Origin of the sequence: Rodentibacter ratti, assembly GCF_002000485.1 — a bacterium.
GTDB classification, from domain to species: domain Bacteria; phylum Pseudomonadota; class Gammaproteobacteria; order Enterobacterales; family Pasteurellaceae; genus Rodentibacter; species Rodentibacter ratti.
This window is the reverse complement of the sequence record NZ_MLAJ01000005.1, coordinates 173015-230685: the sequence shown is the minus strand read 5'-3', so window position 1 is coordinate 230685 and position 57671 is coordinate 173015. Positions and strand designations below refer to the sequence as shown.

Annotated in this window: 56 protein-coding genes (2 of these 56 running past the window's edge); 34 read left to right on the top strand and 22 right to left on the bottom strand. The window is 40.4% G+C overall.

Annotation, left to right across the window (positions count from 1 at the left end; all coding sequences use genetic code 11):
• From rsxG to BKG94_RS06080, 4 genes are all read left to right on the top strand, one after another.
• On the top strand, positions 1 to 604 hold the 3' portion of the coding sequence (rsxG, locus tag BKG94_RS06095; protein WP_077435243.1) for an electron transport complex subunit RsxG. 14 nt of this gene lie to the left of the window's left edge; only the last 604 of its 618 coding nucleotides appear in the window; its start codon lies off the left edge, out of view; it ends in the stop codon at positions 602 to 604.
• Positions 605 to 614: 10 nt separating this feature from the next.
• Positions 615 to 1337, top strand: a complete 723-nt coding sequence (locus BKG94_RS06090) for an electron transport complex subunit E (protein WP_077435241.1) — start codon at positions 615 to 617, stop codon at positions 1335 to 1337.
• A gap of 186 nt (positions 1338 to 1523) precedes the next feature.
• A complete protein-coding gene (gene nth, locus BKG94_RS06085; RefSeq protein WP_077435239.1) occupies positions 1524 to 2159 on the top strand; it encodes an endonuclease III in 636 nt (211 codons plus the stop codon).
• A gap of 44 nt (positions 2160 to 2203) precedes the next feature.
• Entirely contained in the window at positions 2204 to 3577 is a 1374-nt protein-coding gene (locus BKG94_RS06080) for a sodium-dependent transporter (RefSeq protein ID WP_077435237.1), read from the top strand.
• 38 nt (positions 3578 to 3615) lie between these two features.
• Here BKG94_RS06080 and BKG94_RS06075 read toward each other — a convergent pair whose 3' ends face one another.
• From BKG94_RS06075 to ppk1, 6 genes are all read right to left on the bottom strand, one after another.
• Positions 3616 to 5550, bottom strand: coding sequence for an ABC transporter ATP-binding protein (locus tag BKG94_RS06075; RefSeq protein ID WP_077435235.1), 1935 nt, complete (start codon positions 5548 to 5550; stop codon positions 3616 to 3618).
• 204 nt (positions 5551 to 5754) lie between these two features.
• Positions 5755 to 6108, bottom strand: a complete 354-nt coding sequence (gene rplT, locus BKG94_RS06070) for a 50S ribosomal protein L20 (protein ID WP_005596075.1) — start codon at positions 6106 to 6108, stop codon at positions 5755 to 5757.
• A 65-nt stretch (positions 6109 to 6173) separates the two neighbouring features.
• On the bottom strand, positions 6174 to 6371 hold the full coding sequence (rpmI, locus tag BKG94_RS06065; protein WP_005596065.1) for a 50S ribosomal protein L35: 198 nt from the start codon (positions 6369 to 6371) through the stop codon (positions 6174 to 6176).
• A 207-nt stretch (positions 6372 to 6578) separates the two neighbouring features.
• Positions 6579 to 7076, bottom strand: coding sequence for a translation initiation factor IF-3 (infC, locus tag BKG94_RS06060; protein WP_026215354.1), 498 nt, complete (start codon positions 7074 to 7076; stop codon positions 6579 to 6581).
• A 174-nt stretch (positions 7077 to 7250) separates the two neighbouring features.
• Positions 7251 to 8063 carry a D-hexose-6-phosphate mutarotase gene (locus BKG94_RS06055; RefSeq protein WP_077435231.1) on the bottom strand — a complete coding sequence of 271 codons (813 nt, stop codon included), beginning with the start codon at positions 8061 to 8063 and terminating at the stop codon, positions 7251 to 7253.
• 270 nt (positions 8064 to 8333) lie between these two features.
• Positions 8334 to 10454: a polyphosphate kinase 1 gene (gene ppk1 / locus BKG94_RS06050; protein WP_279626255.1), complete on the bottom strand. Its 2121-nt coding sequence runs from the start codon at positions 10452 to 10454 to the stop codon at positions 8334 to 8336.
• On the opposite strand from ppk1, the gene yedE reads away from it, so the two are divergent.
• The 8 genes from yedE (at position 10437) to BKG94_RS06010 (ending at position 18374) form a co-directional block, all read left to right on the top strand.
• Complete coding sequence (yedE, locus tag BKG94_RS06045; RefSeq protein ID WP_244156999.1) at positions 10437 to 11885, top strand: selenium metabolism membrane protein YedE/FdhT; 1449 nt, start codon at positions 10437 to 10439, stop codon at positions 11883 to 11885. The two genes, ppk1 and yedE, sit on opposite strands and share 18 nt — an antisense overlap.
• A 29-nt stretch (positions 11886 to 11914) precedes the next feature.
• Positions 11915 to 12184, top strand: a complete 270-nt coding sequence (gene yedF / locus BKG94_RS06040; protein ID WP_005696304.1) for a sulfurtransferase-like selenium metabolism protein YedF — start codon at positions 11915 to 11917, stop codon at positions 12182 to 12184.
• A gap of 122 nt (positions 12185 to 12306) precedes the next feature.
• Positions 12307 to 13023, top strand: coding sequence for a DNA/RNA nuclease SfsA (gene sfsA, locus BKG94_RS06035; RefSeq protein WP_077435225.1), 717 nt, complete (start codon positions 12307 to 12309; stop codon positions 13021 to 13023).
• A 221-nt stretch (positions 13024 to 13244) separates the two neighbouring features.
• Positions 13245 to 14432: a tyrosine--tRNA ligase gene (gene tyrS, locus BKG94_RS06030; RefSeq protein ID WP_077435223.1), complete on the top strand. Its 1188-nt coding sequence runs from the start codon at positions 13245 to 13247 to the stop codon at positions 14430 to 14432.
• Between the two features lie 119 nt (positions 14433 to 14551).
• Positions 14552 to 15478: an aminoimidazole riboside kinase gene (locus BKG94_RS06025; protein ID WP_208604262.1), complete on the top strand. Its 927-nt coding sequence runs from the start codon at positions 14552 to 14554 to the stop codon at positions 15476 to 15478.
• Positions 15479 to 15545: 67 nt separating this feature from the next.
• A complete protein-coding gene (locus BKG94_RS06020; protein WP_077435221.1) occupies positions 15546 to 16157 on the top strand; it encodes a glutathione S-transferase N-terminal domain-containing protein in 612 nt (203 codons plus the stop codon).
• 7 nt (positions 16158 to 16164) lie between these two features.
• A complete protein-coding gene (locus tag BKG94_RS06015) occupies positions 16165 to 17619 on the top strand; it encodes a glycoside hydrolase family 32 protein (RefSeq protein ID WP_077435219.1) in 1455 nt (484 codons plus the stop codon).
• A 92-nt stretch (positions 17620 to 17711) separates the two neighbouring features.
• Positions 17712 to 18374: an NAD(P)H-dependent oxidoreductase gene (locus BKG94_RS06010; protein WP_077435217.1), complete on the top strand. Its 663-nt coding sequence runs from the start codon at positions 17712 to 17714 to the stop codon at positions 18372 to 18374.
• A gap of 59 nt (positions 18375 to 18433) precedes the next feature.
• Here BKG94_RS06010 and BKG94_RS06005 read toward each other — a convergent pair whose 3' ends face one another.
• From BKG94_RS06005 to BKG94_RS05995, 3 genes are read right to left on the bottom strand one after another with little or no spacing between them, the layout of a single operon-like run.
• Positions 18434 to 19207 (bottom strand): TIGR01619 family protein, encoded by a 774-nt coding sequence (locus tag BKG94_RS06005; protein WP_077435215.1) that lies wholly within the window; start codon positions 19205 to 19207, stop codon positions 18434 to 18436.
• A 9-nt stretch (positions 19208 to 19216) separates the two neighbouring features.
• Positions 19217 to 20020, bottom strand: a complete 804-nt coding sequence (xthA, locus tag BKG94_RS06000; protein WP_077435213.1) for an exodeoxyribonuclease III — start codon at positions 20018 to 20020, stop codon at positions 19217 to 19219.
• Positions 20021 to 20050: 30 nt separating this feature from the next.
• Positions 20051 to 20731: a TIGR01621 family pseudouridine synthase gene (locus BKG94_RS05995; RefSeq protein WP_077435415.1), complete on the bottom strand. Its 681-nt coding sequence runs from the start codon at positions 20729 to 20731 to the stop codon at positions 20051 to 20053.
• A gap of 18 nt (positions 20732 to 20749) precedes the next feature.
• On the opposite strand from BKG94_RS05995, the gene cls reads away from it, so the two are divergent.
• The 5 genes from cls to BKG94_RS05970 all read left to right on the top strand — a co-directional run bounded on the left by cls (position 20750) and on the right by BKG94_RS05970 (position 28081).
• Positions 20750 to 22210, top strand: coding sequence for a cardiolipin synthase (cls, locus tag BKG94_RS05990; RefSeq protein ID WP_077435211.1), 1461 nt, complete (start codon positions 20750 to 20752; stop codon positions 22208 to 22210).
• Positions 22211 to 22291: 81 nt separating this feature from the next.
• Entirely contained in the window at positions 22292 to 23056 is a 765-nt protein-coding gene (locus BKG94_RS05985) for an ATP-binding cassette domain-containing protein (protein ID WP_077435209.1), read from the top strand.
• Between the two features lies 1 nt (position 23057).
• The gene (locus BKG94_RS05980; RefSeq protein ID WP_077435207.1) at positions 23058 to 23948 is read left to right on the top strand and encodes an iron-siderophore ABC transporter substrate-binding protein; all 891 of its coding nucleotides are present in this window, start codon (positions 23058 to 23060) and stop codon (positions 23946 to 23948) included.
• Positions 23942 to 25912, top strand: a complete 1971-nt coding sequence (fhuB, locus tag BKG94_RS05975) for a Fe(3+)-hydroxamate ABC transporter permease FhuB (RefSeq protein ID WP_077435205.1) — start codon at positions 23942 to 23944, stop codon at positions 25910 to 25912. The genes BKG94_RS05980 and fhuB overlap by 7 nt, the downstream gene beginning before the upstream one ends.
• A 75-nt stretch (positions 25913 to 25987) precedes the next feature.
• Complete coding sequence (locus BKG94_RS05970) at positions 25988 to 28081, top strand: TonB-dependent siderophore receptor (RefSeq protein ID WP_077435203.1); 2094 nt, start codon at positions 25988 to 25990, stop codon at positions 28079 to 28081.
• 43 nt (positions 28082 to 28124) lie between these two features.
• On the opposite strand, the gene BKG94_RS05965 is transcribed toward BKG94_RS05970, so the two are convergent.
• Complete coding sequence (locus tag BKG94_RS05965) at positions 28125 to 29183, bottom strand: YcjF family protein (protein ID WP_077435201.1); 1059 nt, start codon at positions 29181 to 29183, stop codon at positions 28125 to 28127.
• Positions 29184 to 29259: 76 nt separating this feature from the next.
• Here BKG94_RS05965 and BKG94_RS05960 point away from each other — a divergent pair, with 76 nt between their 5' ends.
• The gene (locus BKG94_RS05960; RefSeq protein WP_077435199.1) at positions 29260 to 30141 is read left to right on the top strand and encodes a VirK/YbjX family protein; all 882 of its coding nucleotides are present in this window, start codon (positions 29260 to 29262) and stop codon (positions 30139 to 30141) included.
• A 1-nt stretch (position 30142) separates the two neighbouring features.
• Here BKG94_RS05960 and BKG94_RS05955 read toward each other — a convergent pair whose 3' ends face one another.
• Positions 30143 to 31585 carry a YcjX family GTP-binding protein gene (locus BKG94_RS05955; RefSeq protein ID WP_077435197.1) on the bottom strand — a complete coding sequence of 481 codons (1443 nt, stop codon included), beginning with the start codon at positions 31583 to 31585 and terminating at the stop codon, positions 30143 to 30145.
• A 69-nt stretch (positions 31586 to 31654) separates the two neighbouring features.
• On the opposite strand from BKG94_RS05955, the gene BKG94_RS05950 reads away from it, so the two are divergent.
• The 6 genes from BKG94_RS05950 (at position 31655) to BKG94_RS05925 (ending at position 38058) form a co-directional block, all read left to right on the top strand.
• Positions 31655 to 33352, top strand: a complete 1698-nt coding sequence (locus BKG94_RS05950) for an ABC transporter substrate-binding protein (protein ID WP_077435195.1) — start codon at positions 31655 to 31657, stop codon at positions 33350 to 33352.
• Positions 33352 to 34317 carry an ABC transporter permease gene (locus BKG94_RS05945; RefSeq protein ID WP_077435193.1) on the top strand — a complete coding sequence of 322 codons (966 nt, stop codon included), beginning with the start codon at positions 33352 to 33354 and terminating at the stop codon, positions 34315 to 34317. The genes BKG94_RS05950 and BKG94_RS05945 overlap by 1 nt, the downstream gene beginning before the upstream one ends.
• Positions 34307 to 35194 (top strand): ABC transporter permease subunit, encoded by an 888-nt coding sequence (locus BKG94_RS05940; RefSeq protein WP_077435191.1) that lies wholly within the window; start codon positions 34307 to 34309, stop codon positions 35192 to 35194. Before BKG94_RS05945 ends, BKG94_RS05940 begins: the two co-directional genes overlap by 11 nt.
• A gap of 2 nt (positions 35195 to 35196) precedes the next feature.
• Positions 35197 to 36249 carry a peptide ABC transporter ATP-binding protein gene (locus BKG94_RS05935; protein ID WP_077435189.1) on the top strand — a complete coding sequence of 351 codons (1053 nt, stop codon included), beginning with the start codon at positions 35197 to 35199 and terminating at the stop codon, positions 36247 to 36249.
• Between the two features lie 3 nt (positions 36250 to 36252).
• A complete protein-coding gene (locus BKG94_RS05930) occupies positions 36253 to 37062 on the top strand; it encodes a peptide ABC transporter ATP-binding protein (RefSeq protein ID WP_077435187.1) in 810 nt (269 codons plus the stop codon).
• Between the two features lie 63 nt (positions 37063 to 37125).
• Entirely contained in the window at positions 37126 to 38058 is a 933-nt protein-coding gene (locus BKG94_RS05925) for a bile acid:sodium symporter family protein (RefSeq protein WP_077435185.1), read from the top strand.
• A gap of 62 nt (positions 38059 to 38120) precedes the next feature.
• On the opposite strand, the gene sppA is transcribed toward BKG94_RS05925, so the two are convergent.
• The gene (sppA, locus tag BKG94_RS05920; protein ID WP_077435413.1) at positions 38121 to 39974 is read right to left on the bottom strand and encodes a signal peptide peptidase SppA; all 1854 of its coding nucleotides are present in this window, start codon (positions 39972 to 39974) and stop codon (positions 38121 to 38123) included.
• A 111-nt stretch (positions 39975 to 40085) separates the two neighbouring features.
• Between sppA and BKG94_RS05915 the strand changes: the two genes are divergently transcribed.
• The gene (locus BKG94_RS05915; protein ID WP_077435183.1) at positions 40086 to 40640 is read left to right on the top strand and encodes an NAD(P)H nitroreductase; all 555 of its coding nucleotides are present in this window, start codon (positions 40086 to 40088) and stop codon (positions 40638 to 40640) included.
• A gap of 27 nt (positions 40641 to 40667) precedes the next feature.
• Here BKG94_RS05915 and metX read toward each other — a convergent pair whose 3' ends face one another.
• Positions 40668 to 41753: a homoserine O-acetyltransferase MetX gene (gene metX / locus BKG94_RS05910; protein ID WP_077435181.1), complete on the bottom strand. Its 1086-nt coding sequence runs from the start codon at positions 41751 to 41753 to the stop codon at positions 40668 to 40670.
• Positions 41754 to 41902: 149 nt separating this feature from the next.
• Here metX and BKG94_RS05905 point away from each other — a divergent pair, with 149 nt between their 5' ends.
• The 5 genes from BKG94_RS05905 to fbp all read left to right on the top strand — a co-directional run bounded on the left by BKG94_RS05905 (position 41903) and on the right by fbp (position 47403).
• Positions 41903 to 42616, top strand: coding sequence for a SanA/YdcF family protein (locus BKG94_RS05905; RefSeq protein ID WP_425272261.1), 714 nt, complete (start codon positions 41903 to 41905; stop codon positions 42614 to 42616).
• A gap of 118 nt (positions 42617 to 42734) precedes the next feature.
• Complete coding sequence (lysC, locus tag BKG94_RS05900; protein WP_077435177.1) at positions 42735 to 44087, top strand: lysine-sensitive aspartokinase 3; 1353 nt, start codon at positions 42735 to 42737, stop codon at positions 44085 to 44087.
• Positions 44088 to 44213: 126 nt separating this feature from the next.
• Positions 44214 to 45512, top strand: coding sequence for an adenylosuccinate synthase (gene purA, locus BKG94_RS05895; protein WP_077435175.1), 1299 nt, complete (start codon positions 44214 to 44216; stop codon positions 45510 to 45512).
• A 68-nt stretch (positions 45513 to 45580) separates the two neighbouring features.
• The gene (locus BKG94_RS05890) at positions 45581 to 46252 is read left to right on the top strand and encodes a DUF484 family protein (RefSeq protein ID WP_077435173.1); all 672 of its coding nucleotides are present in this window, start codon (positions 45581 to 45583) and stop codon (positions 46250 to 46252) included.
• A 146-nt stretch (positions 46253 to 46398) separates the two neighbouring features.
• Positions 46399 to 47403, top strand: a complete 1005-nt coding sequence (fbp, locus tag BKG94_RS05885; protein WP_077435171.1) for a class 1 fructose-bisphosphatase — start codon at positions 46399 to 46401, stop codon at positions 47401 to 47403.
• 74 nt (positions 47404 to 47477) lie between these two features.
• Here fbp and lptG read toward each other — a convergent pair whose 3' ends face one another.
• A complete protein-coding gene (gene lptG / locus BKG94_RS05880; RefSeq protein ID WP_077435169.1) occupies positions 47478 to 48554 on the bottom strand; it encodes an LPS export ABC transporter permease LptG in 1077 nt (358 codons plus the stop codon).
• 8 nt (positions 48555 to 48562) lie between these two features.
• The gene (lptF, locus tag BKG94_RS05875) at positions 48563 to 49654 is read right to left on the bottom strand and encodes an LPS export ABC transporter permease LptF (protein WP_077435167.1); all 1092 of its coding nucleotides are present in this window, start codon (positions 49652 to 49654) and stop codon (positions 48563 to 48565) included.
• A 111-nt stretch (positions 49655 to 49765) separates the two neighbouring features.
• Here lptF and BKG94_RS05870 point away from each other — a divergent pair, with 111 nt between their 5' ends.
• Positions 49766 to 51241 (top strand): leucyl aminopeptidase, encoded by a 1476-nt coding sequence (locus BKG94_RS05870; protein WP_077435165.1) that lies wholly within the window; start codon positions 49766 to 49768, stop codon positions 51239 to 51241.
• A gap of 227 nt (positions 51242 to 51468) precedes the next feature.
• Here BKG94_RS05870 and BKG94_RS05865 read toward each other — a convergent pair whose 3' ends face one another.
• Genes BKG94_RS05865 through BKG94_RS05845 form a run of 5 tightly spaced genes read right to left on the bottom strand, consistent with a single transcriptional unit; the run spans position 51469 to position 54533 of the window.
• Positions 51469 to 52086 carry an energy-coupling factor ABC transporter ATP-binding protein gene (locus tag BKG94_RS05865; RefSeq protein ID WP_077435163.1) on the bottom strand — a complete coding sequence of 206 codons (618 nt, stop codon included), beginning with the start codon at positions 52084 to 52086 and terminating at the stop codon, positions 51469 to 51471.
• Positions 52073 to 52714, bottom strand: coding sequence for an energy-coupling factor transporter transmembrane component T family protein (locus BKG94_RS05860; RefSeq protein ID WP_077435161.1), 642 nt, complete (start codon positions 52712 to 52714; stop codon positions 52073 to 52075). Before BKG94_RS05860 ends, BKG94_RS05865 begins: the two co-directional genes overlap by 14 nt.
• Complete coding sequence (gene cbiM / locus BKG94_RS05855; RefSeq protein ID WP_077435159.1) at positions 52711 to 53334, bottom strand: cobalt transporter CbiM; 624 nt, start codon at positions 53332 to 53334, stop codon at positions 52711 to 52713. Before cbiM ends, BKG94_RS05860 begins: the two co-directional genes overlap by 4 nt.
• Positions 53334 to 53837 (bottom strand): carboxypeptidase regulatory-like domain-containing protein, encoded by a 504-nt coding sequence (locus BKG94_RS05850; RefSeq protein ID WP_167377236.1) that lies wholly within the window; start codon positions 53835 to 53837, stop codon positions 53334 to 53336. The genes cbiM and BKG94_RS05850 overlap by 1 nt, the downstream gene beginning before the upstream one ends.
• A gap of 12 nt (positions 53838 to 53849) precedes the next feature.
• The gene (locus BKG94_RS05845; RefSeq protein WP_077435155.1) at positions 53850 to 54533 is read right to left on the bottom strand and encodes a DUF4198 domain-containing protein; all 684 of its coding nucleotides are present in this window, start codon (positions 54531 to 54533) and stop codon (positions 53850 to 53852) included.
• A gap of 95 nt (positions 54534 to 54628) precedes the next feature.
• Here BKG94_RS05845 and BKG94_RS05840 point away from each other — a divergent pair, with 95 nt between their 5' ends.
• From BKG94_RS05840 to BKG94_RS05830, 3 genes are all read left to right on the top strand, one after another.
• Positions 54629 to 55033, top strand: a complete 405-nt coding sequence (locus BKG94_RS05840; protein ID WP_077435153.1) for a Cd(II)/Pb(II)-responsive transcriptional regulator — start codon at positions 54629 to 54631, stop codon at positions 55031 to 55033.
• 98 nt (positions 55034 to 55131) lie between these two features.
• Positions 55132 to 55413 carry a type II toxin-antitoxin system RelB/DinJ family antitoxin gene (locus BKG94_RS05835; protein ID WP_077435151.1) on the top strand — a complete coding sequence of 94 codons (282 nt, stop codon included), beginning with the start codon at positions 55132 to 55134 and terminating at the stop codon, positions 55411 to 55413.
• Between the two features lie 13 nt (positions 55414 to 55426).
• The gene (locus tag BKG94_RS05830; protein ID WP_077435149.1) at positions 55427 to 55714 is read left to right on the top strand and encodes a type II toxin-antitoxin system RelE/ParE family toxin; all 288 of its coding nucleotides are present in this window, start codon (positions 55427 to 55429) and stop codon (positions 55712 to 55714) included.
• 93 nt (positions 55715 to 55807) lie between these two features.
• On the opposite strand, the gene pntB is transcribed toward BKG94_RS05830, so the two are convergent.
• A complete protein-coding gene (gene pntB, locus BKG94_RS05825; RefSeq protein WP_077435147.1) occupies positions 55808 to 57232 on the bottom strand; it encodes a Re/Si-specific NAD(P)(+) transhydrogenase subunit beta in 1425 nt (474 codons plus the stop codon).
• Positions 57233 to 57242: 10 nt separating this feature from the next.
• Positions 57243 to 57671, bottom strand: the final stretch of a protein-coding gene (pntA, locus tag BKG94_RS05820; protein WP_077435145.1) for a Re/Si-specific NAD(P)(+) transhydrogenase subunit alpha. 1110 nt of this gene lie beyond the right edge of the window; only the last 429 of its 1539 coding nucleotides appear in the window; the start codon falls outside the window, past its right edge; its stop codon occupies positions 57243 to 57245.

Below are 57671 nucleotides of genomic sequence, written 5' to 3'. Positions count from 1 at the left end.
AATCACCTCACGCTATGGGATTATTTTAGGATTAGTCGCCTTAATCTGCACCGCCATTTCCTCGGGCATTTTTTTCCTCACAAAAGAAAAAATTGATGAAACCATGGCGGCACAACAACGAGAACAGCTATTACAAGTGGTTCCCCATGATTATTTTGATAATAATTTAGTGGAAAGTGCGGTCATTCCAACACATGAAAATTTAAAAGGCATTCAAAAAATTTATTTTGCTAAACAGGGGCAAAAAATTTCTGCTTACGCCTATGAAACCACCGCACCGGATGGCTATTCCGGTGATATCCGCTTACTTGTAGGGTTAACCCCCGAAGGAGAAATACTCGGTGTGCGAGTTATTGAACATCACGAAACCCCGGGATTAGGCGATAAAATCGAATTACGCATTTCTAATTGGATCTTAAGTTTCAACAATAAACCGATTAATGAAACCAATTTAAATGATTGGGCAGTGAAAAAAGACGGCGGGAAATTTGATCAATTTTCCGGTGCAACCATTACGCCTCGCGCCATTGTCAATCAAGTAAAACGCTCTGCTTTAGTGATGCTTAATAATCAGGCAACACTACAACAACTCGCTATCCAATAAGGACTGTGATATGACAAATTTAACCGAAAAAACGACCGCACTTTTGGAAGATGAGCCTTCTCAACAGGCGGTTGAAACGCAAATAAAATCATCCGAATGGAAAGCCATTTTTACTCAAGGTATTTGGAAAAATAACCCTGCTATTGTTCAACTACTCGGACTTTGTCCTCTATTGGCGGTTTCCAGTACAGCGACCAATGCTCTCGGTTTAGGGCTGGCAACCATGTTGGTTTTAACTTGTACCAACACGGTCATTTCTTTATTTCGGAAACGAATCCCCCATGAAATTCGCATTCCTATTTATGTGATGATTATTGCAACTACGGTTACCGTGGTGCAATTATTGATGAATGCTTACACCTATACGCTCTATCAATCCTTGGGCATTTTTATTCCGCTCATTGTGACAAATTGTATTGTGATTGGCCGTGCGGAAGCCTTTGCCTCAAAAAATCCTCTTTTGCATTCTGTATGGGACGGTTTTTCTATGGGATGTGGTATGGCATTAAGCCTTACCGTACTAGGTGCGATCCGTGAAATTCTCGGACAAGGCACTCTTTTTACAGGAATTGAACATCTTTTTGGTGAGCAGGCAAAATTTCTCACTGTCCATATTTACCAAACGGACAGCAGCTTTTTACTCTTTATCCTGCCACCAGGGGCTTTCATTGGATTAGGACTCCTCCTTGCCCTAAAAAACAGAATTGATAGCCATCAGAAAGTGAAAAAGTAACCCTTTAGGCTCCATCTAATTTGCCTGAACGACTTAGGATTTTTAGGAAAATTTTTCCTGTCTGAACGAAGCGAGTTAAAAATTTTCCGTTAAGAAAATCCTAACCAAGTGAAGAAAAGCAAATTAGTTGGAGTGTGTTCTTTGCTACTTTCTTGCACAAGCAAGAAAGTAGAAGGAAATAAAATTATGAACCAAAAGAAAAGAATCGAAATACTCACCCGTTTACGGGATCAAAACCCTCACCCTACCACCGAATTACAGTATAATTCCCCTTTCGAATTATTGATCGCGGTGATTTTATCGGCACAAACCACCGATAAAGGGGTGAATAAAGCGACAGAAAAACTGTTCCCTGTTGCCAACACACCACAAGCCATTTTGGATTTAGGTCTAGATGGTTTAAAAAGTTACATTAAAACCATCGGGCTTTATAATAGTAAAGCAGAAAATATCATCAAAACCTGTCGAGATCTCGTCGAAAAACACAAGGGTGAAGTGCCTGAAAACCGTGAAGCCTTAGAGGCCCTTGCCGGTGTTGGACGAAAAACAGCGAATGTGGTGCTAAATACCGCCTTTGGACACCCCACAATTGCCGTCGATACCCACATTTTTCGGGTGTGCAATCGCACCAATTTTGCCCCGGGTAAAGATGTCGTCAAAGTGGAAGAAAAACTGTTAAAAGTGGTGCCTGATGAATTTAAAGTGGATGTGCATCATTGGCTCATTTTACATGGACGCTATACCTGTGTGGCAAGAAAGCCCCGCTGTGGTTCCTGTATTATTGAGGATCTCTGCGAATATAAAGAAAAAACTGATTATTAAAAATTATTCCTTTTTTGACCGCTCTTTTATTAATAGGAAAAACAATGACAACAAATAAACAACAACGTCAAACTTGGTCGAGTCGATTAACCTATGTGATGACCGTTGCCGGTGCAACCGTAGGCTTTGGTGCAACTTGGCGATTCCCTTATCTTGTGGGTGAAAATGGTGGCGGTGCCTATGTACTGCTTTTTTGCCTTGCGATGATTGTCATCGGCATTCCCATGATTTTAGTGGAAAATGTGATTGGCCGCCGTTTACGAGTCAATTCCATTGATGCTTTCGGCGATAAGCTTCAAGACAAGGGCAAGCACATTTCTAAATATTGGAAAATCATCGGTTATATGGGGTTGCTAGGCGCTTTTGGCATTATGGCTTATTACATGGTGCTGGGCGGCTGGGTGATTTCCTATATCGTTAGTTTAATCAGCGGTACGCTTGATATTTCAACCCCCATTACAAAAGATGTTGCAAAAAATTTCTATGATCTGCATATCGGCAATAGTCCTTATGAAATTATGCTCTACACCTTCCTCTTTGTAGTGGTGAATTATATTATTTTGACAAAAGGTATCATTGGCGGCATTGAGCGCTCGGTGAAATATTTAATGCCATTGCTCTTTATTTTCCTAATCGGTATGGTGATCCGCAATATCACCTTACCGGGGGCAATGGAAGGGATTACTTTCTACTTAAAACCGGACTTCAGCAAAATCACCCCTCAACTTTTTATTTTTGTATTAGGGCAAGTGTTCTTTGCATTAAGTCTTGGTTTTGGTGTGTTAATCACCCTTTCAAGTTATCTTAATAAAGAAGAAAATCTCATTCAAACGGCAGTAATTACCGGTTTTACTAATACCATCATTGCCGTCCTTGCGGGCTTTATGATTTTTCCTTCTTTGTTTACTTTTGGTATCGAACCCAATGCGGGACCAACCTTAGTTTTCCAAAGTTTACCCATCGTCTTTTCCCATTTATGGGCAGGTAAATTCTTTGCGATTATTTTCTTTAGTTTATTATTAATCGCCGCCCTCACTACTTCCATTACGATTTATGAAGTGCTCATCACCGCCTTACAAGAAAAGCTTCGTATGCGTCGTGGAAAAGCAATTGCACTGGTTTTAGGGGGAATTTTCCTACTTGGGAATATTCCGGCTATTTTAGGCGACAATATTTGGAAAAATGTCACCATTTTCGGTAAAAGTATTTTTGATTTCTATGATTATGCGAGCGGCAATATTTTATTTATGCTCACTGCGTTAGGTTGTGCCATTTTCGTGGGCTTTGTGCTGGAAGATGAAGCGAAAAAAGAGCTTTCTCCTACACCGAACTCGACTTTCACCAAAATTTGGTTTAACTATGTCAAATTTGTTGTACCAGTGATTATTATTGTGATTTTTATCAGCAACTTATTCTAACCTATAAAAAACCGAGCCAAGGCTCGGTTTTTCTTTTATCACTGACTCTCTGCAATGTTTTTTTTCTCTTCCAATTCTTCCCAGCGCAAAAAGGTTTGTTCAAGAAGCGCTTCCATATCCGCCAATTCTTTTAGTTTCCCATCGGTGATTTCATAGGACTGTTGGAAAAAGCTAGGCTCGCTCACCTCTGCCTGAAGTGCGGTCAATTTTTCCTCTAATTCTTCCAATTGCAGTGGAAGTTGCTCCAACTCACGCTGTTCTTTATAAGATAGTTTAATGGATTTTGGCTTAGCTGTGCGCTCAGTTTTAGCGATATTTTCTTGCAGTTTCGGAGGCAATTTCTTCGTTGCATCCTGTTCAGCTTTGCTTGCCCAAAAGTTGGCTTGCTGCTGTTTCGCATCAAAGAAGCCGCCTACGTATTTATTGACGATACCCTTCCCTTCAAATAAATAACATTCCATTGCGGTATTATCGATAAATTGACGGTCATGGCTCACGATCAATAGGGTGCCTTGATAATCCGTCAAAATTTCTTCGAGTAATTCTAAAGTTTCCACATCTAAATCATTAGTGGGTTCATCAAGAATCAGCAAATTATTCGGTTTAAGCAACAGTTTCGCCAACAACAAACGGTTACGTTCCCCACCTGATAAGGCTTTCACCGGTGTCATCGCCCGTTTAGGCGGGAATAAGAAATCTTGCAAATAACCTAACACATGGCGTTTTACGCCGTTCACTTCGATATCTTGCTTGCCATCGGCAACGTTATCCATTACCGTTTTTTCCGGATCAAGATCCGCACGGTATTGATCAAAATAAGCGATCTCTAATTTTGTTCCTGTTCGAATTTTTCCACTTGTTGGTTGGATTTCACCGAGGAGCAACTTGATAAACGTGGTTTTGCCACAGCCATTTGACCCAACTAAGGCTATTTTATCCCCCCGTAAAATCGTGGTGCTGAAATCTTTTAATAATTGCTTACCCGCCACCTCATAACTCACATTTTCCATTTCAAACACGATTTTTCCGGAACGGGTTGAGGTATCAAGTTGTAATTTTGCCGTCCCCATCACATCACGACGTTGACGGCGTTCCTCACGCATGGCCTTTAACGCTCGAACACGCCCTTCATTACGGGTACGACGTGCTTTTATACCTTGGCGAATCCATACTTCTTCCTGCGCCAGTCGCTTATCAAACAGCTCATTTTGAAGGGCTTCGACACGGAGATTTTCTTCTTTTGTCGTGAGATATAAATCATAGTTGCCTGGATAGGAAACAAGCTGTCCGCGATCTAAATCCACAATACGGGTCGCCATTTTGCGAATGAAAGAACGGTCGTGGGAAATAAACACAATACTACCGCTAAACTCTAAAAGAAAATTTTCCAGCCATTCAATCGCTTCTACATCCAAATGGTTCGTCGGTTCATCAAGTAATAACACATCAGGATCGCAAACTAAGGCTCGTGCTAATGCCGCTTTACGCAACCAACCGCCGGAAAGTGCGGTCAGTTTTGTATTAGGATTTAAGCTTAATTTAAGTAGCACTTCATTAATTTTATTTTCAAATCGCCAACCGTCAGCATGCTCTAATTTTGCTTGAATTTGCTCAAGCTGGCCTAAGGTTTGCTCCGTATAGTGATTTTCAAGTTCAAGAGAAATTCGGTGATATTCTTTTAATAAATCCGTTAAATGACCAATACCTTCTGCCACATAATCAAAGACATTACCCGAGGTATTGCGGGGTGGATCTTGCTCAAGACGGGATACCACCAAATCTTTTTCATATTGGATCTTACCGTCATCCAACAATACATCACCAGCAATAATTTTGAGTAATGTTGATTTCCCTGCTCCATTTCGCCCAACCAAACAAACACGTTCGTTAGGCTCAATATGAAGTTCGGTATGATCTAATAATGGAGCATCGCTAAAAGAAAGATAGCCATTTGTTAAGCTAATTAATGCCACGATAACCTCGTAAAATTTGATTAAAATTATTCATCAATCACTAAAGTGATTTATTCACTCCTTTGGAGCCGCTAGCAAAGCCAACGTTCAAAAAACCTTGTTTTTTGTGACCGCACTATTTTATACGTTTTGGAAAGAAAAGCGAAAAAACGGATAAGAAAAAAGGACGCTTTTCAGCGTCCTCATTCTCTAAACTTTAAAAAATTAAAGTGCAGATTTTGCTTTCTCAACTAATGCAGCGAACGCCACTTTGTCGAATACAGCGATATCAGCAAGGATCTTACGATCGATTTCAACAGAAGCTTTTTTCAAGCCATTGATGAATTTGCTGTAAGATAAACCATTTTGACGAGCCGCTGCGTTGATACGTGCAATCCATAATTGACGGAATTGACGTTTACGTTGGCGACGGTCACGATATGCATATTGACCGGCTTTGATCACCGCTTGGAAAGCAACGCGATACACGCGTGAACGTGCACCATAATAACCTTTAGCAGCCTTAAGAACTTTCTTATGGCGTGCTCTTGCAATAACACCACGTTTTACACGAGCCATTATTTAATCTCCTATGTCTATTTTCTACTAAATGAACTAATCGTACGTTTTGCTTAAATAACGGCTTATGCGTATGGTAAGCAGGCTACGACTAAAACTTGGTCTGCTTTCGCAACCATGGATTTATGACGTAAATGACGTTTACGCTTAGTTGTTTTTTTAGTCAAAATGTGACGTAAGTGAGATTGTTTACGCTTGAAACCGCCGGAAGCAGTTTTTTTGAAACGCTTAGCTGCGCCGCGTACTGTTTTGATTTTAGGCATTGTTAAAATAACTCCGCATTTTTCGTTTAAAACAACATAATCAGGCGAACTTGAAAAGTTACTTGGAGGCACTGATCATTTCCATCATAAGGCAAATTAACTTGCCTTTTCTCAAAGTAGTTAGGCTGCGTAGTCTGCCCAACTTACAATGACTTCTCACCTAAGTGAAAAGATTTTTGCCAAGATCTCGATCTCAACAAAAAATTCCTATTTTTTCTTCGGTGCTAACACCATTACAGCTTGGCGCCCTTCTAATTTACCCGGTGCGGATTCAACTACTGAAATTTCAGCCAAGTCGTTTTTCACCCGCTCCAACACTTCTAAACCGATGTCTTGGTGTGCCATTTCACGACCACGGAAACGCACGGTAATCTTTGCTTTATCGCCATCTTCCAAGAAACGGATAAGGCTGCGTAATTTAACTTGGTAATCACCTTCGTCGGTACCCGGACGGAATTTAATTTCCTTCACTTGTACGACTTTTTGTTTTTTCTTCTGCTCTTTTGCGGTTTTGCTTTTTTCGTAGAGGAATTTGCCGTAATTCATAATACGGCAAACCGGCGGCTCTGCATTTGGACTAATTTCAACAAGATCAAGCTCCGCTTGCTCCGCCATTTCTAAGGCTTGTTGAATGGAAACAATACCTAATTGTTCACCATCTTGGTCAATCAAACGAACTTCTTTTACACGAATTTCATCATTAATGCGATTCGGGCGATTTACTGCCGGCGCTTTTTTTACGGTTTTAATAATCGTATTCCTTCTATTGGTTTATGCAAAAACCTTTCACAACACGCAAAAGATTCCAAATTCTCTCACTGATAAAAATGAGTAAAACGGGCGGATTTTATAGTATCCACCAATTTTATGCAACAAAATTTAGCCATTCACACAAATTTCTACACCGACACTTTCGCCATATTCTAATAAATGATCAATTCTTGCGGTTTCTAAGCAAAGCATACGTTGATAGGCTTGCTCACTCATCGCACTTGTGGATTTATCCCACGGATTCCAAAGTACAAGCTGGCTTGCATTATGATGATGTAATCCAATGGTGCGCTTCAATGCCTTATCAACAATTTGATTTTGTGTTTTCTCCGCAGCATAAATACAATCTACGTTTTCTGTAATAAAACGTGGTGACGGCACATTTTCTTGTTGCTGAGTCAATGCGTTAAAGCAGGTTTCAGGCAAATTGCTCACTTCAACTTGGGTAATATCCCCAACATTAAAATAACTATGTAAGGCGACCTGTGCCGGCTGCTCACCATAATGAGTGAAGGTGATGTGGCACTTATCCGTAAAAATCATCTCCACTTTCGCTTCAATAATATTCAAATCTGAAAATAACGAAAATTCTAACCGCACTTTATCTTTCGCCAAATCATAATGGCTTAATTGCCATAAACGAATTCGAGCCGTGCCATGAGGCGGTTGTTTTGCCCCACCAAACCACGGATAACAAATCGGTACGCCACCACGAATCGCCGTACCTAACTCGAAAGGTTCAATTTCACTTAGCCACAATACATCCTGTGTACTCCCTTTGGGTTGCCAGCTCAACAATTGCGCCCCTTGTAGTGCAATTTGAGCGGTGCCAATTGAGTGTTTTAAGTGCAACACCGGAATATCATTTTGCAGAATTAAACTAAGTTCGGGCGTTAAGGTTTTGAGTAGGGTCATTTTCATTTTTTATCCTTATTATAATTTCATCATAAAAGAACGTACGGATACAATTTTAACTATTCTAATTAAACCGAATAGATAAAACATCGTCAATAATTTAATACCGGTTTCCTATGTAAAAGAAATTTGAATAAACTTGATTACTAATATGCTGGTTTATTTCTACTCTCTGTCAACCCAATAAGTATTTCAATTAAAAAAGCATTTTGAATCCAAAATGCTTTTTCTATTTATAAGCTGTGTGTGAATAAGGGGATACTTCCCCTTATTGAATTATAAACTCTGCCCGTATTTTTCCCACAAAGCATTTTGTAGGCTAAAAGGGATTTCGTTTTCTGTTGGAACGATTTGTTGATAACTGCCATCGGGCTGCATTTCCCATGCTTTTGTATTATCTTTTAGTGCCATCGTGAGCCCTTCTTCAATAACACGGGCTTTGAGTTCTGCGGATTCAATCGGCGTAGCAGTTTCAATTCGGCGGAAGAAATTACGCCCCATCCAATCCGCACTAGAAATATAGGTATTTTCAGCTCCATTATTGTAGAAGTAATACACGCGAGAGTGTTCAAGTTGACGACCCACAATAGAACGCACACGGATATTCTCGGAAAGCCCCTCTACCCCCGGACGCAACGTACACATTCCCCGAACAATGAGATCAATTTGTACACCAGCTTGACTAGCTTCGTATAAGGCATTGATAACACCGGTATCCACCAGAGAATTCATTTTTGCAATAATTCGTCCTGTTCGACCCGCTTGTGCATTCAGCGTTTCTTGTTTGATATGCGCTAAAATTTCCTGATGTAATGTGAAAGGGCTTTGGTAAAGTTTGTTTAATTTTACCGGTCTGCCTAATCCTGTAATTTCCATAAATAAGGTATTGACATCATAGGTAATCTGTTCATCGGCGGTAATTAAGCCGAAATCGGTATAAATGCGGGACGTTCCTTGATGATAGTTCCCCGTGCCTAAATGTGCATAGCGTTTAAGTAAACCTTGTTCACGGCGAATAATCAGCACCATTTTGGCGTGTACTTTATACCCAAAAACACCGTAAACAACATGTGCCCCCGCATCTTCAAGTTGTTGCGCCCAGTTGACATTATTTGCTTCATCAAAACGCGCCATTAACTCAACAACAACGGTTACTTGCTTGCCAGATAATGCGGCTTGCATTAACGCATTGACCAGTTCTGAACGGCTTCCTGTGCGATAGATGGTCATTTTAATCGCTAATACCGAAGGATCATTTGCGGCTTCACTGATCATTTGAACCACGGGATCAAACGATTGATAAGGGTGATGCAATAAGATAGGCGCTTGCCTGACATAATTCAAAATGGAATCAATTTTTGTTTGTTTGGATAGTGAGCTAGGTGTCACAGGCGGGAATTTTAAATCAGGTCGATCGACTAAATCGGGAATGGCATTCAAACGGATAAGGTTGACAGGGCCTTTTACCCGATAGAGTTCATTTGTACTAAGCTTAAATTGCGCCAAAAGAAAATCATAGATGTGCGAAGGGCAAAGTTCAGAAACCTCTAAACGCACGCCATCACCATATTCACGGTAATGTAATTCGCTTTGAATGGCAGTGCGTAAATCATCCAACTGTTCTCTATCCGATTCCACACACAGATCACTGTCCCGAGTAAGGCGAAATTGGTGGCAGCCTTTCACCGTCATACCCAGAAATAATTTATGCACGTTGGCATGTAAAATAGAAGAAAGAAAAACAAAACCATCATCGCCTTGACAAATGTCAGAGGGCATTTTGACTACACGCGGTAAGATGCGTGGTGCTTGCACGATTGCCATACTAGAAGGTCTGCCAAAGGCATCGTTGCCGTCAAGTTCTACCGCAAAATTCAATGATTTATTTAATAGACGTGGAAAAGGATGGGAAGGATCAAGCCCTATCGGCGTTAATATCGGCAGTAATTCACGATCAAAATACTGACTCACCCACTCACTTTGTGCTTCCGTCCAGCTTCGACGACGATAAAAATGAATACCTTCTTTTGCTAGCTCCGGTTGAAGTACATCATTAAACAAAGCATATTGCTCATTAATTAAATTACGGGCATCCTTTGAAACAACGGCAATCGTTTCCTCTGCAGTTTTACCACAGTCTAACAACGCATAAGGATATAATTTACTTTCACGTTTCAGCCCAGCAATACGCACCTCAAAAAATTCATCTAAATTTGATGAAACAATACACAAAAAACGTAGGCGTTCTAACAAGGGTGTATTCGGATCTTGTGCTTGTGCTAAAACCCGACGGTTAAAAGCCAGTAGGCTCATCTCTCGACAGAGAAAACGATTATTATCAGTCATTGTAATATCCCTATTTTTACCATTACATTTCGAATGGGAAAAATAACCGATAAAAATGACAGGAACGTGACAGAAATATTAATACTCTTTGTTTTCCCTCATATTTTTGTTTATACTTTCATCGCTTTAACAGCATATTCATTCATATATCGCAAGTTTGTGTATAGGAAATGGACAAATCTGATTGTATTCTCAATTCTGTTTTTCATCATATACCTTCGCTTGCAAATCATTAACTTTCTTAAGGATTTAGGAACTATGTTAGAGATTTGGCAACAATTTAAACAAAACTATCTCATTAAATATTGGAATCCTGTCGCTGCGGTGATAGCTGCAGGTTTGCTTTCCGCTTATTATTTTGGTGTAACCGGCACTTACTGGGCGGTAACAGGGGAATTCACACGTTGGGGCGGACATGCATTACAAGCCCTCGGCATCGATGTGAGCGAATGGAGCTATTATAAAATCATTGGAATGGAAGGAACCATTTTTACCCGTATTGACGGTGTGATGATTTTAGGGATGTTCGCCGGCTGTATTTCCGCTGCTTTATGGGCAAATAACGTAAAATGGCGTAATCAACCGCATAAACGCCGTATTGTTCAAGCCTTAATCGGCGGTGCGTTAGCCGGTTTCGGTGCACGTCTTGCTATGGGGTGTAATCTTGCTTCTCTTTTCACCGGCATTCCACAATTCTCTGTTCATGCTTGGTTTTTCACGCTTGCCACGGCAATAGGTACTTATTTTGGTGTGAAATTCACTTTACTCCCGATGTTCCGTGTTAAGCTTGAACTTAAAAAAGGGGCAGCAAAATTAAAAGAAACCGATCCGAAACAAGCCTCCCGCCGTTTTTGGATTGGCATGCTGATTTTCTTTGCCTATCTTATCGCATCACTTTATGTGATGACCCAATCCATAAAATTAGGTTTCGCAATGTTTTGCGGCTTAGCTTTCGGTTTATTAATTGAACGTGCACAAATTTGCTTTACCTCTGCTTTCCGTGATTTATGGGTAACCGGTCGCGCTTATATGGCGAAAGCGATTATTTTCGGCATTATGGTGGGGACAATTGGTGTTTTCTCCTATATTCAATTAGGCGTTTCGCCAAAAATTATGTGGGCGGGTCCAAATGCCATTGTCGGCGGATTATTATTCGGTTTTGGTATCGTATTGGCTGGCGGCTGCGAAACCGGTTGGATGTATCGTTCAATGGAAGGGCAAGTTCACTTTATGTGGGTAGGGCTAGGCAACGTCATCGGTTCCACTTATCTTGCCTATGCTTGGGACGACATCGCCCCCACTCTCGCCTTAGATTATGAAAAACTCAACCTACTGAAATCCTTCGGTCCGGTGGGGGGATTATTAGTAAACTACGGTTTATTAATTCTCTGCTTAATTGCGGTGATTTGGTGGGAACGCCGTTTCCTCGCCAAAGCCAAAGCAAAAATCGCTGCAAGTGTACAACCATCTTGCGGTTGTTAATTCTTATTCATTCAAAAGAGGAAATTATTATGGCATTTACCGTTGTGCAAAAATTAGATAAAGATCCGAAAGACATTACCCCAGATTATACCTTAGACACCCTAGGCGAACCCTGCCCTTACCCGGCAATTGTGATGCTTGAAACCATGCCACAATTACAAAAAGGGGAAATTTTGGAATTATTAAGTGACTGTGCCCAATCCATCAACAACATTCCGGTGGATACCAAAAACCACGGTTACACATTGTTAAGTGTAGAGCAAGACGGCACAAAATTACGTTATTTGATTCAACGTTAATCTCAAGAGAAAAGTGCGGTCAAAATTGACCGCACTTTTTATACATCAGTCTAAATGAAAAAGTATATAATGTTCGCCTAAAAACTCATGACATTTTAACCGCACTTTAATTAAGGAATATTATGCAACTTCCCTCTCTTCAATCTGCAAAATTGATCCGCCGTTATAAACGTTTCCTTGCCGATATTGAATTACCCAATGGTGAAGTGATGACCATTCACTGCGCCAACACAGGGGCGATGACAGGCTGTGGAGAGAAAGGAGATACCGTTTGGTATTCCCATTCCGATAGTCAAACTAGGAAATATCCTCACTCTTGGGAACTCACCCAACTAGCCAATGGACAACTTTGCTGTATTAACACTCATCGTTCCAATCAACTTGTGTTGGAAGCACTACAAAACAAACAAATTAAAGAACTGGCGATGTATGATGAAATTTATCCTGAAGTCAAATACGGCGAAGAAAATAGCCGCATTGATTTTTTACTTAAAAGCGAAGGACTGCCCGATTGCTATGTGGAGGTAAAATCTATCACTTTGGTGAAAGGTAATCTTGGTATGTTTCCCGATGCCGTCACCACACGTGGTCAAAAACACGTGCGAGAATTATTAGCAATGAAAAAACAAGGACATCGGGCAGTCGTACTTTTTGCTGGCCTGCATAATGGATTTGATCGTTTCAAAATCGCTGAATATATCGATCCCGAGTATGATAGATTGTTAAAAGATGCGATAGAACAAGGTGTAGAGGCTTATGCCTATGCCGGTGAATTTGAAATTTCAGGGGGAATTCCTACCGCACTTTCATTGACAGAATCTGTGCCTTATATTAAATAATAATTTTTTGATAATTATTTTCATCTATTTATTGACAAGATTATTGATAACGATTATCATCTAATCCATTCCAATAACAAGCTGGTTTTCAATTAAAACACTCAGCGATAATCACTCCAACATTCCTGCCTATTTCCCCACAAATAGGCGTTTTTTTTGTTCACAAATCTTTTAGATTCCCTATAATAAACCACCTCAAAATAATAATTAGGAAATAAACAATGACTGATATTAATACTGTTCTCGCAGAACTTAAGCGTGGCACGGATGAAATTCTTTCCGAAGCGGATTTAATTGAAAAACTCAAAGAAAATCGCCCTTTAAAAGTAAAATTAGGCGCAGACCCTACCGCACCGGATATTCACTTAGGGCATACCGTGGTGCTCAACAAATTACGCCAATTCCAACAGCTTGGTCATGATGTTTATTTCTTAATTGGTGATTTTACCGGTATGGTAGGCGATCCTTCCGGCAAAAACACCACCCGTCCTCCTCTTAGTCGTGAAGATGTATTACGCAACGCGGAAACCTATAAAGAACAAATTTTCAAGATTCTTGATCCGCAAAAAACCAAAATCGTCTTCAATTCCGAGTGGTTAGGCCAATTAGGTACGGAAGGGATGATTCGCCTTGCAAGCAATTATACTGTTGCCCGTATGCTTGAGCGTGATGATTTCAAAAAACGCTTTACCAATAACCAACCCATTGCGATTCACGAATTTATTTATCCTCTATTACAAGGATATGATTCCGTGGCATTAGAAGCGGATGTCGAGCTTGGCGGTACTGACCAAAAATTCAATTTATTAGTGGGTCGTGAATTACAAAAATCAGCCGGTAAAAAACCACAAGTGGCGATCACCATGCCATTGCTTGTAGGCTTGGACGGTGAGAAAAAAATGTCAAAATCTCTCGGTAACTATATCGGTGTGACTGATGCGCCAAATGATATGTTCGGTAAAGTGATGTCAATTTCCGATGAGTTAATGTGGGATTGGTATAATCTGCTTTCATTCCGTCCTTTGAGTGAAATTGAACAACTAAAAGTCGATGTGAAAAATGGCAAAAACCCACGTGATGTAAAAATTTTACTGGCGAAAGAATTAATTGCCCGCTTCCATGATGAAACAGCTGCGAATGCGGCAGAACAAGAATTTATTAATCGTTTCCAAAAAGGCGCAATGCCGGACGAAATGCCTGAGTTTACCTTTAATGGTGAAATAGGTTTAGCAACCTTGTTAAAAGAAGCGGGATTAGTGCCTTCCACTTCTGAAGCGATTCGTTCCGCCCAACAAGGAGGCGTGAAAATCAATGGTGAAAAAATTGAGAATATAAAAGAAAACGCACCAAAAGGTACCAATGTTTATCAAGTGGGTAAACGTAAATTTGCCCGTGTGACAGTGGAATAATAAACTCTACGAAAAATAACCGCACTTTTTAAAGTGCGGTTATTTTCTAAAATGAATGAATAAAGGGCGAAAACCCATAAACAATTTATGCCCTGATATACTATATAAGGAAGATGACCATGATCCATAAGATTTGGGTAACCGGTGATGCTGTGGTGGATCTTATCCCAGACGGTGAAAATCATTATTTACGCTGTGCTGGTGGCGCACCGGCGAATGTCGCTGTGGGTGTTTCACGTTTAGGAAGCGAAAGCGCCTTTATTGGTCGTGTAGGAAAAGATCCGCTCGGTCAATTTATGCAAGAAACCTTAAATACCGAAGGTGTGGATACCACCCATATGATTTTAGATCCACAACATCGCACTTCAACTGTGGTTGTCGGGCTCGACAACGGTGAACGCAGTTTTACTTTTATGGTAAACCCAAGTGCCGATCAATTTCTGCAAACCAGTGATCTACCGCCATTTCAAGCCGGCGAATGGTTGCATTGCTGCTCTATTGCACTCATTAATAACCCATCACGGGAAGCGACCTTTGAAGCCATTCGCCGTATTAAAGTTGCAGGGGGATTTTTCTCTTTCGATCCAAATTTGCGTGAATCGCTATGGTCTAGCCTAGAGGAAATGAAAACTGTTGTAATGGAAGCTGTCGCATTAGCCGATGTATTGAAATTTTCCGAGGAAGAACTCACTCTTTTAACCAATACAGATAGCCTTGAAAAAGCCTTTGAAAAAATCATCGCACTTTATCCGGAGAAACTGATTATCGTCACCCTTGGCAAAGACGGGGCGTTGTATCACCTTGCCGGCAAAAAAGATATTGTTTCGGGTAAAGCTTTAAAACCCGTTGATACCACCGGGGCTGGCGATGCCTTTGTGGGCGGATTATTAGCCGGTCTTTCTCAACATGAAAATTGGAAAGACAACGATGTGTTGGTGAAAATTATACGCCAAGCGAATGCTTGTGGTGCGTTGGCAACAACGGCAAAAGGTGCGATGTCAGCTTTGCCAAATAAAACACAATTGGCTGAATTTTTGGCAAACTAATCCTAAGGTGTGTGAACTTATCTCACTCACCTTCTGTTAAAGTGCGGTCATAAACGGAGATATTTTTATGAAACTATGGTATTCCGATTCCAGCCCTTACGCTCGAAAAGTACGCAGTGTGATTCATTATCACCAATTACAAAATCAAATTGAATTTCTACAAGCGACAAGCGGAATGGATAAGCATTCGCCACACAATCAAGATAACCCTCTTGGGCGCTTGCCTGCACTCCAAATGGCAAACAGCGAATGGTTATATAACAGTTCGCTGATTGCCGAATATCTCGATCATTTAGGTTCACAACCTTCACTTTATGGTAGTGGAGAGCAACGTTGGCAAATTCTCCGCTTACATTATTTAGCCGATGGTGTTTTAGAAAACGAAATATCCGTTATACCTGAAAAACGCCTACGCCCCCAATCAGAATGGTGGTTAGAACGCCATCAACAAATTTTTCAACGAACAGAACAAAGCCTTATAGCGATTCAAAAATCCATTGATTTATTCGGTGAAGAGCTCAATATCGGTACGTTAAATACGGTTTGTGTCATTGATTTTCTACTATTCCGTAATGATTGGACTTACGCCACCAAACATTCCGCGATGGAATCATTAAAATCATGGGCGGAAAAAATGAATGCTCGCTACGCTTGTTTAAATGAAACTTATCCAAAATAGGACAACGATGATTATCTTCAACAACGGCAAATACAAAAGTCTTCTCGCTGCAGAACAAGGCGAACTTGACAGCATACGCAAAACAGTGGAAAGCGATAAAGATTTCTATCCCACTTACCATCTTACGCCACCCACAGGGCTATTAAATGACCCAAATGGACTGATTTTTGACGGTGAAAAGTATCACCTTTTTTATCAATGGTTTCCTTTCGATGCCATACACGGAATGAAACATTGGAAGCACTTCATCACTCATGATTTCCAAACCTATCAAGCCGCCGATGATTTAATTCCCTGTGAATTATTTGAATCTCATGGCTGCTACTCCGGTGGGGCATTAAAAGTCGGCGACCAATTAGCCATGTTCTATACAGGTAATACCCGTCGTGCAAGTGATAACCAACGTGTGCCTTATCAAAATCTGGCAATTTTTGATTTAAACGGAAAATTACTAAGCAAACGTCCGTTAATAGAAAATGCCCCAAAAGGTTATACGGAACACGTGCGAGATCCGAAACCTTACCTGACAAAAGAAGGAAAAATCCGTTTTATTTGTGGTGCACAACGTGAAAATTTGACCGGCACCGCCATTATTTTTGAAATGGATCATTTGGATGAAACGCCACGCTTAATCGGTGAATTGTCTGTTCCGGCTTTTAATAATCAAAATGTGTTTATGTGGGAATGTCCGGATTTATTGAAATTGGGCGACAACGATATTTTCGTCTGGTCACCACAGGGCAAAAATCGTGAGGTACATCAATTCCAAAATAACGATCACGCTACTTATGCTATTGGGCAATTAAACGACAATATACTGGAAGCGAAACACATTGCCGAACTCGATCAAGGCTTTGATTTCTATGCTCCTCAAACCTTTGGCGGTTTAGAAAATAAAACAAACACCATCATGTTTGGCTGGATTGGCTTGCCGGATTTAACTTATCCAACGGATAAATTCAAATGGCATTCTGCCCTCACCATGCCACGAGAAGTGCATATTGAGAATAATCGGCTCTATCAACGCCCGATTGCCAAAATTTATGAAAATATGACCGCACTTTCCACACAAATGCTGCAAGAAAAAACCACGATTGCTCATTTAGATCGTGCCTATTTAAAATTTGATGCAGAAAATCAGCCTTTCAAATTTTCTTTCTTCACCAATGAAGAAGGTGAAACGCTGACTTTATCCTATGAAAACGGCTTAGTCTGTTTGGATCGCAGCCAATCGGCACAAACGGAATTAATGAAGAAATTTGGTGAACAACGCTATTGTGAAATCGATGATCTTCGTACAGTAGAGATTTTCTTTGATCGTTCGATTGTGGAAATTTTCTTGAATAATGGCGAAAAAGCAATGACATCAAGATTTTTTATTACAAATCGAGAGAATGTGATTGTAACAAACCGTACTTTAAATATTGAACTTGGCTTTCCAAAAGCAATCAACTATGTTTAACCAACATTAAGTCAAAATAGAAAAATAGACGGCGATATTCCGTTTTGTCTAAAAAATAGCATTGAATGGAAAAACTGAAAAGAGAGGAAAATATGATAAAACTTACTGCTCAAAACATTATTGAATTATTCAATCAACGTAGTTCAACCCGTTATTACGATCCAAGTAAAAAAATCAGTGATGAAGATTTCCACGCCATTTTAGAATGTGCCCGTCTTTCACCAAGCTCTGTAGGATCAGAGCCTTGGAAAATATTAGTCATTCAAAACAAAGCCTTACGGGACAAAATCAAACCCTTTAGTTGGGGAATGATGAATCAGTTGGATAATTGTAGTCATGTGGTGGTCTTGCTTGCGAAGAAAAACGCCCGTTATGATAGCCCGTTTTTCGTGGATGTGATGACGAGAAAAGGGCTGACGGAAGAACAGCAACAACAAGCCTTGGCAAAATACAAAACGCTGCAAGAAAACGATATGAAATTGTTGGAAAGTGACCGCACTTTATTCGATTGGTGTAGTAAACAAACCTATATCGCCCTTGCTAATATGCTGACCGGTGCGGCAGCGATGGGAATTGATTCTTGCCCGATTGAAGGTTTCCATTATGATTTGATGAATCGAACCCTTGCCGAGGAAGGATTATTTGACCCGAATGAATACGGTGTATCTGTTGCTGCCACATTCGGCTACCGTGCCCGTGATATTGCGAAGAAATCCCGTAAAGCGATGGATGAAATTGTCACTTGGGTGAAATAAAGCAGCCCCAAGGGGCTCTATTATGATAAACCTAGGGTAACTTGTTACCCTAGGTTTCATCAATTCAACTGTTTACTATCATCCATCAAACTATCACACTCCCAACCAATATAATCGCCCATAAATTGTTGAGCCAATTTTTCAAATCTTTCCACTTGTTCAAAAATTTCGCCATTATCGAGGGAAAGTTCTTGCTCCATTTTCACCAGATAGTAAGGCTCATCATCCTCGTTAAATTGAATAGGTTGTGCGGAATATTGCAACGTCGAAAAGGAATAATCCCCCAAACTCAACTCATCCATAAAAGAAAACATTTTTTGTTCTTCATCAAAGTGAAAACTGTGTTCGACCAAATAAGTATCCGCTAAATCACGTCCTTTACTTTGCAATAAACCAAGCAGTTCTTCCGTAGCATTGATCTTGATTTCAAGGGGAGAGGCAAGTAAAAAATCAAAATAAGTATCCCAATTCGGATCATCTTGAACACTCACCTCCTCCACAAAATCAATTTGCGATAAGGTTTCAAGTAAAATTTCCGAATGTTCACAATAGAAATGCATTTTCGCCTGTCCGTTACAGATAAAATGCCCGGCAAAAAATACATTCGGAAGTGCGGTCAATTGTGCCAAAATTTTAAAAATACGATTAATAAGTTTATCGTACTCCCCTTCTGACGGAAGCCCGCTCTCATCACCGTCATAATTAATGGCAAATTGCACAATTTTATTGCAATTTTTACCATGAAATTGATCGATATTTTCAATATTTGCGGTAAAGACGGCAGGCATATCATTCACCATAGAACGATAATTCTGCCAATTTGCCATATCCATTTTTTTGTCCTATTTAAATTCTGCCCAAATCGGTGCGTGATCAGACGGTTTTTCCATTGCCCGTATATCTAAAGCAATACCAACATCGACACAACGCTCCGCTAAGGCATGATTCACCAAAATATGATCAATGCGTAAGCCACGATTATCATCAAAGCCTTTTGAACGGTAATCAAACCACGAGAATTGATCATTTGTGGTTGGATTCAATTTGCGGAAGCTGTCTTCCAATCCATAATCATATAAACGTTGATACCATTCACGTTCTTCAGGTAAGAAAGAGCATTTGCCGGTACGCAACCAACGTTTACGGTTTTCTTCCCCAATACCAATATCCAAATCACTTGGGCTAATATTCATATCCCCCATAATTAAAATGGGGTTGGCTTTATCATGGTCTTGTTCTAAATAACGCTGTAAATCGGCGTAAAATTTTTCTTTTGCCGGAAATTTTGTTTCGTGGCTACGACTCTCGCCTTGTGGGAAATAGCCGTTAATCACCGTCAGCAAACCAAAATCCGTTTCCAAATCCGCCATAATAATGCGTTTTTGCGCATCCTCAGCATCCGTTGGAAAGCCACGGCGAACGGCTTTGGGTTCTTGTTTGGTTAATAACGCCACGCCGTAATGCCCTTTTTGTCCATGGTGGAACACGTGATAGCCTAAATTTTCCGTGATTTCATAAGGAAAAGCCTCATCCGCCACTTTAATTTCCTGCAAACCAATCACATCCGGTTGGTATTTTTCAATCACTGCCTCCAATTGATGGGGACGGGCTCGCAAACCATTAATATTAAAAGAGATAAATTTCATTGAAGTTCCTAGTTGTAAAAATTGCGAGTATTATACAGGGATTTTGCCCTTTCCGAAAAAAGGGTTTTCATTTATTTTTGCGATCACACTTTCCTTTTGCCACCATTCCCCCTCTTTCGGCATTGCCTTTATATCAAATTTCTCGCCATGAAATTCAAATTCAAGCCTTGCGGCATGCAAATAAGTGCGGTCAACTTCAGCACTGTTTTTGCCATAGAGCACATCCCCTAAAATCGGGCTGCCAAGGCTTTTCATCGCCACACGTAATTGATGGGTTTTACCGGTTTGGGGTTTGAGGAAAAACAGGCGTAAATGCGGTTCGCAGCTGACGCTTTCAAATCTTGTGATTGCCGGATTTTCTTTGCTTTGGCAAAGTTTCCACGCACCGTTACGGGCTTTTTTCATATCGCCGATAATCAAACCTTGTTTCTTTTTTGGCTTTTGATGGCTCAAGGCAAGATAGGTTTTGTGAATCTGATGTTCAGCAAAAAGTCGTGAAAATTCAGCCGCACTTTCTGCATTTAAGGCAAGAATTAATAACCCTGAGGTGATTTTATCCAATCGGTGAACCAACCACACTTGCGCGACACCAAGTTGATTTGCCAAGTGTGTGGTTAAACCAATGGTTTCCTGATCTTTGTGCACGCTCACGCCACAAGGTTTATAAATAATGATAAAATCACGATGTTGATAAAGAATGTCGAATTCCATAAGTGCGGTTAAAATTTCATGAGTTTTGAACATATTATACTGGTTTATGTTGTCCCGATGATAGTTTGGGTATCGGTGATTTCTGTTACTTTACGTTTGCTTGTAAAAAAACAGGCGGTTTCCGCTACCCTTTCTTGGTTAATGATCATTTATTTGGTGCCGGTTATCGGTGTCATTGCTTACTTAGTTTTTGGCGAGATAAAATTGGGTACAAAACGCGCCAATGCATTCAAAACATTACACCCGAAATATAGTGAATGGCTGACTCATTTATCACAACAATCCTCCCTTGTCAGCATACCCAAAAATCTACAATATCGACCGCTCTTTGATCTGAACTATCAACGCCTTGGTATTCCTTGTATCAAAAGTAATGAATTGCATATTCTAGACACGCCGGAAAGCATCATTCACAGCATTATCAAAGATATTCAACAAGCTCAATACTCCATTAATATGGTGTTTTATATTTGGTCGAATAAAGGTCTGGTGGAAAAAGTCAGTCAAGCCTTGTTGGATGCCAAACAACGTGGTGTGGAAATTCGAATTTTATTGGATTCCGTAGGCAGCCGCCCTTTTCTCAAAAGCAAAGCCTGTCGGGATTTACGCAAACAGGGGATCGAAATTGTCGAAACGCTGTATGTGAATCTCTTTCGGATGTTTTTTAGTCGGATTGATTTACGCCAACATCGGAAAATCATTGTCATTGATAACCAAATATCCTACACAGGCAGTATGAATATGGTGGACCCTGCCTTTTTTAAACAAAATAGCAACGTGGGAAATTGGGTAGATATTATGGTGCGGGTCAATGGTGCAGTGTCTGCCGTGTTAAACAGCCTGCACGCTTGGGATTGGGAAATTGAAACCGGCGTAGAATTACCCTTATTTTTACCCAATTGTCCGATTGTCCCCATTGATGATTATGACACCCACTCCGTTCAAGTTATCGCCACAGGGCCGGCATTCCCGGACGATCTGGCACCACAAAGTTTGGCGTTGGCAATCTATTCTGCGAGAGAAAGCATTGTCATCACCTCGCCCTATTTCGTTCCAAGCCACAGTATTGCCGAAGCACTGCGCATTGCCGCTCTACGAGGCGTAGAAATCTCTATTATTCTACCGAAGAAAAATGATTCTCTCATGGTAGGCTGGGCAAGCCGCACCTTTTTTGACGATCTCCTTGCTGCCGGTGTGAAGATCTATGAATTTAAAGCCGGTTTACTCCACACAAAAAGCGTGTTGGTTGATAACAAACTCGCCCTCGTCGGCACAATGAATATGGATTTACGCAGCTTTTTCTTAAATTTTGAACTGGCGCTTGCCGTAGAAGATCTCGCCTTTGCCAATGAAGTGGCTATTTTACACGAGGGCTATATCGCCAACTCAGACCGCCTAGACAGTGAAAAATGGCTCTCCCGCCCATTCTATAACCGCATTATTGAACGTATGTTCTTTTTGTTTAGCCCATTGCTGTGAGTTTATATAGCCAGATTTGAAATAAGAATAATTTTCATATAAAATCAAGCTTAATTTTAGTGTTTTATTTTTGACTAATTTGTGTTTCAACTTCAGCAAGTTTCATTTTCTATTCCTCAGCGTACTTTGCTCTACCCCACAAGCCTTTCTTTTGAAAGTGGTAAAGTTTACGGACTAATCGGGCATAATGGTTCAGGTAAATCAACATTAATCAAACTGATGGCACGACAACAGCCTTTCTCTCATGGTGATATTTTGTTGAATAATCGTTCCATTCAAAGCTGGAAAAATCGGGATTTTGCTAAACAGGTGGCTTACCTACCCCAACATTTACCACAAACCACGAATATGACGGCAAAAGAACTCATCGCTATGGGACGTTATGCGTGGAACGGTTTATTCGGACGTGAAACAGAGGCGGATAAACAAGCAATCGCACGAGCGTTACAACTTACCCACACTGAAAAATTTGCCGATCAATTAGTCGATACCCTTTCCGGCGGAGAACGCTCAAGAATTTGGCTTGCCATGTTGATGGCACAAGAAAGTCGATTTTTATTACTTGATGAGCCTTTGGCTGCCTTAGATATTGCTCATCAGGTGGAAGTGATGCAACTTATCCACAGCCTGAGTCGTGAATTAAACCTAGGTGTGATAATTGTGATTCACGATATCAACCTTGCCGCCCGTTTTTGTGATCATTTAGTAGCATTGCACAGCGGAAAATTATTAGCACAAGGCAATGCACACGATATTGTCAATACCCCTTCATTACAAAAAATTTATGGCATTGAACTCAATGTCATTGAACACCCTGATACCCATCGTCCTGTGAGTTTTTATTAAAATGTTATACCGTTTCTTTAAAAATTCACTGCTTATTTTTACCACACTTTTTAGCCTGAAAACCTGGGCGGACGAACCACAAGCCGCTTATGCCACAGTGGATTGGTCGGTTGCCGAAACCCTCATTGCGCTTGAACATCCTCCCATTGCCGTAGGCGATGTGAAAAGTTACCAAACTTGGGTGATGGAGCCCCAACTGCCTAACAATACGATTGATTTAGGCGTTCGTTTACAGCCTAACACTGAGCGTATTGCTATGCTTTCTCATTCCGTAAATCCACTGTCATTGACCTTTATTCACAGCCAATTCTACGCCTCGCTCAATGAAAAATTATCCTCCTATGGAAAAGTGTATAACGTTGAGTTTTATAAAGAAGGCAAGGCATGGGAAAACGTGGTTTCCGCTACCCAAGAAATCGGCAATATCATTGGTAAACCGCAAGCGGTGCAACAATTACTCGCCAACTATGAACAAGACATCGCCCACTACCGTCCATTATTACAGGGTTTCACAGATCGCCCTATTGCCTTGGTACAATTTATCGATACCCGTCATTTACGTATTTACGGCGAAAATAGTTTGCTTGGTGCGGTTATCCGCCAACTAGGTTTTAACAATGCCTATTTGCTGGAAGTGAACGCTTGGGGTTTCCAGAATATTGAAATCACCGAATTGGCAAAATTGCCTCAAAATACCCGTTTTGTGGTGATAAAACCTTATCCCACCAATATTGCCACCGCTCTCACCCACAATACCTTGTGGCAACATCTGCCGCTTGCCAAAGAACCCTTGATTTTGCCGGCAGTTTGGACATTTGGGGCAATTCCTTCCGCCCAACGTTTTGTACATATTTTTGCCAACGGATTATTACAGGGAGGCGAAACATGGTAAACCGCACTTCGTTATTATTTGTGGTTTTAGGCGGATTATTTTTCCTCTTTGCGGGATATTTATTAGCGCTACAACTGCCTGAAAATACACATATTTTCGCTTTATTTCAAGCCACCGATAATCTTGATTTATTATTGTTACAAAGCTACACCCTGCCCCGTATCAGTATTGCCTTGCTTGCTGGAGGAACACTGGCTTTTGCCAGCCTGTTATTACAACAAGTGATGGGCAATCCGCTCGCTTCCGACAGCACCCTCGGCATTAATAGCGGCGCACAATTCAGCCTGTTTTTAGTCGCCATTTTCGCTCCGCAGCTGTTGCAGTACAGTTCAAGTTTGATTGCGCTGGTCGGTGCGGCATTAAGCCTATTGTTAGTCCTTGCACTGGCAATGCGTAAAACTCTATCGCCTTTATTGCTGATCCTCGCCGGCTTGGTGGTTAATCTTTATTTTGGCGCTTTCACCGCAATGATGATGTTATTTTACCCCGAAGAATCAAGGGGATTAACCCAATGGGGGGCAGGCTCATTAGTGCAAGAAAGCTGGCGCGATAGCCAAATTTTAGCGATACAAAGTGCGGTCAGTTTTGCCTTGATTTTTTTATTACGCCGTCCACTCGGCATTCTCGCCCTCAACGATAGCAACGCCCAAAGTTTAGGCGTGCCGGTGGGGAAACTTCGTTTTATCGGCATTGTTATCAGTGCCTATTTGATCGCATCCGTTGTCAGTGCTGTGGGAATGATTGGCTTTATCGGTTTAGCCGCCGCAACCATAGTGCGCCAATTGGAGATTCGCACCCTCACTTGGCAACTCGTGGCTTCGCTCATTCTTGGCGCGTTATTGCTTGCCATTATGGATTTAATATTACAATTCATCAACCTTTATTATCAGATAAGTCTGCCTACCGGTGCGGTTACTGCCTTGCTCGGCACGCCTTTATTGCTTTGGTTGATGTTCCGTGCATTGCCGCAAAGCGGACGTTTAACCGACACGGCATTACAAAAAGTCCGCCAATATCGACCGCACTTTACTTGGTTGATTATCGCTGTCTTTGCGATCAGTTTTGTTATGCCTCTCGGTTTGGGGAAAACTGCTGATCAAACTTGGCAAATATTTACGCCTGATAATGGCTTTAATTTAGACATTCTCGCCTTACGTTACCCCCGTATGCTGATTGCCATTTGCGCCGGGATTTTGCTTTCCGTGGCGGGCGTGTTATTACAACGTTTGACCCTTAACCCAATGGCAAGCCCGGAGTTACTAGGCGTGTCCTCCGGTGCAAGTATGGGAATTTTAGTGTTACTTTTTGTCTTTTCCCCACAAGATCCTCTATGGTTTTGGCTTGCCGGTATCGGCGGCGCATTGCTTGCTTTGATAATGCTTGCCGCTATTAACCAACGCAACGGGATGTTACCGGAAAAAGTGTTGCTCACAGGGATCAGCCTTTCTGCTCTCTTTGATACGCTCCAACGTATCGCCATTGCCAGTGGAGATCCCCGTGCGAATCAGCTCATCAGTTGGACATCGGGTTCAACCCAATCCCTTGATCCAAGTCTTGCCATTCCCTTTACTTTATTGGCGTTAATTTTATTAATGAGTAGTTTGGCATTTAGTCGATGGTTAGATTTACTCCGCTTACAATCCCCTATGGCACAAGCGCTAGGCTTAAATATTCCGCGCACTCGTTGGATTTTGATTATTTTTAGTGCGATTTTGACCGCTCTTGCTACGTTAATGATCGGTCCGTTAAGTTTTATCGGCTTGCTCGTGCCCCATTTAACCCATTTTTTAGGCGTGCATAAAGCACGACAACAGTTGCTCATCTCCGCCCTATTAGGAAGCACTATTATGCTGGTTGCCGATTGGATCGGACGGCAAATTTTGTTCCCCTACGAAATCCCCGCTGGCTTAGTGGCGACCTTAGTAGGCGGCAGTTATTTTTTACTGATGATGCGAAAAGTGTAGCAAGGGCATTTCCACGAAAAGTCAAAATATCCTTGCTTATTTTATTAACCTCAACCTTAAAATTAGGAACATAAAATGAAGAAAACCTTTGTTTACAGCGCACTGGCAAGTGCGGTCGCTTTTGCGATGAATTCTGCTTATGCCGACGAGCAAAAAGTGGAAGAATTGGATGAAATTACCGTTACCGGCGGTTCAATGTTTCGTATGGGCGAAGTACCCTTCGATCAAGCGAAATCTACCGTAGCGATTAGCAGTGAAACACTTACTCGTGAAGGTGTGACAAAAGCTGATGAGCTTGGACGTTACCAATCCGGTTTCACTAATCAAGCTTTTGGTAACGATACTAACACCAACTGGTTCCGCATTCGTGGAGCAGAAGCGACACAAGCGGTAGATGGAATGCCTTCTGTCTCTTATGGTTTCTTTACACCACATACCAACGTATTCGGTTTAGAAGCGGTTGAAATCACAAAAGGGGCTGATTCATTAACCTTTGGCGCAGCCCATTCAGGCGGTTTGATTAACTACGTTAGCAAACGTCCGCATAAGGAACAGGTTGGTAAAGGCGAGTTTAGAACTCAATTAGGCAATCATAATCAATATGGCGTTGGCATTGATTATACCGGTGCATTCAATGCTGAAGAAACCGCACGCTATCGTTTTGTGGCAAATTATTTTGCAACAGACGGTGAAATTGATAAAACCGATAATAAAACCTACAACATTGCACCAAGTTTTGAATTTGATCTTACGCCGAAAACCCGTTTGACACTTTTAACCAGTTTCCAACGTGATCACGGTACACCAAGCTCTAACTTTTTCCCACAAGACAGCACGCTTGTCTCCACAGCTAAAGGCAAAATTAACCGTAAAACCAATTTAGGCGATCCGGTGAATGATACGGAAACAAACCGCCAATATAGCTTGGGTTATGAATTAGAACATGATTTTGATAACGGCTTCCGAGTAAACAGCAGTTATCGTTATGCCTATGTTGATAACTATCATCGTGGTTCTTATGCTTATCCTGCACCTTATAATGCAAGTTGGACCCCAATTTCTTTTGCTGATGCTGGAAGCTATTCGCTCTCTCGCGGTGTAGTATTTAATGATGGTACAGCACGTTCTCATACCTTAGATAATCACCTAAGTTATGATTTCCAAAATGATCTGATCAAAAATACTCTTGTTGCCGGTTTTGATTATCGTCATCAAAAAGTTAATGCACGTTACACGCTATTTGGTGGAACATCAGCAACCGATGTATTTAATCCTCATGTGGGTTATAACCAAACTCAGGATGTCAGTGCAGCACCTAATACTCATATAAAATCCCGTCAATTAGGCTTGTATCTACAAGATAGTTTAACCATCAAAGATACCGTAAAATTAGGTTTCGGTATTCGTCATGATAAAGCAAGAAATGATGAACACAGCAGCTCACAATCAGTCAAAGCGAATGAAACCTCTTATTCCGGTTCTGCTATGTATTTATCGCCTATCGGCTTAAATCCATATTACAGCTATACGGAATCCTTCCGTTTGCCGACCGGGTTAAGCGGAAATCAAACGCTCTATAAACCGAATACAACAAAACAACATGAAGTGGGAGTTAAATATCTTCCGACTTGGTTAGACGGTACAATCTCCGTGGCTTATTTCCATGCTAAAGATAAAGGTGCATTAATTTATAACGGAACAGGTGCAACGGTAAGCAGTGTTGATCCAATTAAACGTCGTAGTGTAGAAGTGCAAGTTGATGCTCAAATCACGCCAAATATCTCAGCGATCTTGGCTTATACTTACTTGAAAGTAGAAAGGGACACGGCAAACGGTCATATCCGTCAAGAGCTTTTCCCTAGACACAGTTTTTCCGCTGCTGCTAACTATGCTTTCACCGAGGGTGCTTTGGAAGGTTTAACATTAGGTGCCGGCGTTCGCTACATGGGTAGTAGTGTAACTGCGCCACAATATGGCGTGTATAATAGTGTAAGAGTTCCATCAGCAACCGTTGTTGATCTCATGGCAAATTATGCGATTAATAAAAACTGGAACGCACAAGTTAATGTTCAAAACGTAGGTGACAGAAAATTCTTATCCGGATGTGATACTTATTGTTACTATGGGGCAAGCCGCAATATTTTGGCAACAGTCTCTTACAAATGGTAAGTTAATCAAAAAAATGCGCGTTATTCCCAACGCGCATTATTTTTTACACCAACTCTTTTTCCTTTACCTTTTTATTCAATACCACATCTTTTATTGTGGTTAAAAGTTCTTTTTGAATATGAGACAATTTTGGCTTTTCAGCCGATTGAAAGGCAAGAGGGCGGCAAAATTCCATCGCTTTTACGCCTAAACGGGCTGTCAGTAAACCCACACCGATCCCCTGTGCCGCACGGGCAGAGAGTTTTGCCGTAATATCTTGCGAAAGCCAATCCATACCGATTTCTTGTACCACTTCAGTGACACCGGCAAAGGCGATATTCACCAACACCATACGTAATAAACGAATACGGGCAAAATAACCCAGTTCAATCCCATAAATATCTGCGATTTTGTTGATTAATCGAATATTCCGCCAAGCGACAAAAAACATATCCACTAAGGAAAGTGGACTAATCGCCACCACCACAGCTGATTCTGCCGCCATTTTGCTGATCAATTTTTTCGCTTTTAAATCAAAAGGTTTAAGGACATTTTGGCTAAATAATTGTGCTACCTCTTGGGCTGAATAGGCTTCATTTAGCTGGTTTTGCCATTGAACTATGGCGGGCGATTGCTCGTCTAATTTCAAACTTTTTGCCATTTCTAAACAAAGTTTTTTACCTTGTTCACCCTCTGCATCAAAAACATTGTCATTTTTGACCGCACTTTTTTGCCAAAGCAAACGGCTTTTTTGTTGTAATTGCTCACGTTTTTTCAAACGCACCAAACGCTGCCATTCCGCCACAATTTCTTTCACGCCGAATAACACAACAACCAAACTCACAAGGGAAAACGCCAAGTAGATCCATTGCTGATTTTGGAAACTATCCCAAATCCATTGTACCGACTGCGCAACAGTTGCCACACCAAATAATAGTGCGGTCAATTTTAGTGCCGTTTTCCAACCGCTTGATTGAGGCTTCATGACCTGTTCAAATTGCTCATCAAGCCATTCCCCTTCTAAAGGCTCATCTTCAATGGTTTCCACATCAGTAAACTCTTGTTTCGGCTGAAAGTGCTCTGCCGCAGGTTCATCATATTGGTTGAAAATTTGTTTTTCCATTATAAAATAAGCCTCATTTTTATTTTCTACCGTCACACAAGGGTGACTTTTTAACTAATATAGTATTCAATTCAAAATGGCAGTACCAACGAATATTTCCTTTCCAACTTATGTTCAAATGTATCCTTATTCAAAAGATCGTCCACTCACCAAACAGTTACGCGAGAGAATTCGTTATTATGCCTATACTTTTATTTATAAAAAACAATGCCATGAGCTTATTCATTTTTTAAATAATTTTCCTCAGTGGCAGACTCTTTTTACACAAGACTATTATCGTTTTAATCCATTACTGACAACTTATTGCGATAAACGTTTTTCTGCTCCACAACGCTTGACAGCAATCAAACAACATTTACAACTTGCCGAAGAAAAATGGGGATTACAGTTCTGTTCTACATTGCTTAAAGAACAAGTTATCCAATTAAGTCAATTAACCGAGGATCTTTCCCTGAATTTAAGCCTCAATTTTATTGATCCTTTTGAGGGGTATTTTGCTATCAATATTCGTAATCAAAATAATGAACGAATTTATGATGCCTCTTTTACCTTTTTATCGCCAAATAAATTGTTGATTGCCTCTATGCAAGGCCCCTATTACGAAAATGCCCAAGAACTTATCAAAAAGGCGACAAAAGATTTACACGGCATTCGCCCAATGTTTATGCTGATGCACGTATTCCGAGAATTGGCGAAACATTGGCAATGTGATTTAATCGGGATACCCCATAAATCTCAAGGTAAATACCGTCTTTCTGCCCGTAGTAAAATACAATTCAATTACGATGAATTTTGGCAAGAAAACCAAGGCATTTATCAAAATTTTTATTGGCAACTTCCCCTTGATATTGAACGTAAACCCTTAGAGGAAATCGCCAGTAAAAAACGTTCAATGTACCGTAAACGTTACGAGATGCTGGATCGACTCACAAGCGAAATCGCCAGTCGCTTTCGCTAATTTAATCAAACCGATCACCCAACAAAAACTGCAGCACTGCATCCATACGCAAGTGAGGGATCGCCTCGCCCTGTTCAAGAGGTTGTGGTTCAAAGCTGTCGAACTCAAAATGTACCGTCTTTCCTTCATTTTCCGTCAAGTGCGGTTGTTTTTGCCAAAATTCTTGGCTCGGTAATTTGCTCGGCACCGAGCCCGGATAAAGAGTCATCAAACGCTTATCTTTGCTGCGTACGCCCTGAATCGCTTTAATTTGTTTGCCGTTTTGATTCACGATCACTTGCTTCGTGGCTCGAATGGCGGCAATTGCCGTGTATTCTGTTTCTATGCCCTCAAATTCTACATGACGACCGCCTTCTTGCACCAATTGTCGCATTAGGCTCACTAAATTCGGTATTTGATCACTGGTGATATGATCCGTCTTCGTAGCAATAAACATGAGCTTATCAATACGTGGGGAAAACAAACGGTTCAGAAAATTCCGTTTGCCATAATGAAAATTTTTGAATAACTGATTCAACCCTGTTTGCATATCTAAAAATGCTTGTCGGCTATGATTCAGAGGCGTTAAACAATCGGCCAAAATCACTTGACGATCAAAGGTCGAAAAATAATTTTCATAAAATCCTTTCACAATTTTATTGCGATAATAGTCATAGCGTTTATTCAACACGGCAAAATAACTGTTTGGTTTTGCCTCTTTTTTAAGGCTTTTCCATTGTGCCTGTGTGAGATGAGTCAATGGGAAAAACTGTAATGCCGGTGCGCCCTCTAATTCCCCCGGTAACACAAATCGTCCCGGCTGAATAAACTGCATACCCTGCGCCTTACATTGATGAAGATATGCCGTATAAGTATTGGCAAGTTTAGCTAAAACATCTTCATTTACGACCGCACTTAAGTCTAATTTTTTCATTTCATCCAACCAAGGTTGGGCAAGCTCTGCCCGCATTCCTTGATGAATTTGCTCTTGCTCTAACGACCATTGTTCAAAATCCAAATGGAGTAAAGGCAAATCAAGCAGCCACTCACCCGGGTAATCAACAATCTCTAAATACAATGTTCCCCGTTCTTTCACATGGCGAAGTAAACCGGTTTGACGCTGAAAACGAATGGCCAGACGTGTTTCACTCACTCCTCGAGTCGATTGACACCATTGTGGCGGTTGTTGGGAAAGGGCATTAATATTCGATTCGTAATCAAAACGCGGCACACTCAAATCTTGTTGCGGAACACGTTTGACAGCGATAATGGTGCCGTTTTTTGCTGCTTCAAATAGAGGTAAATGATTCCGCGAGGTTTGATTAACGGATAACAGTTGATTAATGAGACTGGTAATAAAGGCTGTTTTACCACTACGACTTAGCCCGGTTACCGCAAGGCGTAAAGTGCGGTCAAATCCGCGATTAATTATTTGATTGAGTTCTTTTGGGAATATGTTAAACATTCAATAGCCTAGCCATTTTTACCAATATATCTTACAATTTGTAGCATAATTTACCATAACGCACACAGTATGTTACGCCGAAATCTGACATTTTTTTGCCTTCTGCTAAATATGGGCTTGTTTATACAAGTTCAAGCCGCACCGCGTGTGCCAGAAAGTTTAACAGAAAATGGATTGATTTATTGCACCAATGTATCGGGTTTTTCTTTCAATCCACAAACGGCAGATGCCGGTACGAGTATGAATGTGGTAACGGAACAAATTTATAATAAGCTGTTTGAAATCAAAAATCACAGTGCAACGGTTACCCCCTCTCTAGCGGTGTCTTATTCCACTTCAGCCGATGGTAAGGAGATTTTAATTAATCTCCGTAAAGGGGTAAAATTTCACCATACGCCATGGTTTACACCAACTCGTGATTTTAATGCGGAAGATGTAGTATTTTCCATTAACCGTGTACTCGGACATGACACCTATTTACCTATTTTAGATCAAGAGAATTCTGAGTATGATAAAAATCCACAATATCGCATATTTCATGAGCAAGCAAAAAGAGTACGCTTTCCTTATTTTGATAGCATAAAATTAAACCAAAAAATAAAATCCATTACTGCGGTTAATCCTTACCAAGTTAAAATCGAACTATTTGAGCCAGACTCCTCTATCTTGTCGCATCTTGCCAGCCAATATGCGATTATTTTCTCACAAGAATATGCCTATCAATTAAATGCCGACAATAATATCACACAATTGGATACCCACCCTGTCGGCACAGGACCTTATCAGGTTCAAAACTATGTATATAATCAATATGTTAGACTATCACGCAATGATAATTATTGGAACAAAGATGCCAAAATTAAACATATTTTGGTTGATTTATCCACCGAACGCACAACTCGGCTTATTAAATTTTTCAACAATGAATGCCAAATTGCGGCTTATCCGGAAGTGAGTCAATTAGGTTTGTTACACGATAATGACGAACGCTATTATTTACAATCGACAGACGGAATGAATCTTTCCTATCTTGCGTTTAATTTTAATAAACCGATTATGCAAAATGAGCAAATTCGCCAAGCAATTTCTCAGAGCATTAACCGAGCACGCATTGTACGCAATATCTATCACAACACAGCTACCGTAGCGAATAATATTATTCCTAATGTTTCTTGGGCATCTACTGTAAATACACCGGAATTTGAATTTGATTATTCCCCCAAACAGGCGAAAAATATCCTATCCAATAAAAATCTTCATCTGAATATGTGGGTATTAAATGAAGAACAGGTATACAATCCTTCCCCATTAAAAACGGCGGAACTGATTAAATGGGATTTAGCTCAAGCCGGTGTAAAAGTAAAAGTGCGGTCGGTTACTCGAGTATTTTTACTCGATCAACTGGCGAAAAAAACCGAGGATTACGATATGATCCTTACCGGTTGGCTTACCGGAAATTTAGATCCAGATGGTTTTATGCGCCCAATTTTAAGCTGTGATACCAAAGATGACATCACAAACTTATCTAATTGGTGCAATCCTAAATTTAATCAACTCATGGATAATGCACTTTCCAACACAAGATTACAAGAACGCGCTAAAAACTATAATCTTGCACAGGACTTAGTATTACGAGAGTTACCTATTATCCCGATTGCCAATGCAAAACGCTTTTTAGTGGCAAATAAAAATGTAAAGGGTGTACAAATGAGCCCATTTGGCAGCATGAATTTTTCGACACTCTATTTCGCTAAGGAGAAAAAATAATGTTGTGGTCAGTACTACGTCATCTCCTTTGGGTCAGCTTATTGTTATTTATTTTAACTTTACTTAGCTTTGCGATTTTAATGCGTGATCCGCTTAATGCTGCCCTTATTACAAATAACATTTATAGTGCTTATTTTCACTATCTTAGCTCGTTGTTACAGGGAGATTTTGGTATTACTTACAATGGCGGTCAATCTTTAAAATCACTGATTTTTACCGTATTACCGCCCACATTAGAACTCTGTTTTACTGCGCTTTTACTTGCCTTTATTTTAAGTATTCCGCTTGGTATTCTAAGTGCGATTAACAATCAGAGCATTTTTTCAAAAAGCCTACAAACCCTCTCTTACATAGGTTTATCGATCCCTGTTTTCTGGCTTGCGCCAATTTTGCTTTATGCCGCAGCGATTTATGGCTGGGAAATCTCCGCTACGGGACAGTATAATTTACTTTATGAAATTAAGCCGATTAGCGGCTTTCCGGTGATTGATGTATGGTTCGTGGATGAGCCTTATCGAATAAAAATTGTGCAAAGCGTATTACAACATTTAGCTTTGCCTACGCTGATTTTATGTATTTTACCTACGATGGAAATTATCCGTATTATTCAGCAGCGCGCAGAATACATCTTGCAACAAAATTATACAAAAGCTGCTCTCACCCGTGGTTGGTCAAAATGGAAGATTTTGCGAAAATATGTTTTCCGCAATACCTTTCCTTTATTAGTGCCACAGATTACACGCGTATTCACATTAGTGATCACACAATGTATGTTGGTAGAAACTGTCCTTGGCTGGCCTGGTATAGGACGTTGGTTGATTGATGCAGTAAGCAATCAAGACTACAACAGTATTTCAGCCGGTGTGATTGCCTTGGGAATTTGTATAATCACTCTTGATACATTGGCAAAAACGCTGATGTTTATTCTCGATCCATTTAATAAGAAAGGTTGGTATGCTAGATAAAGAACCTGATGAATTTCGTGAAAGCACATCAATTTATCAAATTTGGTTACAGTTTCGTAAAAACCGTATCGCCTTATTCAGTTTTTACTTATTTTTTCTATTAATTTTAACCGCTCTTTTCGCCCCTTTTATCGCACCTTATAGCGATAGTATGGAGTTTGTCGGACAGGAATTGATGCCACCTTCTTGGGTAGAAAAAGGACAAATTGCCTTTTTCTTCGGAACCGATGATCTCGCTCGAGATGTATTAAGTCGAGTTATTATGGGAACTCGTTATACTCTCGGCTCTTCGCTCATTGTCGTATTTCTCGTAGCCATTATCGGTGGGGCATTAGGAATTCTAGCCGGTATGTCAGAGGGCATTAAAGCACGTTTCCTCGGACATATTTTTGATGCATTCCTATCACTCCCTATTTTGCTCATTGCTATCATTATTTCGACCTTTATGGAACCCAGTTTAATGAATGCAATGGTATCAACCATATTGGCGGTGCTACCTTACTTTATCCACACCATTTACCAAGCCATTCAACAAGAACTAAAAAAAGAATATGTGATCATGCTAAAACTTGATGGTATTTCCAATATTGAATTGTTGCGTAGCACTATTTTGCCCAATATTACCGTCACTTACATTCAAGAAATTTCACGTGCATTTGTCATTGCTATTTTAGATATTACAGCGTTAAGCTTTATCTCACTTGGTGCACAACGACCAATGCCTGAATGGGGCGCAATGATTAAAGATTCACTGGAACTTATCTATCTCGCACCTTGGGCGGTATTACTGCCCGGTTTTTCAATTATTATCACTATTTTATTAAGTATTTTATTTACTAACGGCTTATGTAAAGCCATTAACCAATATTATCAATAATTATGGTACTGCTAGATATTCGCAATCTAAACATTGAAATTAAAACACCAAACGGACAAATTAGAATCGTTGACGGCGTGAATTTGACCCTAAATTCAGGTGAGATTTTAGGGTTAGTGGGTGAATCCGGTTCGGGAAAAAGTTTGATTGCAAAAGTCATTGCCAATTCAATAAAAGAAGATTGGATTATCACCGCAGATCGTTTTCGTTTTAATGATGTAGAACTCTTAAAGCTATCACCGACCGAGCGCAGAAAACTCATAGGGAAAGAAGTTTCTATGGTTTTTCAAGATCCGCTTACTTGTTTAGACCCTAGCAGAAAGATTGGAAAACAACTGATTCAAAGTATTCCCAACTGGACATTCAGAGGAAAATGGTGGAATTGGTTCGGCTGGAAAAAACGACGAGCCATTGAACTATTACATCGTGTCGGAATTAAAGATCACCAAGAAATTATGGCAAGCTATCCTAATGATCTCACAGAAGGCGAAGGGCAAAAAGTGATGATCGCAATTGCGGTGGCTAACCAACCCCGCTTATTAATTGCTGATGAACCGACCAATACTTTAGAATCTATCACTGCGCGCCAAGTTTTTCGTTTACTTTCCAGTATGAATCAAAATCAAGGAACCAGTATTCTTTTAGCAAGTAATGACATTCGTAGTATTAGCGATCTCTGTCACACAATGTCTGTGCTATATTGTGGTCAAAACGCCGAGTCGGCGCCTACTCAAACATTGTTGGAATCGCCTCATCATCCTTATACCCAAGCACTGATTTATTCTGTACCGGATTTTACTGAACCTCTTGGTTTTAAAACAAAATTAGGAACATTAGAAGGCACAGTACCACTTTTAGAACAGATGCCGATGGGCTGCCGTTTTGGACCTCGTTGCCCCTTTTCACAAAAAGAATGTATGCAAAAGCCTACTCGTCACCGCATTAAGCAACATGAGTTTTCTTGTCATTTTCCAATTAATCTTAGAGAAAAACGTTTAAAGGAAACATTAGCCAATTCACCTTTAACTTTATCCGCTGAGCTACACAAGGAATAATTTATGCCATTATTGGAAGTCATTGAATTGTCTAAAACCTTTAATGATCCTGCCCGTTGGTTTGGTTCAAATGCCTTTAAGGCCGTAGAAAACGTGAGTTTTAATCTTGAACAAAAACAGACTCTCGCTATTATCGGTAAAAACGGTTCGGGCAAATCGACTTTGGTCAAAATGATTGCAGGTATGACAAAGCCCACCTCAGGTGAAATAAAATTTAACGGTGCGACGCTTAATTTTGAAGATTCACACTATCGAACTCAGCATATTCGGATGGTATTCCAAGATGTGAATTCTGCATTTAATCCTCGTCAAAATATTGGGCAAATCTTAGATACTCCCCTTCGCTTAACCACAAATTGGGATGAAGAAACCCGTAATCAAAAAATTTTTGAAACCCTCCAAATGGTAGGGCTTTATCCTGATTATACTAATTTAAAAATTAATAATCTTTCCGCCAGTCAAAAGCAACGGGTTGCACTGGCTCGTGCATTTATCTTAGAGCCGGAAATTATCATAATAGATGATACTTTCAGTATGCTTGATTCATCTGTTCGTGCTCAACTAATGAATCTTTCCCTCGATCTACAAGCCCACCTTGGTGTTTCCTATATTTATGTAGGACAAGATTTAGGGTTGATTAAACATATTTCAGATAATGTATTAGTGATGGATGAAGGGAAAATGATTGAATATGGTAATCCTAAAGATCTCTTTTGCCAGCCTCAAACTACCATAACAAAACGTTTAGTAGAAAGTCATTTTGGTAGATTGCTCGATGAAAACTCATGGGTTCGTTCTAGTATGGATGATTGATTTGAAAGAAAAACACCTTTAGAATCGACTTCTCTTTTATTTACATTACAATAAGGAAAATCCATGCAAGCACTGCTTAAATTAACTCAATTTGTCAGCAAAACTTTTGCTTTATGGGCAATTGTTTTTGCCGTTCTCGCGTTCTTATTCCCTGCCGAATTTAAAGTTTTTGCGCCCTACATTCCATACTTGCTCGGTTTAGTTATGTTTGGTATGGGGATTACACTCACTTTCAAAGATTTTAGTGAAGTTGCAAAACATCCTAAAGCTGTATTTATCGGGGTTGCCGGACAATTTATTATTATGCCGGCTATTGCATTCTTACTTGCTAAAGTATTTAATCTGCCTTCAGATTTAGCAGTGGGTGTAATCCTAGTAGGTTCTTGTCCGGGCGGAACCTCCTCTAATGTAATGACCTATCTTGCAAAAGGGAATACTGCCCTTTCTGTAGCCTGTACTACAATTTCAACATTACTTTCTCCACTGATTACTCCGGCAATTTTCTATGTATTGGCAAGCCAGTGGCTAGATATTAATGCCTCAGCAATGTTTATGTCGGTATTAAAAATGGTCCTTTTCCCGATTTTCTTAGGTTTAGTCGTTCGTGCTTTATTTAAAGATATGACGCTACAAGCAAGCAAAATTACACCGCTTATTTCCGTTATTTCAATTGTCTTAATTTTGGCCGCTGTCGTTGCTGTAAGCAAAGATAAAATTGTCGAATCAGGTCTATTGATCTTCAGTGTCGTTGTTTTACACAACTGCTTAGGTTATTTAATCGGTTTCTTAGCTGCAAGACTCTTCAAGCTGAATACTGCGGACAGTAAAGCAATTGCTATTGAAGTAGGAATGCAAAATTCCGGTCTAGGTGCGGCACTCGCTGCGGCACATTTCAATCCAATCGCCGCTGTACCTAGTGCATTATTCAGTTTCTGGCATAATGTATCCGGTCCGATTCTTGCGAATATTTTCTCAAATATGAAAAACCAAAAATAACGTATAAATTGACCGCACTTAAAGAAAAAGCAGGGAATCCCCTGCTTTTTCGTTAGACTAAATTATTTCACTCCACCACAATTCAAACAATACAAATATTGCCCTTTCGGATCATTAAATTTATTCAGTTGGTTTAAATGCTGTTTGAGTTGTTGAATAGGTTTTGGTAAATCAAGCCAAGTTAACATAAGTTGTCGGGCGTTATATTTGAGATCCCGAAACAATTTACCGATCATGCTGCTATCCTCTTCTGTCATCCATTCCACCGTAAAATTTTCAATGACAGTTTCACGATGAAGATTCATTAATTCAGCAGCTTTTTCTACAGCGCGATCAAAATCTCCCAATTCGTCCACAAGATTGTATTTAAAAGCGTCCGTACCTAACCATACTTGCCCCTGTGCTATTTTATCTACTGCTGTTTTTGATATTTGGCGACCACGACTCACCAAATCTAAAAATTTATCATAACCGTGTTCTATTTCTAATTGATAAACATCTTGCGTATTTTTAGAAAGTGGGCTGAAAACAGAAGTTTCTGCTAGCTCAGTTGTACTAATTCCATCAGTGCTCACTCCGATTTTTTTAATTGCATTTTCAAAAGTCGGCAACATCGCAAAAATGCCGATAGAGCCGGTGATGGTATTTTTATCCGCAATAATATAATCGGAGGTTGCGGAAATCCAATAACCGCCCGAAGCAGCCATTGCACCCATAGAGACCACCACAGGTTTACCTATTTTTTGTAAATTATCCACTTCTTGGCGAATTAATTCCGAAGCAAAAGCACTCCCACCTGGTGAATTTACGCGTAAAACTACCGCTTTTACCCGTGTATCCTCATAAGCTTTACGTAGCAGGCGTACAACATGGTCTCCACCTACCTCGTCTTCTATACTTTCACCATCAATAATTGCGCCCTCAACGTTTATCACGGCTATTTTATTTTCATCTATCGATGAAGCCATTCGATCTTCAAAACCGGATAAATAATCTGAAAAATGAATCATATTTGCCTCACCTTCCAAATTTTTACCAAAAAGTGCGGTCAATTTTTTATTCAATTCAAGATTGCCGGCAATATCCGTCACCAATTTTCGCTGTTTTGTATAAGCCGTACTATCGCCCTTTAATGCCTTCAGTTCAGCCAAATATTGTTTGGCTCCCGGTAATAACATTTCCGCCGAAATACGACGATTTCCGCTCACCGTTTGCACATAGTTATTCCACATTCCGTTTAACCATTGATTCATATTTTCTTTGGCCTCCGGCGACATATCATTACGTAAAAAAGGTTCTACGGCAGATTTGTAAGTTCCGACACGAAAAACATGTGGTGTAACGGCGATCTTATCCAATAAATCTTTATAATAGAGATTTTCTTGCGCTAACCCTCGAATGGACACTTGACCAATGGGATTTAAATAAATTTGATCCGCAAAACTTGCTAAGAAATATTGTCCTTGGGAATAATTGTTAGCAAACGCAATGACAGGTTTCTCTGAGGTTTTAAAATCTTGAATAGCTTTCCCAATATAATTCATTGCGGGTAAATCACCACCTGAAAAATAATTAAGATCCAATACTAAACCACGAATATTCTCATCTTCTTTTGCTAAATTAATGGCATACACGACATCAAAGGTAGAAATTTTAGTCGGAATACGATCGCTATTTAATTCACGCAATACCTGTTGCCAACCAAATGTATCATCACGATTATCAGCTAAATAACCGTCTAAATTGAGTAATAATGCGCCTTTGTCCACATTTAAATTTATTGCGCTTTTTTTGGTATTCGCCGTAATACTGAAAATGGTCATCAGCAACAAAATGAAAATTAAAAAGAAGAAATTCATCACTAAATCACGAATAAAATTTAGTGTATGCCAACAAAATTTAATGACTCGAAAAATTGGGTTCATAAAGGCTTGAGGAGATTGAAAAAATTGTGGCTAGCGTAACATAAACTCAGTCTAAAAACTATGCTATAATCCACCGCACTTTTATTTATTCTATGAAATCAAATGGATACATTAACCCTTTTAACCACAAGACGTTCAAATAAAAAGCTGACTTCACCGGCCCCCAGTAAGAGCCAACTTGAGCAAATTTTTCAGGCAGCACTTCGCACGCCGGATCATGGAAAATTGCAGCCTTATCATTTCATTGTGATAGAAAATGAAGGATTGAATAAATTAGAAAATTTACTCAAAGAAGCAGCTTGCGAACTCAACCTTGGCGAAGAAGGCTTAAAAAAAGCTGAAAGACTTGCTCATCGTGCACCGATGGTAATAACTGTTGTTGCAAAAATTAACCCAGATGTGGAAAAAGTGCCTACTTGGGAACAATTGGTTACGGCAGGTTGTGCCGCCTATGGCATCCAACTTGCCGCTAATGCACAAGGATTTGATAATGTTTGGATCACAGGGAAATGGATCAACAGCAGTGCATTACGACACGCACTTGGCTGCCGTGAACAAGATGAAATTGTCGCCTTATTAATGCTTGGTACAGCAGCAGAAAAACCTGAACGCGAATCTCGAACAGGAAATATTGATGAATTTGTGAGCTACCTATAAAAAGTGCGGTAATTTTTACCGCACTTTTCAATTTTTACCTGCCAAACCTTCACAAATCCATTTATCAAATCCATCATAATCCACTAAAAAAGCATCATGCCCATAAACCGATGGAAACTCGTGAAAAACTAAGGAAACATTACTTTGTTCTAAAAGCTGTTTGGTTTTCTGTAAATCAGTGGATTTGAAAAGTTGATCCGTTGTCACAGAAATTAACGTATAGTGTGCTTTAATACGTGAAAGTGCCGTTTGAACATCAGCATACCCCAAGCTCGGATCATACATATCCAATGCACGTAATAAATGCAAATAACTATTAGCATCGAAGCGTTCAAGAAATTTTTTACCTTGATAAGTCAGATAGGATTCCACTTGGAAATAATCACCCCAAAAATGCCCTTCCGATTTAGTGGCTCGACCAAATGCTTTAGCAAGCTGAACATCAGTGCGATAAGTCAGCATACCCAACATACGGGCAATGGATAATCCTTGTTCAGGCGGTGTGCCATCATAATAATCTCCTCCATTAAAATTGGGATCATTAATCACAGCTTGACGCATAACATGATTAAATCCGATGGCTTCTGCACTGAAAAAAAGTGATGAACAAAGATTAACAATATTATCAACAAAATCCGGATATTCGATTCCCCACTGGGTCGCTTGCATTCCGCCAAAAGATCCGCCAATCACGGCTTTTAAATGTGTTATGCCTAAATGATCGAGCAAAGCCTTTTGTACATGTACAATATCCTGCACAGTAATCTTTGGAAATTGGCTACCGTAAGGCTTACCCGTTTTAGGATTAATGGATGCCGGTCCTGTCGTGCCCTTACATCCCCCCAATACATTCGAGCAGATGAAAAAATAGCGGGAAGTATCCAGTGCCAGACCATCACCCATAAAATTCTGCCACCACCCGTTTTTTTCTTTATCTGAAAAATAAGGCTGCGCATCACCTGTTAAGGCATGACAAATAAGCACAATATTACTTTTGTCCGTATTCAATGTCCCATAAGTTTGATAAGCCACATTAATCGGTGAAATTTCACCGCCCAACACAAGCTGTAGCGGATTATCTTGAAAAAGCACCACATTTTCGACAGACGACATTGAAAACCTACTGCATGAAATAAAAGAGATGTTTTAAATTATCAACAGCTTATTCTCTTTGTCAAGAAATTTTAGCCGTCTAAACGGCTAAACTAAAGTATAGTGCAATGAATACAAAATTCAGCTTGAACTTACTTCACGTTTTCATTATTTTAATTACCATGATTGATTCAAAGACATCTCTCAAAATGACCGCACTTTCCCTTTGGCATCGCTTTCATTTAAAAAAAATGATTCGTTGGATGTACTATGGGAGTGTGTCTTTTCTTTTAGTTTGTCTGATAATCGACCAATCTATCAGTTTTTATGTGCGTGATAGGGTATTCGAAGATGTGGATAAATTACCTTATCACCCTTACGGTGTTGTACTTGGCACATCAAAATATGTCGCCACAGGTAAAACCAACGATTATTACACCAATCGTCTTGCTGCAGCTAAAACACTTATTGATCATCAAAAAGTAAGCTATCTTCTCCTCAGCGGCGATAATCGGACATCACAATACAATGAGCCACGCACAATGCTAAGGGATTTACGAAAAATGGATATCCCAAGAGATCGCCTTTTTCAGGATTTTGCAGGCTTTCGCACATTAGATTCTGTAGTGCGAGCCAATAAAGTATTCCAAGTCCCGTCATATACTATTATCAGCCAGAAATTTCATTGCGAACGCGCTTTGTTTATCGCCAAACATTATAATATTGATGCGGTTTGTTTCGCGGCAAAACAACCTGATACTTATTTGGGTACGCGTATTCGGGAAACCTTTGCCCGTGTAAAAGCAATTTTTGATTTAGTGATCGGCATCCAACCTTATTTTTTAGGCGATCCTGAACCGCTTCCCCTCCCCGATAACGAATAAAAAAATCTAATCGATTTTTGATGAAATCTATTTGACAATTTTTTACTAAATCGTTATTTCTATAACCTTGCAAACACAATACTTAAAACATCCATTTAACTTAACAGGAGAATATATTATGTCTCATTTATCGGTCGCTAAATTTGGTGGCACTTCCGTTGCTAACTACACTGCAATGACAGCCTGTGCAAAAATTATTATTGACGATCCCAATACCCGCGTTGTCGTACTCTCCGCTTCTGCCGGCGTCACAAATCTTTTAGTGGAACTCGCAAAGGGTGTAGAAGCGGAAGAACGAAGAAGATTAGTTGGTGAAGTACGCCAAATTCAAGAAAATATCTTAAATGAACTAAAAGACGATTCTCTTGTTCGTCCAATCATTGAAAAATACATTGAAAATATCGAATATCTTTCCGAAGCCGCAAGTCTCGCAACTTCAACGGCGTTAACGGACGAATTAATCAGCCACGGCGAAATGATGTCCACACAAATTTTTATTGAAATTTTACGTGAGCACAATACCAGTGCAACTTGGATAGATGTGCGCAATATTGTGGCAACCAATAATCATTTTGGCAAAGCCGTACCGGATGATGAAAAAACTCAAAATAATAGTGACCATATTTTAAAGCCGTTAATTGATCGTGGTGAATTAATCATTACTCAAGGTTTTATCGGTCGTGAACCGACCGGGAAAACAACGACATTAGGGCGTGGAGGTAGCGACTACTCTGCGGCCTTATTAGCTGAAGTATTAAATGCAAAAGATGTATTGATTTGGACCGATGTTGCCGGCATTTACACCACAGATCCCCGCATTGTCCCGGTAGCACAACGCATTGATACGATGAGTTTTGCAGAAGCTGCAGAAATGGCAACTTTCGGCGCAAAAGTTCTTCATCCGGCAACATTATTACCCGCAGTTCGAAGTAACATTCCTGTATATGTAGGCTCCAGTAAAGCACCACAAGAAGGAGGAACTTGGGTCACCCGTGATCCGCAACCTCGACCGACTTTCCGAGCTATCGCATTGCGTCGAGACCAAACATTATTGACTCTTTCCAGCTTGAGTATGTTACATGCTCAAGGTTTCTTGGCTAACGTATTCAGTATTTTGGCAAAACACAAAATTTCTGTGGATACTATTACCACATCTGAAATCAGTATTGCTTTAACCCTGGATAAAACAGGTTCAAGCTCATCCGGTACGCATTTACTCTCAAATGAATTATTGGAAGAATTAAGCCAATATTGCACGGTAAAAGTGGATACCGGTCTATCTCTTGTTGCACTGATCGGAAATGACCTGCATATTGCATCAGGCATAGCAAAACGTATTTTTGAAACACTGGAAGCTTACAATATCCGCATGATCAGCTATGGCGCCAGTACAAACAATGTTTGTATGTTGGTACAAAGCGAGCATGCTGATGAAATTGTTCGCTCCTTACACAAATCATTGTTTGAGTAAAAATCCTAAAAGTGCGGTTATTTTTAGCCGCACTTTTTTATTAATAACATTGAGATTATAGCCAAAAAAGAGTAAAGTAACCGGCTGTTCATTTGACTAATTAACCGAATCTAAAAGGCGGAAATTATGGGAAAAAATGTTGTTATCTTGGGCGCACAATGGGGCGATGAAGGTAAAGGCAAAATCGTTGATTTATTAACGGATCGGGTAAAATACGTTGTGCGCTACCAAGGTGGTCACAATGCCGGACATACACTTATCATTAACGGCGAAAAAACCGTATTACGTTTAATTCCATCCGGCATATTACGCCCAAATGTTACCTGTTTGATTGGTAACGGTGTGGTACTTTCACCTGCTGCATTAATGCAAGAAATGGGAGAACTTGAAAATCGAGGCGTTAAAGTACGTGATCGTTTATTCATTTCTGAAGCTTGCCCATTAATTTTACCTTACCATGTTGCGATGGATCACGCCCGTGAAGCCGCACTGGGTAAAAAAGCAATTGGTACAACCGGTCGTGGTATCGGTCCGGCTTATGAAGATAAAGTCGCCCGCCGTGGTTTACGGGTCAGCGATTTATTTGACAAAAAGGCCTTTGCTGAAAAACTTAAAAACATCCTTGAATACTATAATTTCCAATTAGTAAACTACTACAAAGTTGAGCCGGTTGATTATCAACAAACATTAGATGATGTGATGGCGGTAGCAGATATTATTACCGGTATGGTAGCAGATGTTACGACGATTTTAGATACTGCACGTAAAAATGGCGATAATATCCTATTTGAAGGTGCACAAGGAACAATGTTAGACATTGACCACGGAACTTACCCGTTTGTAACGAGCTCAAACACAACGGCGGGAGGCGTTGCAACCGGTTCCGGCTTCGGTCCTCGTAATTTGGATTATGTACTAGGCATTATTAAAGCTTATTGTACTCGCGTAGGCGGCGGCCCATTCACTACTGAATTATTCGATGAAGTCGGCGCTGAAATTGCACGTAAAGGGAATGAATTTGGTGCAGTAACCGGTCGCCCACGCCGTTGCGGTTGGTTTGATGCCGTAGCAATTCGTCGGGCAATTCAACTTAACTCTATTTCCGGTTTCTGTATGACGAAATTGGATGTATTAGATGGCTTTGATGAAATTAAAATCTGTGTGGCCTATAAAATGCCAAATGGTGAAATTGTAGAATACGCCCCACTTTCAGCAAAAGATTGGGAAGGCATTGAGCCAATTTATGAAACCTTACCGGGCTGGAAAGAAAATACATTCCGTGTCACTGATGTGAATAAATTACCGCAAAACTGCCTTAACTATATTAAGCGTATTGAAGAAGTCACCGGCGTACCGGTCGATATTCTGTCAACCGGTCCTGATCGTGTTGAAACTATGATTTTACGTGACCCTTTTGCAGAATAATTTTCTTCTTATTCTCCGACCGCACTCAAAAGTGCGGTCTTTTTTTCTTCCGTTTTGAATAACACATTATGAACGAACAAGACATTATTCATTACCTTGAAAGCCATCCCGATTTCTTTACCCGACACCCTTCACTCTTAAGAAATCTGACTTTTCATCATCCGCAAAAAGGCACGATTTCACTCATTGAAGCTCAATTAACCCAATACCGTCAAGAGATTAGCGCACTCACCTCACAACTTGAAAAATTTCACCAACTGGCAATCCAAGAAGCTGATATTTTCTTTGCCTTAATCCCGCTCCAAAAGAAATTATTTCAGGCGCAAGATTTTCTTTCTGTGGAAAAGAAACTCGATCAGTGGGCAAAATCTTACGAATTAGACGGTGCCAAAATTCTCCTTTTTACCGATAGCTGGAAAAAAACGGAAAATATCCCCCCAAATAATTGGATCGATCGTAAAGCCTTTGAAATTATTCGCTTGGAACGTTTAGGTTTACGCCAATTTTATTTAGGTGAATTAACTGGTAAAGAAAAATCTTTAATGTTTTTACCGGAAGAGTTTCCCATCGGTTCTGTGGCTTGCTGCCTGCTTGGCACAAAAGAGACGCATAAACCCACCGCAATTTTGCTCTTTCGCTCACGTGAAACACAACGTTTTCATAACGGGCAAGACGTTTCTTTTCTCAAACATTTAGTCGATATTGTGGATATTCATTTAGAAAAACATCTTAGCCAATAATAACTTACACTCTATTACTGGGATACCTTACCCTACTCTAAACATGTAAAATTTTTGTGATCGAGATCTCATTATTGCAAATTGTCTTTTTTGTGAAAATTCTAAATAGCTTATAATTCTCATAAGCTTTGTTAAAAGGAAACATTATGAAAACATTAAGTGAATTTATTGTGGAACGCCAGGCAGAATATCCGAATGCCAAAGGGGAATTAAGTGGGATTTTGTCATCGATCCGTTTATTAGCGAAAATTATTCATCGCGATATCAATAAAGCCGGTCTGACTAATATTTTAGGTCAATCCGGTCTTGAAAATGTGCAAGGTGAAAGCCAAATGAAGCTCGATCTCTTTGCTCACAATACGATGAAAGCCGCTCTAATGGCACGCGAAGAAGTGGCTGGTTTCGCCTCTGAAGAAGAGGAAAGTTTTATTGCCTTTGATACGGAACGCGGACGTAATGCAAAATATGTGATTTTAACCGATCCTCTTGATGGCTCATCCAATATTGATGTAAACGTATCCGTAGGGACTATTTTCTCTATTTATCGCCGCATCTCTCCTATTGGTACACCGGTAACCATGGAAGATTTCCTTCAACCCGGCAATAAACAAGTGGCCGCCGGCTATATTGTATACGGTTCATCCACTATGTTGGTCTATACCACAGGACATGGTGTAAACGGATTCACCTACGATCCTTCTATCGGCACGTTTTGTCTTTCCCATGAAAATATGAAAATGCCGAAAGAGGGACGTATTTATTCCATTAACGAGGGACAATATCTCAAATTCCCACAAGGTGTGAAAAAATACATTAAATATTGCCAAGAGGAAGATAAAACGACACAACGCCCTTATGCTTCACGTTATATTGGTTCTCTTGTTGCCGATTTCCACCGCAATTTATTAAAAGGTGGAATCTACATTTATCCTAGCGCGACAAACTATCCAAAAGGAAAATTGCGTTTACTTTATGAGGGCAACCCGATGGCATTTTTGGCTGAACAAGCCGGGGGATTAGCCACTGATGGTTACCGTCGAATTCTAGACATCGAACCGAAAGAATTACACGAACGCGTGCCATTATTTGTCGGTTCTGAAGAAATGGTGAAAAAAGCGGAAGAAATGATGCTGACCTTTAAAGACGAGTAATTAACAAAAGTGCGGTCAGTTTTAAAGGAATTTTAAACCCCTTCAAAACTGACCGCACTTTTTCTATACAAAAATTAATCCCGTTTTCGGCTCAATAACCACCAAATAATCGTAATAAACAATAAGCTTGGAATCAAAGCACCAAATATTGCCGGCATATTATAAACCACGCTCATTTGACCAAAAATCTCATTTACTACATAAAATAAGAAGCCAAAACAGATTCCCGTCACAATTCTCGCACCAGCCGTTACGCTTCGCAATGATCCGAAAATAAAGGATAAAGCCAACATCATCATCACACCCACAGAAAGTGGTTGAAAAATCTTACGCCAAAACGTTAATTCAAAGCGTCGTGTATCTTGTCCCGTTTCTTTTAAAAAGTGGATATATTCATATAATCCGCTGATGGATAATGAAGTTGGACGCAATGAAACAGCGCCTAACTTATCCGGTGTTAAATTCGTTTCCCAAGATTCAGTTAAACGATTTGTCGTTGTAATCGTTTCTTTTTGGATAGTTGAATTGTTTACCTGATGAAGTTTCCATTTATTTTCTTCTAAGGAATACGTCGCCTGATTGGCATGTTTTAACTGTGTTAAATTGCGATTGTCATCAAAAGTGTAAATATAAACATCATTTAATTTCACGTTATCGGTAACACGACGCACAAAAACAAAGCGCTGACCATCTTTTGCCCACACCCCATTTTTTATTGAAAGCATTGAGCCACCTGAGATTGCACGAGCTCTCATATCACGGGCGAATTGTTCCGTTTGAGGAATACCCCATTCACCAATCACCATTGTCAAAATAACCAATGGTAGAGCGGTTTTCATCACCGCCAATCCAATTTTAAAACGTGAAAAACCGGCGGATTGCATGACCACCAATTCACTACGACTGGCTAAATTACCAAGGGCAATCAACGCCCCCAATAATGCCGCCATAGGAAAAAAAGTTTCCACATCTTTGGGGATGGTTAAAAAAGTATAACTAACTGCCTGCAATACATCATAAGTTCCTTTACCCACACTACGAAACTGCTCGACAAATTTAATGATTGCAGATAACCCCACAAGGGTGAGCAAGGTTGCAAAAATCGCCCCTAAAATGCTTTTACCAATATAACGGTCTAAAGTATTCATCATAATTTGACTTACCCTTTTCGGCTAAAAAGATGACGGAATCTATACATCAGTGCGCTATCCCAGCTATTCAATATAATCCCAAATAATAGGAAAATAACATTCACGGCAGGCATAAAAATTGCAGCATCTAATTTTCCTGCCGAACCGGCAGACTTAAATGAGCTTTGCAATAAAAAATAAATAAGATAGAGTAATAATGCAGGCAAAATCTTCGCAAAACGCCCTTGTCTTGGATTCACACGGCTTAATGGCACCGCAATTAATGCCATTAACGGTACGGCTAAAATAAGGCTAATCCGCCAGTGTAATTCAGCTTTTGCTGCGATGCTATTTTGTTTCACTAATTCTTCAGAAGAAAGGGCTGCGGCTTCGTCAGATTTATTATCTGTGGCTTGAAATCCCAGATAAGCCTGATAATCGTCAAAATGGGTGATACGAAAATCCGGCAATGCTGCTGTACCTTCCACCCGTTGTGTATTTTGCAAATTCAGTACTTGATCGCCATTTGGTAGGACTTTTAATTCCCCTTTTTCCGCAGTAATGACGGAAGGTTTTGTCTGCCCTTTCGGTGCCGTTTGGAATAAATAAACCTCGTTTATTTGGTTGCCTTTAATATTATCGATAAATAACACAAAGTTATTATTTCCGGACATAAACTGACCGGAAGAAAGTGCTCCCATCGTTGGATTTGCTTTCGCATCTTCGACAAGCGTGCTTTGTTTTTGAATCGCCCAAGGGGAAAGCCATAACGCATTATAGGCTGCCAAGCCCGCCGTGAACAAAGACAGCATGAGTGCTACACGTACTAAAATCCGCTGACCAATACCACAAGCACGCATCACGGTAATTTCACTTTCAGCATACAAACGCCCAAATGTCAGTAAAATGGCAATAAACAAGCACAACGGCAACATTAATTGCGCCATGGTTGGCATTCCCAGTCCAAGTAAAGAAAAAACCAAGTCTGCCGGTACATTACCATTTGCCGCAGAACCAAGTACACGCACAAGTTGCTGGCAGAAAAAAATCAACAGCAAAATGAACAAAATCGCCACTTGGCTCTTGAACACTTCTTTCGTTAAATATCGCGTTAAAATCATCTTATTTCGTTATTGTTTATCGTTAAAAATGAAGGGGAAAACTGGATAAAATTGACCGTGTATGATACCTTATTTTGACTGATTTAAATAGTCAAAAAATAAGGAAATCATATGAAATATCAGGCAAAATTGACCGCACTTTCACAACCTACCGAATGTATTGTAATCGGTGTGTATGAGAACAATGAATTTTCAAAAAGTTTCAATGAAATCGATCTTGCAACACAAGGTTATCTCAGCGGTCTGATAAAATCCGGTGAAATCACCGGAAAATTAGGGCAAACCTTATTACTACGGGATCTCAATGGCATTGCAGCAAAACGACTGTTAATTATCGGCTGTGGTAAAAAAGGCGAACTCAACGAACGCCAATATAAGCAACTCATTCAAAATCTTTTAAAAAGTCTAAAAGAAACAAATATTCGGGAAGTTGTGTCTTATTTAACGGAAATTGAGCTGAAAAATCGTGATCTCTACTGGAATATTCGTTTTGCCATTGAAACCATTGAACATACCAACTATCAATTCGATCAATTCAAATCTAAAAAATCGGAAAACATCCGCTTAGAAGATTTTATTTTCAATAGCGATTGCAAACAGGCGCAACAAGCCATTATGCACGCTCAAGCCACGGCTGCCGGAGTAAAAGCCGCTCGGGATATTGCCAATATGCCACCGAACGAATGTAACCCGGCTTATCTTGTTGATCAAGCGAAAAATTTAACAGAGAAATTCACCGCACTTTCCCTTGAAGTGATTGATGAGAAAATGATGGCGGAGCTGGGTATGAATGCCTATCTTGCGGTTTCCCGCGGTTCGGCAAACCCGGCTTATATGTCGATTCTCCACTTCAATAATGCGCCGGATAAAAACACTAAACCGATTGTGCTTGTCGGTAAAGGATTAACCTTTGATGCCGGTGGCATTTCCTTAAAGCCGGCAGCCGATATGGATGAAATGAAATATGATATGGGCGGTGCGGCTTCCGTATTCGGAACAATGAAAGCCATTGCCGAACTTAATTTACCTTTAAATGTCATCGGCGTACTTGCCGGTTGCGAAAACCTACCGGACGGCAATGCCTATCGCCCGGGGGATATTCTCACCACCATGAACGGCTTAACCGTGGAAGTATTAAATACCGATGCGGAAGGCCGCCTTGTGCTATGTGATGCACTTACCTATGTGGAACGCTTTGAACCTGAATTGGTGATTGACGTAGCGACCCTAACCGGCGCGTGCGTAGTGGCGTTGGGGCAACACAACAGCGGCTTAATGTCAGAAGATGAAAATCTTGCAAACGAATTACTCAACGCCGCTCAACAAACCACGGATAAAGCTTGGCGTTTACCGTTAAGCGAAGAATACCAAGAACAGCTCAAATCACCCTTTGCCGATCTCGCCAATATTGGCGGACGTTGGGGCGGAGCAAGCACAGCCGGTGCATTTTTGGCTAACTTTACCAAAAACTATCGTTGGGCACATTTAGACATCGCCGGCACTGCATGGTTACAAGGTGCAAACAAAGGCGCAACCGGCCGCCCAGTTTCTTTGCTCACGCAATTTTTAATAAATCAAGTGAAATAAAACCGAAATAAAATTGACCGCACTTTTCGTTATCACAACAAAGTACGGTCAGTTTTTAGGCATTATTTTCCCTCACGGTATGCCTTATCCATTGCCATAATCACTTCTCTCACGGCTTTTTTCTACTCTTGCGGTAAATGCAAAAAGAGCTGAGAAAGCGTCTGATCTTGATAGCTTGCTACTCTTTCCCAAAGATCCGGATTCAGTTCTTTTCGTTTTTATGAACATCACAAACTGATAATTTCATCCGCCAATCCATCAATAAACCCTTGATGATGTGAAGATATGAGCATAGGTAACCCTAGTTCTTGCAAAAGTGCGGTCAGTTTTTCGATATTTTTACGATCTAGTCCATTCGTGGGCTCATCCAATAATAAAATTTGGGGCTGCATAGCAAGCACACCGGCAAGTGCGGTAAAATTTTTCTCACCACCGGAAAGGGTATGCACCGTACGATCCTTTAAATGAGCGATTCCCAAACGTTCAAGTTGCTGTTCCGCAAGTTGATAGGCATATTCACGGGAATGTCGTTGGTTCAGCGGGCCAAAAGCCACATCGTCCAACACGGTAGGTCCAAACAGTTGCTCATCAGCATTTTGAAAACAAATTCCCACTCGACCTCGGAAAGGGGCAAAATCTTTTTCTTTTTGACAAATTTGATCAAACATTCTGATCTCACCTTTCGAGATAGGCACAAAACCGAGCAATGCAAGCAATAAAGTGGTTTTCCCCGAGCCAATATCTCCCTGAACAAATAAACGTGTTTGCCCCTCAAGGTGAAAAGTTAAATCCTCAATAATCGTTTTATTATTACGTTCAATACAAAGATTTTTAACGCTTATCATCTTCTTTCCTTTTGCCAAATTGAAAACCACGACATTTCAGAGCAATTTGTGCCATTTCCGCTTTTAACAACGCATGAACTAATAATAATGCGACACTTTGTGCCGTAACATAAAAGGTTCGAGCATTAAATTTCGGTTGATACCCTCTGGCACGCATTGCTCTATCCATTTTTTGTCGTAATTCACCTAAAAGAGCGATGTAACGCACTGTTAACACAAATAGTTGAATTAATTTTTCAGGCAATGGCAATTTACCCAGTGCCTGTATCAAAACAGTTTCATTGATATTCCATAAAAAAAGCCAAACGGAAAACAGTAAAAGGTTCATCCGAAGGCTCAATATTTTGGCAAGTTGAATTCCCTGAGGGTAAAACTCAATCCTATTTTCCCCGATTCGCCAACTTAATGTTGCCCACATTAAAACAATGAAAAGTGAGAGCGGGATCCAACGTCGAAAATAAGGGAAAAAGGATTGTTTTCTCACTGAAATAAGCAAGATAAAGATAAATATGACGCTGATATTTAGCGTGATGAGCCAAGTAATCTCTTGTAAACCACTGATAATAAATCCCCAGATAAAGAGATAAATTAATCGAAAGTGCGGTTGGAATAACGCATGAATTTTCATGAAGCAATCCGTGCTATGGGGTTGAGTGCATCCGGATACATTTTGCCAAGTAGAGAAATCACACCAACACTAATTACGCTGTCTAAAATAAACACGGGAAGATGAGAAACAAGCAATAACCAAATAAGATCAATGTAATTTTTTCCGCCATCAAGCACTAATGCTAGAGAAGCCAAGGCTGCTGCGCCACCAACGCCAATTACCCCGGCACCTATGCCGGTTAAAAGACAGCGCTTTAAGCTCATTTGAGGGCGTAGAAAAGAACGGAAAAGATAATGAACAAGAATAGCCGGTGTTGCCATAATGCAGAGATTCACACCTAAAACGGCAAATCCGCCAAAAGAAAAGAACAATACTTGTAGCAGCAAGGCAATGAGAAACGCCGGAAATACCGCCCATCCAAGAAATAGCCCTGCCATACCGTTTAAGATCAAATGTACACTGCCAATTCCTACCGGAATATGAATCGTGCTTGCGACAAAAAAGGCGGCGGCAAATAAGGCGGTAATCGGTAAACGTTCGTGCTCTAATCTGCGAAGCCCAACTGCTACACCAACAGCAGCAAGCACTGCGCCCGATAATAAAATGGGGGTATGCAACACCCCTTCAGATAAATGCATTATTTAAATCCCTGTTTCATTTTTCGGGCGTTCAACCAAGCGATGAATCCGGCAATCCCCACAATGTAGCCAATCCCGCCTAAAATATCGTGCAAATAAATTTTATCTTTTAAATGTGCAATATCTTCACGGAGTAACATAAAATTCTCGCCACTATTATGTGTATTTGTCGCAATCATACGATCGGCTACCACCGCGACTTTATGCCCCTCTTCACCTTCTACCACCACCTTTAATGTGCTGTTCGCCACATCCGGTATGGCAATATTAAACGCGCCCAATGCATCTGTTTTGCCGGTTAAAATAGGATCTTCAATGCCTGAACGAAATACTTCCAAATAGGTTGCTGCAGCCGGTGTCATATCGGAATAATAGGATTTACCCGCAAGAATTTGCCCATCATACTGAGCAAAGACATAAAGTGCATGAGCATTGGCATTCGGTAAATAGAATGCAGCGAAAAGCGCCGTTAAAAGTGCGGTAAAAAAAGACTTAATTTTCATCATTATCCTGTTTTATTCTGCATTAAACGTCAGCATATACTCAATAGAACGGCGGTCATAATCGGGATTCCCCGTCACATTTTCTTCAAACTCCGCCCAGGCTTTGTTATAGCCCTTAACCGGGGTAAATTCAGCAATACCTCTTTCATTGGTTACATTAAACGGCGCATCTTCACCTACGCCTACTTTGATCCCTTGAAGCGGTTTACCTTGATGCAACACGAGAATAGCAAGTTTTTTTCCCGCTTCTGCTTTCTCTTGCGGAATCAATTCATAAGCCACATTATGCGCATTAAAAGATTGTTCATCCCATTTTAAAATGGCTTTTCCCATCTTCATCGGATTGGTCGTAAATTCCGCAGAAGGAGCTTCACGTTTGGTTTTCTCCACATATTTGCCGCTAGGTAATTTTGACCATACACCGTTATTAAATACCATAAACACTATGCTCGCGTTCGGCATAATATAAGCCTCACCCTCTTTAAATTTATAATCAAGTGCGGTTAATTTTCCTTGAGAATTTAAGACTTGGAAAGATTGGATTTTATGTTGAGGATAGGATTCCGTTTCGGTATGACCAAATTTCATCACATACTCACCTTGTGATGAAGTGGGTTCAAGCCATACATTATGTGCATTTGCCATAGATTGCGCGAAAAGTGCGGCTAATCCCACCATCAGTTTTTTGAATTTCATTTGTTTGTCTCCTCATGTATTTAATTATTAAAAAAGTGGGGCTAATGATAAAATATGAAGTCACTTCAGAGTCAAGCAAATTTTTAAAGGAAATCATGAAAATAGGTCAGCTTGCCAAAGCCTTAAATTGCACGGTCGAAACCATTCGTTTTTATGAAAAACAAGGGTTACTTCCTCCTCCACAACGCAGCAGTGGAAATTTTCGGAAATATAATGAAACCCACCTTCAACGCCTTTCGTTTATTTGCCATTGCCGTAGTTTGGATCTTTCCCTCAATGAAATCAAAACCCTGATCGCCCTTGAACACCAGAGCGAACAACGCACGGAAGAAATGAATAAACTGCTGGATCGCCATATCAAAGATATCGCCAAACGTATTCACGAGCTTGCACATTTGCGGATGAAACTCATCGAACTGAGAAAAAAAAGCGCCATCACCGATGAAGATCCGATGAAATTACTCTTACAACATAGTGGTGTACGGTTTGTTAGGTGGTAAATCCCTGTATATTGCAGGATCAATTCTTGCAAAGAGAAACATTTCGGCTATACTATTAATGTCTTGCATTGAAATACATCATCTACAAGGAGTTCATTATGGCGATAACACAAAATACATCATTTAGTTTTCGATTAGCGGATAGTCTAAAACAAGAGGCTTTTCAAGTTATTGAAAATTACGGATTTACCCCTTCACAAGTATTTAATTTATTTTTAACTGAAATTGCCAAAACAAAAACAATTCCGGTCAATCTTTCTTATTTAAAGCCAAATGCTGAAACATTAAGAGCAATGCAAGAAGCTGAAAATAGTGATCTTGATATCATCAGCCCTGCGAAGTCGCAGGAAAGCATCATGGAATCCTTAATCAAAAAATAATGAGGGGACAAGATTGCCTAACTCACTTTCAACTTTAAAAGTCACCGCGACAAAAGCCTTTCAACGTGATGCAAAAAGATTATCGCCTAAACAACTCTTTTCTGTAGAAATGACAGAAGTGATGTACCTTCTACAAAGAAATCAGCCATTACCAAGAAAATATCTCGATCACGCATTACGCGGTGAAATGGAAGGATTCCGAGATTGCCACATTTTTAATGATTTGGTTCTCATCTATCAACTTGTTGATAATGCGGAATTGAAACTTATTCGGTTAGGCTCTCATTCCGAAATTTTTTAGTAAAAATAAACGCTCATAAGCAACTTGACAAAAAATACCGCACTTTAGCTTCCCAAAGTGCGGTTATTTTTTTACGGTGTTTTTAAAGGGGCTTTAAAGCGCTTTTAAAATATCTTCAACACGATCTTTTGCATCGCCAAAGAGCATTTGGGTATTTTCTTTGAAGAATAATGGATTTTGCACGCCGGCATATCCTACCGCCATAGAGCGTTTGAATACGATGACATTTTGTGCTTTCCATACTTCTAATACCGGCATACCCGCAATTGGGCTGTTTGGATCTTCCATTGCCGCCGGATTAACCGTATCGTTTGCACCGATAACCAATACTACATCGGTATCAGCGAAATCTTCATTGATTTCGTCCATTTCAAGCACCACGTCATAAGGCACTTTTGCTTCCGCTAAAAGCACGTTCATATGGCCCGGTAAACGACCGGCAACAGGGTGAATACCAAAACGGACATTCACACCACGCTCACGTAATTTTGCCGTAATATCCGCCACCGGATATTGTGCTTGTGCGACCGCCATACCGTATCCCGGTGTGATAATCACAGAACTTGCATTTTTCAATAATTCCGCCACTTCCTCTGCGGTAGTTTCACGATGCTCGCCTTGTTCTTCATCGGAAGACACTTGAACATCATTACCAAAACCACCGGCGATCACGCTGATAAATGAGCGGTTCATCGCTTTACACATAATGTAAGAAAGGATCGCACCGGAAGAACCTACCAATGCACCGGTTACGATTAATAGGTCATTGCTCAGCATAAAACCTGCGGCCGCCGCTGCCCAACCGGAATAGGAGTTAAGCATAGAGACCACCACCGGCATATCTGCACCACCGATAGAAGCCACTAAATGCCAGCCGAATGCCAGTGCGATTGCAGTCATTAACAATACAGGGAAAATATTACCCGGATTATTTAAGAATGCCACCATCAATAAGGCAGAAACTACCAGTGCTGCTAAATTTAATTTATGACGGTGAGGTAACATTAAGGCTTTTGAGTTGATTTTGCCACTGAGTTTCCCGAACGCCACCACAGAACCGGTGAAAGTAACCGCACCGATAAAGATACCGAGGAAGACTTCCACATTGTGGATGGTTGCCAAGGTAGCTTGCTCTGCAAGGAACTGTGCCTGTTGCACTTCATCCAAACTATTAGGCATGGTTGGAATATCATGCAAACCATAGCTGTTAAAGCCTACAAGCACGGCTGCCAAGCCCACAAAGCTATGAAGGATTGCCACAAGTTCCGGCATTTCCGTCATTTCCACTTTTAATGCACGTTGAACACCAATCACACCACCAATAATCATCGCAATGATGATCCAGAATGTTCCCTCTGAATGAGGTCCGAAAATCGTTGCCACTAAGGCGATTGTCATCCCGACAATGCCAAACCAACAACCGGCTTTAGCAGTTTCGTGTTTAGAAAGTCCCGCTAAGCTCATAATGAAAAGTAATGCTGCAACAATATACGCAGCCTGTACTAAACCTTCAGACATTGCGATCTCCTTAACCTTTTCTAAACATTGCTAACATACGTTGTGTGACACGGAAGCCACCAAAAATATTGATGCTTGCCACTAAAATTGCCACAAAGGCGAGCGCATCAATAAAGAGGTTGCCTGACGGCTGACGAATTTGTAATAACGCCCCCACAATAATGATGCCTGAAATGGCATTAGTAACCGCCATTAATGGGGTATGAAGGGCATGGCTGACATTCCAAACCACATAATAGCCCACCACGCACGCCAATACGAACACGGTAAAATGCGATAAAAATGCCGCCGGTGCAACAGAAGCCAGCCAGAGGAATAATACGCCGACACCTGCCATCACACCGTATTTCACTCGAGGATCAGTCGGTTTCGCTTCTTTTTTCTCCGCAACAGGCGCCGCTTTTGCCTCTTGTTTTGGCTGTGCAGATACTTGAATTTG

Coding starts and splice junctions, on each gene's coding strand:
- BKG94_RS06090 (WP_077435241.1), top strand. CDS start 615: ATGACAAATTTAACCGAAAAAACGACCGCACTTTTGGAAGATGAGCCT.
- nth (WP_077435239.1), top strand. CDS start 1,524: ATGAACCAAAAGAAAAGAATCGAAATACTCACCCGTTTACGGGATCAA.
- BKG94_RS06080 (WP_077435237.1), top strand. CDS start 2,204: ATGACAACAAATAAACAACAACGTCAAACTTGGTCGAGTCGATTAACC.
- rplT (WP_005596075.1), bottom strand. CDS start 6,108: ATGGCTCGTGTAAAACGTGGTGTTATTGCAAGAGCACGCCATAAGAAA.
- rpmI (WP_005596065.1), bottom strand. CDS start 6,371: ATGCCTAAAATCAAAACAGTACGCGGCGCAGCTAAGCGTTTCAAAAAA.
- BKG94_RS06055 (WP_077435231.1), bottom strand. CDS start 8,063: ATGAAAATGACCCTACTCAAAACCTTAACGCCCGAACTTAGTTTAATT.
- yedE (WP_244156999.1), top strand. CDS start 10,437: ATGGGAAAAATAACCGATAAAAATGACAGGAACGTGACAGAAATATTA.
- yedF (WP_005696304.1), top strand. CDS start 11,915: ATGGCATTTACCGTTGTGCAAAAATTAGATAAAGATCCGAAAGACATT.
- sfsA (WP_077435225.1), top strand. CDS start 12,307: ATGCAACTTCCCTCTCTTCAATCTGCAAAATTGATCCGCCGTTATAAA.
- tyrS (WP_077435223.1), top strand. CDS start 13,245: ATGACTGATATTAATACTGTTCTCGCAGAACTTAAGCGTGGCACGGAT.
- BKG94_RS06025 (WP_208604262.1), top strand. CDS start 14,552: ATGATCCATAAGATTTGGGTAACCGGTGATGCTGTGGTGGATCTTATC.
- BKG94_RS06020 (WP_077435221.1), top strand. CDS start 15,546: ATGAAACTATGGTATTCCGATTCCAGCCCTTACGCTCGAAAAGTACGC.
- BKG94_RS06015 (WP_077435219.1), top strand. CDS start 16,165: ATGATTATCTTCAACAACGGCAAATACAAAAGTCTTCTCGCTGCAGAA.
- BKG94_RS06010 (WP_077435217.1), top strand. CDS start 17,712: ATGATAAAACTTACTGCTCAAAACATTATTGAATTATTCAATCAACGT.
- BKG94_RS06005 (WP_077435215.1), bottom strand. CDS start 19,207: ATGGATATGGCAAATTGGCAGAATTATCGTTCTATGGTGAATGATATG.
- xthA (WP_077435213.1), bottom strand. CDS start 20,020: ATGAAATTTATCTCTTTTAATATTAATGGTTTGCGAGCCCGTCCCCAT.
- BKG94_RS05995 (WP_077435415.1), bottom strand. CDS start 20,731: ATGGAATTCGACATTCTTTATCAACATCGTGATTTTATCATTATTTAT.
- cls (WP_077435211.1), top strand. CDS start 20,750: ATGAGTTTTGAACATATTATACTGGTTTATGTTGTCCCGATGATAGTT.
- BKG94_RS05980 (WP_077435207.1), top strand. CDS start 23,058: ATGTTATACCGTTTCTTTAAAAATTCACTGCTTATTTTTACCACACTT.
- fhuB (WP_077435205.1), top strand. CDS start 23,942: ATGGTAAACCGCACTTCGTTATTATTTGTGGTTTTAGGCGGATTATTT.
- BKG94_RS05970 (WP_077435203.1), top strand. CDS start 25,988: ATGAAGAAAACCTTTGTTTACAGCGCACTGGCAAGTGCGGTCGCTTTT.
- BKG94_RS05965 (WP_077435201.1), bottom strand. CDS start 29,183: ATGGAAAAACAAATTTTCAACCAATATGATGAACCTGCGGCAGAGCAC.
- BKG94_RS05960 (WP_077435199.1), top strand. CDS start 29,260: ATGGCAGTACCAACGAATATTTCCTTTCCAACTTATGTTCAAATGTAT.
- BKG94_RS05955 (WP_077435197.1), bottom strand. CDS start 31,585: ATGTTTAACATATTCCCAAAAGAACTCAATCAAATAATTAATCGCGGA.
- BKG94_RS05950 (WP_077435195.1), top strand. CDS start 31,655: ATGTTACGCCGAAATCTGACATTTTTTTGCCTTCTGCTAAATATGGGC.
- BKG94_RS05945 (WP_077435193.1), top strand. CDS start 33,352: ATGTTGTGGTCAGTACTACGTCATCTCCTTTGGGTCAGCTTATTGTTA.
- BKG94_RS05940 (WP_077435191.1), top strand. CDS start 34,307: ATGCTAGATAAAGAACCTGATGAATTTCGTGAAAGCACATCAATTTAT.
- BKG94_RS05935 (WP_077435189.1), top strand. CDS start 35,197: ATGGTACTGCTAGATATTCGCAATCTAAACATTGAAATTAAAACACCA.
- BKG94_RS05930 (WP_077435187.1), top strand. CDS start 36,253: ATGCCATTATTGGAAGTCATTGAATTGTCTAAAACCTTTAATGATCCT.
- BKG94_RS05925 (WP_077435185.1), top strand. CDS start 37,126: ATGCAAGCACTGCTTAAATTAACTCAATTTGTCAGCAAAACTTTTGCT.
- BKG94_RS05915 (WP_077435183.1), top strand. CDS start 40,086: ATGGATACATTAACCCTTTTAACCACAAGACGTTCAAATAAAAAGCTG.
- metX (WP_077435181.1), bottom strand. CDS start 41,753: ATGTCGTCTGTCGAAAATGTGGTGCTTTTTCAAGATAATCCGCTACAG.
- lysC (WP_077435177.1), top strand. CDS start 42,735: ATGTCTCATTTATCGGTCGCTAAATTTGGTGGCACTTCCGTTGCTAAC.
- purA (WP_077435175.1), top strand. CDS start 44,214: ATGGGAAAAAATGTTGTTATCTTGGGCGCACAATGGGGCGATGAAGGT.
- BKG94_RS05890 (WP_077435173.1), top strand. CDS start 45,581: ATGAACGAACAAGACATTATTCATTACCTTGAAAGCCATCCCGATTTC.
- fbp (WP_077435171.1), top strand. CDS start 46,399: ATGAAAACATTAAGTGAATTTATTGTGGAACGCCAGGCAGAATATCCG.
- lptG (WP_077435169.1), bottom strand. CDS start 48,554: ATGATGAATACTTTAGACCGTTATATTGGTAAAAGCATTTTAGGGGCG.
- lptF (WP_077435167.1), bottom strand. CDS start 49,654: ATGATTTTAACGCGATATTTAACGAAAGAAGTGTTCAAGAGCCAAGTG.
- BKG94_RS05870 (WP_077435165.1), top strand. CDS start 49,766: ATGAAATATCAGGCAAAATTGACCGCACTTTCACAACCTACCGAATGT.
- BKG94_RS05865 (WP_077435163.1), bottom strand. CDS start 52,086: ATGATAAGCGTTAAAAATCTTTGTATTGAACGTAATAATAAAACGATT.
- BKG94_RS05860 (WP_077435161.1), bottom strand. CDS start 52,714: ATGAAAATTCATGCGTTATTCCAACCGCACTTTCGATTAATTTATCTC.
- cbiM (WP_077435159.1), bottom strand. CDS start 53,334: ATGCATTTATCTGAAGGGGTGTTGCATACCCCCATTTTATTATCGGGC.
- BKG94_RS05850 (WP_167377236.1), bottom strand. CDS start 53,837: ATGAAAATTAAGTCTTTTTTTACCGCACTTTTAACGGCGCTTTTCGCT.
- BKG94_RS05845 (WP_077435155.1), bottom strand. CDS start 54,533: ATGAAATTCAAAAAACTGATGGTGGGATTAGCCGCACTTTTCGCGCAA.
- BKG94_RS05840 (WP_077435153.1), top strand. CDS start 54,629: ATGAAAATAGGTCAGCTTGCCAAAGCCTTAAATTGCACGGTCGAAACC.
- BKG94_RS05835 (WP_077435151.1), top strand. CDS start 55,132: ATGGCGATAACACAAAATACATCATTTAGTTTTCGATTAGCGGATAGT.
- pntB (WP_077435147.1), bottom strand. CDS start 57,232: ATGTCTGAAGGTTTAGTACAGGCTGCGTATATTGTTGCAGCATTACTT.